The 57,671-nt window shown below is 69.7% G+C and carries 52 protein-coding genes and 1 riboswitch (1 of these 53 cut by a window edge); of the genes, 22 read left to right on the top strand and 30 right to left on the bottom strand.

Features of this window, described 5'->3' with window-relative positions; genetic code table 11:
* Nucleotides 1-30: the 3' end of an epoxide hydrolase EphH gene (ephH, locus tag IEY60_RS20885; protein WP_189030808.1), read on the top strand. Its footprint begins 825 nt before the window's first position; the window shows 30 of its 855 coding nt (coding positions 826-855); its start codon lies beyond the left edge, outside the window; it ends in the stop codon at nt 28-30.
* Nucleotides 31-81: 51 nt separating this feature from the next.
* Here ephH and IEY60_RS20880 read toward each other — a convergent pair whose 3' ends face one another.
* The 9 genes from IEY60_RS20880 to glpK (IEY60_RS20840) form a co-directional block, all read right to left on the bottom strand.
* On the bottom strand, nt 82-1,314 hold the full coding sequence (locus IEY60_RS20880) for an acyl-CoA dehydrogenase family protein (RefSeq protein WP_189030806.1): 1,233 nt from the start codon (nt 1,312-1,314) through the stop codon (nt 82-84).
* Nucleotides 1,315-1,338: 24 nt separating this feature from the next.
* Nucleotides 1,339-2,220 (bottom strand): SDR family oxidoreductase, encoded by an 882-nt coding sequence (locus IEY60_RS20875; RefSeq protein ID WP_189030804.1) that lies wholly within the window; start codon nt 2,218-2,220, stop codon nt 1,339-1,341.
* 25 nt (nt 2,221-2,245) lie between these two features.
* Nucleotides 2,246-3,121 carry a MaoC/PaaZ C-terminal domain-containing protein gene (locus tag IEY60_RS20870; protein WP_189030802.1) on the bottom strand — a complete coding sequence of 292 codons (876 nt, stop codon included), beginning with the start codon at nt 3,119-3,121 and terminating at the stop codon, nt 2,246-2,248.
* A gap of 9 nt (nt 3,122-3,130) precedes the next feature.
* Nucleotides 3,131-3,565 (bottom strand): type II toxin-antitoxin system Rv0910 family toxin, encoded by a 435-nt coding sequence (locus tag IEY60_RS20865; protein WP_189030800.1) that lies wholly within the window; start codon nt 3,563-3,565, stop codon nt 3,131-3,133.
* Nucleotides 3,566-3,586: 21 nt separating this feature from the next.
* Nucleotides 3,587-4,804, bottom strand: a complete 1,218-nt coding sequence (locus IEY60_RS20860) for a lipid-transfer protein (protein ID WP_189030798.1) — start codon at nt 4,802-4,804, stop codon at nt 3,587-3,589.
* Nucleotides 4,805-4,945: 141 nt separating this feature from the next.
* Nucleotides 4,946-5,695 (bottom strand): SDR family oxidoreductase, encoded by a 750-nt coding sequence (locus IEY60_RS20855; RefSeq protein WP_189030796.1) that lies wholly within the window; start codon nt 5,693-5,695, stop codon nt 4,946-4,948.
* A 166-nt stretch (nt 5,696-5,861) separates the two neighbouring features.
* Entirely contained in the window at nt 5,862-6,500 is a 639-nt protein-coding gene (locus tag IEY60_RS20850; protein WP_189030794.1) for a TetR/AcrR family transcriptional regulator, read from the bottom strand.
* Between the two features lie 54 nt (nt 6,501-6,554).
* Complete coding sequence (locus tag IEY60_RS20845; protein ID WP_189030792.1) at nt 6,555-8,258, bottom strand: glycerol-3-phosphate dehydrogenase/oxidase; 1,704 nt, start codon at nt 8,256-8,258, stop codon at nt 6,555-6,557.
* Complete coding sequence (gene glpK, locus IEY60_RS20840; protein WP_189030790.1) at nt 8,258-9,775, bottom strand: glycerol kinase GlpK; 1,518 nt, start codon at nt 9,773-9,775, stop codon at nt 8,258-8,260. The genes IEY60_RS20845 and glpK (IEY60_RS20840) overlap by 1 nt, the downstream gene beginning before the upstream one ends.
* A 115-nt stretch (nt 9,776-9,890) precedes the next feature.
* On the opposite strand from glpK (IEY60_RS20840), the gene IEY60_RS20835 reads away from it, so the two are divergent.
* Both IEY60_RS20835 and glpK (IEY60_RS20830) read left to right on the top strand, forming a co-directional pair.
* The gene (locus IEY60_RS20835; RefSeq protein ID WP_189030788.1) at nt 9,891-10,643 is read left to right on the top strand and encodes an IclR family transcriptional regulator; all 753 of its coding nucleotides are present in this window, start codon (nt 9,891-9,893) and stop codon (nt 10,641-10,643) included.
* 112 nt (nt 10,644-10,755) lie between these two features.
* On the top strand, nt 10,756-12,258 hold the full coding sequence (gene glpK / locus IEY60_RS20830) for a glycerol kinase GlpK (RefSeq protein WP_189030786.1): 1,503 nt from the start codon (nt 10,756-10,758) through the stop codon (nt 12,256-12,258).
* 40 nt (nt 12,259-12,298) lie between these two features.
* On the opposite strand, the gene IEY60_RS20825 is transcribed toward glpK (IEY60_RS20830), so the two are convergent.
* On the bottom strand, nt 12,299-12,880 hold the full coding sequence (locus IEY60_RS20825) for a TetR/AcrR family transcriptional regulator (protein WP_189030783.1): 582 nt from the start codon (nt 12,878-12,880) through the stop codon (nt 12,299-12,301).
* A 95-nt stretch (nt 12,881-12,975) separates the two neighbouring features.
* Here IEY60_RS20825 and IEY60_RS20820 point away from each other — a divergent pair, with 95 nt between their 5' ends.
* On the top strand, nt 12,976-13,203 hold the full coding sequence (locus tag IEY60_RS20820) for a hypothetical protein (protein WP_189030781.1): 228 nt from the start codon (nt 12,976-12,978) through the stop codon (nt 13,201-13,203).
* 105 nt (nt 13,204-13,308) lie between these two features.
* Here IEY60_RS20820 and IEY60_RS20815 read toward each other — a convergent pair whose 3' ends face one another.
* Nucleotides 13,309-14,268 carry a hypothetical protein gene (locus IEY60_RS20815; RefSeq protein ID WP_189030779.1) on the bottom strand — a complete coding sequence of 320 codons (960 nt, stop codon included), beginning with the start codon at nt 14,266-14,268 and terminating at the stop codon, nt 13,309-13,311.
* Between the two features lie 656 nt (nt 14,269-14,924).
* Here IEY60_RS20815 and IEY60_RS20810 point away from each other — a divergent pair.
* Nucleotides 14,925-15,455: an ester cyclase gene (locus tag IEY60_RS20810; protein ID WP_189030777.1), complete on the top strand. Its 531-nt coding sequence runs from the start codon at nt 14,925-14,927 to the stop codon at nt 15,453-15,455.
* Nucleotides 15,456-15,544: 89 nt separating this feature from the next.
* Here the strand turns inward: IEY60_RS20810 and IEY60_RS20805 are convergent, their stop codons facing one another.
* Nucleotides 15,545-16,762: an MFS transporter gene (locus IEY60_RS20805; protein ID WP_229739995.1), complete on the bottom strand. Its 1,218-nt coding sequence runs from the start codon at nt 16,760-16,762 to the stop codon at nt 15,545-15,547.
* Between the two features lie 224 nt (nt 16,763-16,986).
* On the bottom strand, nt 16,987-18,204 hold the full coding sequence (locus IEY60_RS20800; RefSeq protein ID WP_189030775.1) for an NADP-dependent isocitrate dehydrogenase: 1,218 nt from the start codon (nt 18,202-18,204) through the stop codon (nt 16,987-16,989).
* 245 nt (nt 18,205-18,449) lie between these two features.
* Between IEY60_RS20800 and IEY60_RS20795 the strand changes: the two genes are divergently transcribed.
* On the top strand, nt 18,450-19,097 hold the full coding sequence (locus IEY60_RS20795; RefSeq protein ID WP_189030773.1) for a hemerythrin domain-containing protein: 648 nt from the start codon (nt 18,450-18,452) through the stop codon (nt 19,095-19,097).
* 19 nt (nt 19,098-19,116) lie between these two features.
* Here IEY60_RS20795 and IEY60_RS35890 read toward each other — a convergent pair whose 3' ends face one another.
* Nucleotides 19,117-22,734 (bottom strand): ATP-binding protein, encoded by a 3,618-nt coding sequence (locus IEY60_RS35890; protein WP_229739994.1) that lies wholly within the window; start codon nt 22,732-22,734, stop codon nt 19,117-19,119.
* Between the two features lie 81 nt (nt 22,735-22,815).
* Entirely contained in the window at nt 22,816-23,502 is a 687-nt protein-coding gene (locus tag IEY60_RS20785) for a hypothetical protein (RefSeq protein WP_189030771.1), read from the bottom strand.
* Nucleotides 23,503-23,657: 155 nt separating this feature from the next.
* Nucleotides 23,658-23,768, top strand: a riboswitch (SAM riboswitch).
* A gap of 81 nt (nt 23,769-23,849) precedes the next feature.
* Between IEY60_RS20785 and IEY60_RS20780 the strand changes: the two genes are divergently transcribed.
* Together IEY60_RS20780 and metX are read left to right on the top strand one after the other, a co-directional pair.
* On the top strand, nt 23,850-25,166 hold the full coding sequence (locus tag IEY60_RS20780; RefSeq protein WP_189030769.1) for a bifunctional o-acetylhomoserine/o-acetylserine sulfhydrylase: 1,317 nt from the start codon (nt 23,850-23,852) through the stop codon (nt 25,164-25,166).
* Nucleotides 25,163-26,311 carry a homoserine O-acetyltransferase MetX gene (gene metX / locus IEY60_RS20775; protein WP_189030767.1) on the top strand — a complete coding sequence of 383 codons (1,149 nt, stop codon included), beginning with the start codon at nt 25,163-25,165 and terminating at the stop codon, nt 26,309-26,311. Before IEY60_RS20780 ends, metX begins: the two co-directional genes overlap by 4 nt.
* Before the next feature lies 1 nt (nt 26,312).
* On the opposite strand, the gene IEY60_RS20770 is transcribed toward metX, so the two are convergent.
* Nucleotides 26,313-26,957: a TetR/AcrR family transcriptional regulator gene (locus IEY60_RS20770; protein WP_189030765.1), complete on the bottom strand. Its 645-nt coding sequence runs from the start codon at nt 26,955-26,957 to the stop codon at nt 26,313-26,315.
* 152 nt (nt 26,958-27,109) lie between these two features.
* Here IEY60_RS20770 and IEY60_RS20765 point away from each other — a divergent pair, with 152 nt between their 5' ends.
* Nucleotides 27,110-28,069, top strand: a complete 960-nt coding sequence (locus tag IEY60_RS20765; RefSeq protein ID WP_189030763.1) for an oxygenase MpaB family protein — start codon at nt 27,110-27,112, stop codon at nt 28,067-28,069.
* Nucleotides 28,070-28,108: 39 nt separating this feature from the next.
* Here the strand turns inward: IEY60_RS20765 and IEY60_RS20760 are convergent, their stop codons facing one another.
* Nucleotides 28,109-28,486 carry a winged helix-turn-helix transcriptional regulator gene (locus IEY60_RS20760; RefSeq protein WP_189030761.1) on the bottom strand — a complete coding sequence of 126 codons (378 nt, stop codon included), beginning with the start codon at nt 28,484-28,486 and terminating at the stop codon, nt 28,109-28,111.
* Between the two features lie 69 nt (nt 28,487-28,555).
* On the opposite strand from IEY60_RS20760, the gene IEY60_RS20755 reads away from it, so the two are divergent.
* Nucleotides 28,556-29,203 (top strand): nitroreductase family protein, encoded by a 648-nt coding sequence (locus tag IEY60_RS20755; protein ID WP_189030759.1) that lies wholly within the window; start codon nt 28,556-28,558, stop codon nt 29,201-29,203.
* Here the strand turns inward: IEY60_RS20755 and IEY60_RS20750 are convergent.
* Nucleotides 29,196-29,522, bottom strand: coding sequence for a DUF3017 domain-containing protein (locus IEY60_RS20750; protein ID WP_229739993.1), 327 nt, complete (start codon nt 29,520-29,522; stop codon nt 29,196-29,198). The two genes, IEY60_RS20755 and IEY60_RS20750, sit on opposite strands and share 8 nt — an antisense overlap.
* 99 nt (nt 29,523-29,621) lie before the next feature.
* Between IEY60_RS20750 and IEY60_RS20745 the strand changes: the two genes are divergently transcribed.
* The 3 genes from IEY60_RS20745 to IEY60_RS20735 are packed head-to-tail and all read left to right on the top strand — an operon-like array spanning nt 29,622 to nt 30,755.
* Nucleotides 29,622-30,086, top strand: a complete 465-nt coding sequence (locus tag IEY60_RS20745) for a tRNA (cytidine(34)-2'-O)-methyltransferase (protein WP_189030757.1) — start codon at nt 29,622-29,624, stop codon at nt 30,084-30,086.
* Between the two features lie 32 nt (nt 30,087-30,118).
* Nucleotides 30,119-30,358 (top strand): FitA-like ribbon-helix-helix domain-containing protein, encoded by a 240-nt coding sequence (locus IEY60_RS20740; protein ID WP_189030755.1) that lies wholly within the window; start codon nt 30,119-30,121, stop codon nt 30,356-30,358.
* Nucleotides 30,348-30,755 carry a type II toxin-antitoxin system VapC family toxin gene (locus tag IEY60_RS20735; RefSeq protein WP_189030753.1) on the top strand — a complete coding sequence of 136 codons (408 nt, stop codon included), beginning with the start codon at nt 30,348-30,350 and terminating at the stop codon, nt 30,753-30,755. Before IEY60_RS20740 ends, IEY60_RS20735 begins: the two co-directional genes overlap by 11 nt.
* A 10-nt stretch (nt 30,756-30,765) precedes the next feature.
* On the opposite strand, the gene IEY60_RS20730 is transcribed toward IEY60_RS20735, so the two are convergent.
* The 5 genes from IEY60_RS20730 to IEY60_RS20710 all read right to left on the bottom strand — a co-directional run bounded on the left by IEY60_RS20730 (nt 30,766) and on the right by IEY60_RS20710 (nt 37,002).
* On the bottom strand, nt 30,766-30,993 hold the full coding sequence (locus IEY60_RS20730; RefSeq protein ID WP_189030751.1) for a DUF167 domain-containing protein: 228 nt from the start codon (nt 30,991-30,993) through the stop codon (nt 30,766-30,768).
* Nucleotides 30,953-31,912, bottom strand: coding sequence for a DUF4349 domain-containing protein (locus tag IEY60_RS20725; RefSeq protein WP_189030749.1), 960 nt, complete (start codon nt 31,910-31,912; stop codon nt 30,953-30,955). The genes IEY60_RS20730 and IEY60_RS20725 overlap by 41 nt, the downstream gene beginning before the upstream one ends.
* Nucleotides 31,913-31,944: 32 nt before the next feature.
* On the bottom strand, nt 31,945-32,946 hold the full coding sequence (locus tag IEY60_RS20720) for a M48 family metalloprotease (RefSeq protein ID WP_189030747.1): 1,002 nt from the start codon (nt 32,944-32,946) through the stop codon (nt 31,945-31,947).
* A 78-nt stretch (nt 32,947-33,024) separates the two neighbouring features.
* A complete protein-coding gene (locus IEY60_RS20715) occupies nt 33,025-36,480 on the bottom strand; it encodes an error-prone DNA polymerase (RefSeq protein ID WP_189030744.1) in 3,456 nt (1,151 codons plus the stop codon).
* A 66-nt stretch (nt 36,481-36,546) separates the two neighbouring features.
* A complete protein-coding gene (locus IEY60_RS20710) occupies nt 36,547-37,002 on the bottom strand; it encodes a hypothetical protein (RefSeq protein ID WP_189030742.1) in 456 nt (151 codons plus the stop codon).
* A gap of 132 nt (nt 37,003-37,134) precedes the next feature.
* Here IEY60_RS20710 and IEY60_RS20705 point away from each other — a divergent pair, with 132 nt between their 5' ends.
* Nucleotides 37,135-38,106 (top strand): SDR family NAD(P)-dependent oxidoreductase, encoded by a 972-nt coding sequence (locus IEY60_RS20705; protein WP_189030740.1) that lies wholly within the window; start codon nt 37,135-37,137, stop codon nt 38,104-38,106.
* Nucleotides 38,107-38,190: 84 nt separating this feature from the next.
* Here the strand turns inward: IEY60_RS20705 and IEY60_RS20700 are convergent, their stop codons facing one another.
* From IEY60_RS20700 to imuA', 3 genes are all read right to left on the bottom strand, one after another.
* A complete protein-coding gene (locus tag IEY60_RS20700) occupies nt 38,191-39,135 on the bottom strand; it encodes a ferredoxin family protein (protein WP_189030739.1) in 945 nt (314 codons plus the stop codon).
* 110 nt (nt 39,136-39,245) lie between these two features.
* On the bottom strand, nt 39,246-40,817 hold the full coding sequence (locus tag IEY60_RS20695) for a DNA polymerase Y family protein (protein ID WP_189030737.1): 1,572 nt from the start codon (nt 40,815-40,817) through the stop codon (nt 39,246-39,248).
* Between the two features lie 184 nt (nt 40,818-41,001).
* On the bottom strand, nt 41,002-41,751 hold the full coding sequence (gene imuA' / locus IEY60_RS20690; protein WP_189030735.1) for a DnaE2-dependent mutagenesis accessory factor ImuA': 750 nt from the start codon (nt 41,749-41,751) through the stop codon (nt 41,002-41,004).
* Nucleotides 41,752-41,962: 211 nt separating this feature from the next.
* On the opposite strand from imuA', the gene IEY60_RS20685 reads away from it, so the two are divergent.
* Nucleotides 41,963-43,099, top strand: a complete 1,137-nt coding sequence (locus IEY60_RS20685; protein WP_189030733.1) for a serine/threonine-protein kinase — start codon at nt 41,963-41,965, stop codon at nt 43,097-43,099.
* A 6-nt stretch (nt 43,100-43,105) separates the two neighbouring features.
* Here the strand turns inward: IEY60_RS20685 and IEY60_RS20680 are convergent, their stop codons facing one another.
* Together IEY60_RS20680 and IEY60_RS20675 are read right to left on the bottom strand one after the other, a co-directional pair.
* The gene (locus IEY60_RS20680; RefSeq protein ID WP_373291739.1) at nt 43,106-43,747 is read right to left on the bottom strand and encodes a response regulator; all 642 of its coding nucleotides are present in this window, start codon (nt 43,745-43,747) and stop codon (nt 43,106-43,108) included.
* Between the two features lie 78 nt (nt 43,748-43,825).
* Entirely contained in the window at nt 43,826-45,214 is a 1,389-nt protein-coding gene (locus tag IEY60_RS20675) for an ATP-binding protein (RefSeq protein WP_373291744.1), read from the bottom strand.
* A 569-nt stretch (nt 45,215-45,783) separates the two neighbouring features.
* Between IEY60_RS20675 and IEY60_RS20670 the strand changes: the two genes are divergently transcribed.
* The 6 genes from IEY60_RS20670 to IEY60_RS36255 all read left to right on the top strand — a co-directional run bounded on the left by IEY60_RS20670 (nt 45,784) and on the right by IEY60_RS36255 (nt 53,970).
* A complete protein-coding gene (locus IEY60_RS20670; protein WP_189030731.1) occupies nt 45,784-46,926 on the top strand; it encodes a N(5)-(carboxyethyl)ornithine synthase in 1,143 nt (380 codons plus the stop codon).
* 249 nt (nt 46,927-47,175) lie between these two features.
* Nucleotides 47,176-47,805 (top strand): MspA family porin, encoded by a 630-nt coding sequence (locus IEY60_RS20665; protein WP_189030729.1) that lies wholly within the window; start codon nt 47,176-47,178, stop codon nt 47,803-47,805.
* An 84-nt stretch (nt 47,806-47,889) separates the two neighbouring features.
* Entirely contained in the window at nt 47,890-51,738 is a 3,849-nt protein-coding gene (locus IEY60_RS20660; protein ID WP_189030727.1) for a WD40 repeat domain-containing protein, read from the top strand.
* Nucleotides 51,739-51,810: 72 nt separating this feature from the next.
* Complete coding sequence (locus IEY60_RS20655; RefSeq protein WP_229739992.1) at nt 51,811-53,559, top strand: PspC domain-containing protein; 1,749 nt, start codon at nt 51,811-51,813, stop codon at nt 53,557-53,559.
* Nucleotides 53,552-53,764, top strand: a complete 213-nt coding sequence (locus IEY60_RS20650) for a hypothetical protein (protein ID WP_189030723.1) — start codon at nt 53,552-53,554, stop codon at nt 53,762-53,764. The genes IEY60_RS20655 and IEY60_RS20650 overlap by 8 nt, the downstream gene beginning before the upstream one ends.
* A 71-nt stretch (nt 53,765-53,835) precedes the next feature.
* A complete protein-coding gene (locus IEY60_RS36255) occupies nt 53,836-53,970 on the top strand; it encodes a hypothetical protein (protein WP_268241484.1) in 135 nt (44 codons plus the stop codon).
* Between the two features lie 4 nt (nt 53,971-53,974).
* Here the strand turns inward: IEY60_RS36255 and guaA are convergent, their stop codons facing one another.
* Nucleotides 53,975-55,555, bottom strand: coding sequence for a glutamine-hydrolyzing GMP synthase (gene guaA, locus IEY60_RS20645; RefSeq protein WP_189030721.1), 1,581 nt, complete (start codon nt 55,553-55,555; stop codon nt 53,975-53,977).
* Between the two features lie 104 nt (nt 55,556-55,659).
* Here guaA and IEY60_RS20640 point away from each other — a divergent pair, with 104 nt between their 5' ends.
* A complete protein-coding gene (locus IEY60_RS20640) occupies nt 55,660-56,460 on the top strand; it encodes an alpha/beta fold hydrolase (protein WP_189030719.1) in 801 nt (266 codons plus the stop codon).
* Here the strand turns inward: IEY60_RS20640 and IEY60_RS20635 are convergent.
* Nucleotides 56,457-57,611 (bottom strand): GuaB3 family IMP dehydrogenase-related protein, encoded by a 1,155-nt coding sequence (locus IEY60_RS20635; protein WP_189030717.1) that lies wholly within the window; start codon nt 57,609-57,611, stop codon nt 56,457-56,459. The two genes, IEY60_RS20640 and IEY60_RS20635, sit on opposite strands and share 4 nt — an antisense overlap.
* Between the last annotated feature and the right edge of the window lie 60 nt (nt 57,612-57,671).

Below are 57,671 nucleotides of genomic sequence, written 5' to 3'. Positions count from 1 at the left end.
GCCAGCCGCGGGCACCTGCGCGCGATCTGAACACACGAGAACCCGGCCGCGCGAACATCATTCGCGGCCGGGCCCGGATGCCTACTTGCCGAGCAGACCCTTGGCGATGTGGGTCACCTGGATCTCGTTGCTGCCCGCGTAGATCATCAGCGACTTCGCGTCGCGGGCGAGCTGCTCCACCCGGTACTCGCTCATGTAGCCGTTGCCGCCGAACAGCTGCACCGCCTCCATCGCCACCTCGGTGGCCGCCTCGGAGCAGTACAGCTTCATCGCCGACGCTTCGGCCAGGCTCGGCGGCTTGCCCGCCTTGCCCCGCTCGAGCACGTTGAACACCATGTTCTGCACATTGATCCTGGCGATCTCCATCTTGGCCAGCTTGAGCTGGATCAGCTGGAAACGCCCGATCTCCTGACCCCACAGCGTGCGATTGCGCGCGTAGTCGACGCAGAGCCGGTGACATTCCTCGATGATGCCCAGCGCCATGAAGCCGACGCCAACCCGCTCGGCGGTGAAACTTGCTCTGGCGCTTTCGCGTCCGTCGCCGCCGCGGTGCTCCTCGGTCTCGCCGAGCAGCCGGTCGCGGCCGAGCCGGACATTGTCGAAGAACAGCTCGCCGGTCGGTGAGGAGTGCAGGCCCATCTTCTTGAACGGCCGGCCCTGGGTGAGGCCCTCCATACCCTTGTCCAGCACGAAGGTCAGCACCTTGCGGTGGCGTTTGTCGGCGCCGTCGCCCTCGTCAAGCTTGGCGTAGACGATCATCACGTCGGCACACGGGCCGTTGGTGATGAAGGTCTTCTGCCCGTTGAGGATGTAGTCGTCGCCGTCGCGTTCGACGCGCGTCTTCATGCCGCCGAACGCATCCGAGCCCGAGTCGGGTTCGGTGATCGCCCAGGACGCCACCTTGCGCAGCGTGACGATGTCGGCGAGCCAGCGTTCCTTCTGGGCCAGGGTGCCCCGCGACATGATGGTGGTGGCGCCGAGTCCGATGCTCACCCCGAGCGCGGACACCAATCCCATACAGACACCGGACAGTTCGCTGATCAGCACCGCCATCATCGACTGCTGCCCGGCGAACGGCGACCCACCGCCCCCACCGGACTTCTCCCCCGGCCCCGCCGCTTCCTTGGCGAGCATCTTGGCGACGGCGTCCTCACCCATCGCATCGATCCCGAACTGGCTGAACAGTTTCCGCAGGATCGGGTACGGCAGCATCTCACCGCTGTCGAGGGCGTCCAGGTGCGGGCGCACCTCCTTGTCGATGAAGGTCCGCACGGCATCGCGGATCATCAGATCGGTTTCGGACCATTCGATCATCGTCGTCTCCTCCACGCTCGCCGCTCAGGGCAGCCGCACGGCGATGTCGTCGATCGCCCACGGCCCTTCGGTCTCGATGGTCTTCACGTCGTGCCAGCCGGCCAGCTCCGAGATGGCCCCGCCCTGCACCGCGAACACCTTGCCGGTGATGGGGCACTTGTCCGAGGCCAGGTAGGCGACCAGCGGCGAGATATTGGCCGGACTGAAGGCGTCGAAGCCGCCGGATTCCTCGGCCGCGGCGGCCTCGGCGGCGAACATCTCGCCCATGCCCGGGGTGGCCAGGGTGAGCCGGGTACGGGCGATCGGTGCGATCGCGTTGACTCGCACGCCATAGCGGCCCAGTTCCTCGGCCGCGACCTGGGTGAGCGCGGCGATCCCCGCCTTGGCCGCGCCGTAGTTGGCCTGGCCCGCGTTGGGCAGGGTGACGCCCGACGCCGACGCGGTGTTGATGACGGCCGCGTTGGGCTGATTGCCCGCCTTGCTCTGAGCCTTCCAGTAGGCGGCCGCGTGGTGCAGCACGGCCGCATGGCCCTTGAGGTGCACGGCGATCACCGCGTCCCACTGGGCTTCGTCCATCGAGGCGACGAAGACATCGCGCAGGATGCCCGCGTTGTTCACCACGATGTCGAGTCCGCCGAACTCCGACACCGCCTGGGCGATCAGGTTCTGCGCGCCGTCCCAGGTCGCGATGTTGTCGGTGTTGGCGACCGCGTCGCCGCCCGCGGCCCGGATCTCGTCGGCGACCTGCTGTGCCGGGCCGACGTCGGCGCCTTCGCCCGCATTACTGCCGCCGAGGTCGTTGACGACGACCTTCGCGCCTTCCCGCGCCAACAGCAGCGCGTGCTCGCGGCCGATACCGCGGCCCGCGCCGGTGATCACGGCGACCTTGCCTGCCAGGGAACTCATGGGTGACTCCTGTTTGTGAGGGGGTTCAGTCGGCGATCACGGCGAGGCCGTCGCTGAGCACGACATCCTCGCCGCGCACCGTCTCGAACGCGTAGGTGGTGACGCCGTCGGCGCTGGTGACCGGCCAGATCCGGGTCTGTAGATCGTCACCGGGGAACACGAGCTTGGCGAAGCGCACCGCGAAGCGCCGCAACCGGTGCACATCCGACCCGGCGGCCGCGGTGAGCACGCCCCAGGAGGCCATCGCCATCGTGCACAGGCCGTGCGCGATGATGCCGGGCAGTCCGGCGTCCTTGGCGACCTGCTCGTCGAGGTGCAGCGGCACCGGGTCGCCCGAGGCGGGCGAGTACCGGAAGGTCTGGTCGTCGTCGACGTGATGGTCGACGACCGCCGACGGCGCACTCGCGCGCAGACTCTCGTCGAACCGGTGCGACGGCGCCTGCTCTCCCACCGACTTGCCCGCGTCGATATTGCGGAAGAAGGCGGTCAGGTACTGCTCGTTCACCACTTCGCCTGCGGCGTCGCGGCATTCGACCAGGATGGTGATGGTCGTTCCGGTGGACTTGCTGGTGTAGCCGACCGCCTTGGCCCGCGAGACCAGTTCCTCGCCGGGCCGGATCGGCCGGTGGAAGTGGAAGTCCTGCTCGCCGTGGACGACCCGGCCGAAGATGTCCATCGGCGCCACGTCGATGACGGGCATCATCATGGCTTCGAACACCGGGACGATGGCGAATACCGGCGGCGCGACCTCGCCGGTGCGGTGCGCCTCGATCGGATCATTGGTCGCCGCGGCGTATTCGGCGATCCGCTCCGCGGTGACCGCGAATTGCTCGGCGTCGCTCCATTTTTCCAGGCCCGCGTCGTCGAACTCGACGACGCGTCCCGATGCCTGCGCTGTCATCCCGGCGCCCTACGCCGAGGCCAGCGCGTCGAGCTGGTCGAGGGACTTGTCCAGCTGGGTGCGGCCGTCCTTCTCCACCGCCTTGCCCAGCGCGCCCTTGATCAGCGCGCCCTCGAAGTCGCCGGAAACCAGGATGACGCTGCCGGAACCCTCGGGCTTGATGTCGAAGGTGAATTCGGTACGCACACCGGCCATTCCGGCCCCGGCGAGGGTCAGCCGGTTCGGCACCTCGACGGCCTTGACCGTCCATTCCATCTTGTTCGCCATGCCGAGCATGACGATCTTGGCGACGAGCCCGGCGCCCTCGACCAGCACGGCGGGCGGCTCCTCCATGAACTTCTCGTGGATCGTGAACCACTTGCCCCAGGTCTGCGGGTCCGAGACGACGGCCCACAGCGCTTCGGGAGTGGCGGTGACGGTCTTGGTGGCTTCGATATGTCCCATTGCGGTACTCCTCAGTGCGGGTCAGCGCACCGCGCGCTGGTAAGCGGTGACCACGGCGGCGCCGCCGAGGCCGATGTTGTGCTGCAGGGCAGCGGTGACGTCGTCGACCTGGCGTTTGCCCGCGGTTCCGCGCAGCTGCCAGGTGAGCTCGGAGCACTGGGCCAGACCGGTCGCGCCGAGCGGATGCCCCTTGGAGATCAGGCCACCCGACGGGTTGACCACCCACTTGCCGCCGTAGGTGGTCTGGCCCGCGTCGATCAGCTTCCCTGCCTCGCCCTCGCCGCAGAGACCGAGCGCCTCGTAGAGCAGCAGTTCGTTGGCGGAGAAGCAGTCGTGCAGCTCGATCACCTGGAAGTCCTCGGCGCCGAGCCCCGCCTGCTCGTAGACCTTCTGCGCGGCGATGACATTCATGTCGTAGCCGATGAGGTTCTTGGCCGTGCCATCGAAGGTCGAGGCGAAGTCGGTGGTCATCGCCTGCCCGACGATCTCGACCGCCTGGGCCGACAGGTCGTGCCGGTCGACGAACGCCTCGCTGGCGAGGATCGCCGCGCCCGAGCCGTCGGAGGTCGGCGAGCACTGCAGCTTGGTGAGCGGGTCGTAGATCATCCGCGAGCCCAGGATGTCGTCGAGCGAATACTCGTCCTGGAACTGCGAATACGGGTTGTTCACCGAGTGCTTGTGGTTCTTGTAGCCGATCTTGGCGAAGTGCTCGGCGGTGGTGCCGTACTGCTTCATGTGCTCACGGCCCGCCGCGCCGAACATCCACGGCGCCACCGGGAACAGCACCTCGGAGATCTCCGCGAGCGCCATCACGTGCTTGCCCATCGGCTGCTCGCGGTCGTCCCAGGTGGAACCGAGCGAGCCCGGCTGCATCTTCTCGAAGCCGAGCGCCAGCGTGCACTCGGCCAGCCCGCCCCGGATCGTCTGTGCCGCGAGATAGAGCGCCGTGGACCCCGTGGAGCAGTTGTTGTTGACATTGACCACCGGAATGCCGGTCATACCCAGCTCGTAGACCGCACGCTGCCCCGAGGTCGACTCGCCGTAGACGTAGCCGACATAGGCCTGCTCGACCTCCCGGTAGTCGATGCCCGCATCGGCCAGCGCCTTGGTCCCCGCCTCGCGGGCCATATCCGGATAGTCCCAGGCCCGGGTGGTCCCGTCGGCCTCCTCGACCTGCTTGCGGCCCGGCTTCTCGAACTTCGTCATCCCGACGCCGACCACGTAGACCTTGTTAGCCATCGAACTCCCATCCTCGTGCCTGGCCACAAACATACAGCCCTGAATGTATCTTCACAATGGGTTTTCGTGACCCCGGTCACGAACGCACGAAGGCCGTACCGGGCGACAGCTTTCGCCTGGTACGGCCTTCGTATTCGTCGGTCAGAGAAGTTTGCGGACCAGCGGGAGTGGGAGGGTGCGCAGGGCGAGGCCGATCGGGAGCCAGGGCCAGTCCGGGACGTAGGCCTTGGCGCGGCGTTTTTCGATGGCGGCGACCATGGAGCGGACGCCGGTTTCGGTGTCGACCATGAGCTTCGGCTCGTGCTTGATCCGGTCGTTCATCTCCGAGCGGATGTAGCCGGGGTAGATCACCGAGACGTCCACGCCGGGAACGGCTTCCGCGCGCAGGCCCTCGGCCAGTGCGGCGACGCCTGCTTTGGTGGCGGCGTAGGTGGTCAGCGTCTTGGGCATGCCGCGCAGGGCGGAGATGGAGGAGATCATCACCAGGTGGCCCCTACCCTGGGTGCGGAAGATCTTCATCGCCGCCTCGGTCTGGGCCAGTGCGGCAAGGAAATTCACCATCGCGGTCTCGCGGTTGGCGTCGTGGCGGCCGGTGCCCAGTGGCGCACCCTTGCCGAGGCCCGCGTTGACCACCACGCGGTCGATGGTGCCGAATTCGGCCGCGAACTCGTCGAAGACGGTGAACACGGCGGCGGCGTCGGTGACGTCGAGCTGTCGCACCGAGACGGCGCGATCGGGATGCGCGGTCAGGATCTCCGCGCGCAGTTCCTCGAGCCGCGCGGTGCGGCGGGCGCACAGCCCGAGGTCATAGCCGAGGGCGGCGAACTGGCGGGCCATTTCCGCGCCGAGACCGGAGCTGGCGCCGGTGATCACGATGGTGCCCCGGCTCACGACACCACCGCCTGCGCTGGTGCCCGCGAGGGCTCGATGTGCGATTCCATGGGGCCACGCTAGTCATCCGGCGGCCGCTGACGTCGCCGATGCGCTGTAACCGCGGCATTTCCGCCCTGAGCGCTGCCCCTTTCCCCAGCACCGCCCTACCCGAGGCGCGCCGCGATCAGCGGGAACCGGCGACGATCACGGCAGCCGCCGCGGCGCGCAGGTCCACCATGGCGCGGTGCCAGCGGCGGTGCGCGCGGTCGGGGTCCGGGACGACGAAATTGGCGACCAGGATTCCGCGCAGCGCGTCCATCGCGGTGTAGGCGAAATCGCGGGCGCCCTTGCGGCGCAGATCGTCCGGGATCAGCTCGGCGACCGCTTGCAGCACCGCGGTATTGACCAACGGTTCGACCTCTTCCATCGCCGCGGCCAGCACCGGATCGGTCCGGCCCGCCACCCACAGCTCCACCGTCGCGATGAACAGCGGGCCCTGATGCAGGTCCCACAGGAACTCGAGGGCGGCGCCGACCGGATCGTCGCCGACCCTGACCCGCGTCATCTCGCTCATCGCCGCCGCCACCCGTCGCTCGGCCAGATGCTTGATCGCGGCGACCACCAGATCGTGTTTGGAGCCGAAGTGGTGCACCTGCGCGCCGCGGGTGACGCCGGCGCGTTCGGCGACCCGCGGCGTCGTCGTGCCCGCGTACCCGTATTCGACCAGGCAGTCGATGGTCGCGTCGAGCAGGCGCGTGCGCATCTCGGTGCTGCGCTGCTCCTGGGTACGCCGCGGCGGTCGGTCGGCTGCGGTGCTGGTCATCGGCCGATCTTACCTCTTACATACAGACCTGAAGGTAAGCGGTGGCCGGCCGGGTCAGCGCGCCGCGACCAGCCGGGCGGTATTGGCCGACTCGTCGTCGCTCGCCTCGTTGGCGGCGAGTTCGGCGTGCACCCGGTCGTAGTAGCGGTTGATCTCGGCGTTGGTGGTCTCGGCGTCCCAGCCGAGCAGCGGCGCGATCAGGCGGGCGATCTCCGGTGCGGCGGCGAGGCCGCGATCGGGGACCTCGATGGAGATGCGGGTGCGACGGGTGAGCAGGTCGTCCAGGTGCAGCGCGCCCTCGTGGGTGACCGCGTAGACGGCCTCGGCGGCGAGGTAGTCGGGTGCGCCCGGAATCGGCAGGCGCAGTGTGGGATCGGCGCCGACGAGGGCGAAGATGTCGGTGGCCAGCGTGCCGTAGCGGCCGAGCAGATGCTCGACGACATCGACGGGCAGACCCACCGTGGCGGCCAGTTCGGCGGACTCGGCGAGCATGTCGCGGTAGCCCTCCGCGCCGACGATCGGCAGCTGCGCGGTGGCCGAGGCGGGAATGTCGCCGCCGAGGCGGTTGGTGACGGCGTCGACCACGTCGGCGGCCATCACCCGGTAGGTGGTGTACTTGCCGCCCGCGATGACGAACAGGCCGGGCGCGGGCTCGGCGACGGCGTGCTCGCGCGAGAGCTTGGCGGTCTCCTTCGTCGCGCCCGTCATCAGCGGGCGCAGGCCGGCGTAGGTGCCGACGATGTCGGCCCTGGTCAGCGGCTCCCGCAGCACGGCGTTGACGTGGTCGAGGATGTACTGCACGTCGGCGGCGGTGGCCGTGGGGTGGTTCTTGTCCAGCGACCACGCGGTGTCGGTGGTGCCGATGATCCAGTGCTCGGCCCACGGGATCACGAACAGCACCGACTTCTCCGTGCGCATGATCAGGCCGGTGTGCAGGTCGAGGCGGTCGCGCGGCACCAGGATGTGCACGCCCTTCGACATCTGGACGTGGAACGGGAAGTCGACGCCGGTCATCTTGATCATGTCGTCGGTCCACACGCCGGTCGCGCTGATCACGCTGCGGGCCCGGATCGTGTGGGCGGCACCGGTTTCCAGGTCGACCACGTGGGCGCCGACGACCTGCTCACCGTCGCGGACGAGCCCGGTGACCTTGGTGCGGGTCAGCACGGTCGCGCCGCGGTCGGCGGCGGTCCTGGCGATCATCATGGTGTGGCGGGCGTCGTCGACCTGGGCGTCGTAGTAGCGGATGGCGCCGGTCATCGCGTCGGAGCGCAGCGCGGGCGCGAGTTCCAGTGCGCCGGTGCGGGTCAGGTGCTTGTGCATGGGCACGGTGCGCGCGCCGCCGAGGGTGTCGTAGAGGGCGATGCCCGCGCCGATGTAGGCGCGCTCCCAGACGCGGTGCTGCAACGGGAACAGGAACGGCACCGGGTGCACCAGGTGCGGCGCGAGCGTATTCAGCAGCAGCCCACGCTCTTTCAGCGCTTCGCGCACCAGCGCGAAGTCCATCTGCTCCAGGTAGCGCAGGCCACCGTGGATGAGCTTGGACGAGCGGCTCGAGGTACCGGCGGCGAAATCGCGGGCCTCGACGAGGGTCACCGACAGTCCGCGCGAGGCGGCGTCGAGCGCGGCACCGGCGCCGGTGACACCGCCGCCGATCACCAGCACGTCGATCTCGCTGTCGCCGAGCGCCGCGATCGCCTCGGCGCGGTAGGTGGGGTCCAGGGAAACGGACACGGCTTGCTCCTTGTTGTGGTTCATCAGTCGATTTCGGCCCAGTCGAGGGTGCGTTCGACGGCCTTGAGCCAGCGGCCGTAGCCGCGTTCGCGCTGCTCGTCGGACCAGGCGGGGAACCAGCGGACGTCTTCGTGCCAGTTCGCGAGCAGTTCGTCGGTGGAGTTCCAGACCCCGACCGCGAGCCCGGCGGCGTAGGCGGCGCCGAGCGCGGTGGTCTCGGCGACGACCGGCCGCGAGACCGGGACGCCGAGCAGGTCGGCCTGGATCTGCATGGCCAGGCTGTTCATGGTCACGCCGCCGTCGACCCGCAGCGTCGCCAGCTGCACGCCGGAGTCGCGCTGCATGGCCTCGACCACGTCGCGGGTCTGGTAGGCGATGGATTCCAGTGTCGCCCTGGCCAAGTGGGCATTGTTGCTGTAGCGCGAGAGGCCGACGACCGCGCCGCGCGCGTCGGGTCGCCAGTACGGCGCGAACAGACCGGAGAAGGCGGGCACGAAGTACACGCCGCCGGAGTCTTCGACCTGTTCGGCCAGGTCCTCGATCTGCGCGGCGCCCGCGATGATGCCGAGCTGGTCGCGCAGCCACTGCACGGCCGAGCCGGTGACCGCGATCGAACCCTCCAGCGCGTAGACGGGCTTCTCGTCGCCGAACTGGTAGGCGACGGTGGTGATCAGGCCGTGCGTCGAGCGCACGATGTCGGCGCCGGTGTTGAGCATCAGGAAATTGCCTGTGCCGTAGGTGTTCTTGGCCTCGCCGGGCTGGAAGCAGACCTGGCCGACACCGGCGGCCTGCTGGTCACCGAGGACGCCCGCGATCGGCACCGCGCCCTTGAACGGGCCGTCGGGATTGGTGGTGCCGAAACCGGCCGGGTTCGACGACGGCGCGATGGCGGGCAGCATGGCGCGCGGAATGTCGAAGATGCGCAGGAGTTCGTCGTCCCAGCGCAGCGTCTCCAGGTCCATCAGCATGGTGCGCGAGGCGTTGGTGGGGTCGGTGACGTGGACGCCGCCGCGGATGCCGCCGGTGAGATTCCAGATCAGCCAGGTGTCGAGGGTGCCGAACAGGGCGTCACCACGTTCGGCGTCGGCGCGCACGCCCTCGACATTGTCGAGGATCCAGCGCAGCTTGCCGCCCGAGAAGTAGGGAGCCGGTGGGAGTCCGGTCTTCTCGCGGATGAGCTCGCTGTGCCCGGCCGCCTCGAGCCCGGCGATGATGCGATCGGTGCGGGTGTCCTGCCAGACGATCGCGTTGTAGTACGGGCGGCCGGTGCGGCGGTTCCACACGATGGTGGTCTCGCGCTGATTGGTGACGCCGATCGCCGCCAGGTCGGCGGCGGTGAGATCGGCCGTCGCGAGCGCGGTCTTGACGACGGTGCGCGTGCGTTCCCAGATCTCGTCCGGATTGTGTTCGACCCAGCCCGCCCGGGGCATGATCTGCTCGTGTTCGAGCTGATGCCGGGCGACGACGGCGCCGTTCCGGTCGAAAACCATGAAACGCGTCGAGGTCGTGCCCTGGTCGATCGCGCCCACATACCGATTCATCGTGGTCCTTTCGGGGACTCACCATCGAGCCCGGAACCCACGCTAGAAACGGCCCGACCCGGCCGCCACGGCTGCCGTTCGACAATGCTGAACGGTTGGCTGATAGGTTCGGGCGGTGCCGGGTCCGATCCAGTCGATCGAGCGAGCCGCAGCCGTGCTGCGTCTGCTGGCGCGCGGGTCGGGGCCGATGGCGGTCGGTGAGGTCGCGGCCGCGCTCGACCTGGCCAAACCCACCACGCACGGCATTCTGCGGACCTTGCTCGGGGTGGGCTTCGTCGACCAGGATCCGGCGACGGGCCGGTATCTGCTCGGGCCCACGCTGGGCGAGCTCGGCAGCGATCATCTCGATGTCAACGAGCTGCGTTCGCGGGCGATTCACCGGGCTGATGCGCTCGCGTCGCGCACCGGCGAGTCGGTGCGGATGGCGGTGTCGCGGCCCGCTGGAGTGACGGTGGTGCATCACGTCTTCCGGCCCGACAACACCGAGCAGGTGCTCGCCGTCGGCGAGGTGCTGCCCGCGCACGCGACCGCGCTGGGCAAGGTGTTGCTCGCCTACGACGCGGCGACGGAACCCGGTGCGCTGCAATCCTTCACGCGTCGCACTATCGTCGACCCGACAGCGCTGGACCGCGCGATCGCCGAGGTCAGGAGGACCGGCTGGGCGAGCGAGGTCGAGGAGTATCGCTCCGGTGAGGCGGGTATCGCCGCGCCGATCCGCGCCAGAGGAGGACTGGTGGTCGCCGCCATCGGCATCTCGGGACCGACCGATCGACTGTGCGACAACCGGTTACAGATCCGGCCCGCCGCCGTCGATCAGGTGCGCGCCGCCGCTGTGGCCGTGCACCGCGATCTCGGAGCGGCACGATGATCCGCGCCACCGTGCCGAACCGGACCTTGCCGGTCAGTGCTGCTGCGGACAGGCAAGGGCCGGCCGGCGATCCATCGGGATCTCGGCGCGGCGCGACCAACGGGAGACTCCGGTGACGCAACGGTATGTGCTGGCCCTGGATCAGGGCACCACCTCGACCCGCTGCATCGTGTTCGACCGGCACGCGCGGCTGGTGGGGTTGGCCCAGCGCGCGCACCGGCAGCGGTATCCGCGCTCCGGCTGGGTCGAGCAGGACGCCATGGAGATCTGGCGGACCGTCGAGCGGATCGTGCCCGCGGCATTGCGGGACGCGGGGATCACCGTCGAGCAGGTGGCGGCGATCGGGATCGCCAATCAGCGCGAGACCACCGTGGTGTGGGATCGCGAGACCGGGGTGCCGGTGCGGCCCGCCATCGTCTGGCAGGACATCCGGACCGAGGAGCTCGTCGAGCGGTTGCGGAAAGCGCCTGGCGCGCACCGGATCACGGAGTTGAGTGGGCTGCCGCTGGCCACCTACTTCGCGGCACCGCGACTGCGCTGGCTGCTCGACCATGTCGACGGGTTACGGGCGCGCGCCGAACGCGGCGAGGTGCTGTTCGGGACCATGGAGTCCTGGCTGATCTGGAATCTCACCGGCATCCATGTCACCGATGTCACCAACGCCGGCCGCACCCTGCTGATGAATCTGGCCACCCGGCAGTGGGACGAGGAACTGGTGCGGTTCTTCGATATTCCGCGTGCGATGCTGCCCCGCATCGAACCCTCGACCGGCGATTTCGGGACCGCCCGCACGGTCGCGCCCGGCGTCCGGATCGGCGCCGCCCTCGGCGACCAGCACGCCGCGCTGTTCGGCCAGACCTGTTTCGCGCCCGGCGAGACCGAATGCACCTACGGCACCGGCGGATTCCTGATGATGAACACCGGCGCCGACCTGATCCGATCCGAACACGGGTTGCTCACCACCATCGGCTACCAGGTCGGACCCGACCCGGTGTACGCGCTGGAGGGCCCGATCGCGGTCACCGGTTCGCTGGTGCAGTGGGTGCGCGACATCGTCGGACTGATCGCCACCGCGCCCGAGATCGAAACCCTCGCCAACACCGTCGACGACAACGGCGGGTGCTACCTGGTTCCCGCGTTCTCCGGGCTCTACGCACCGCATTGGCGCAGCGACGCGCGCGGGCTGCTGATCGGGCTGACCTCGTATGTGACCAAGGGCCACCTGGCCCGCGCGGTGCTGGAGGCCACCGCCTGGCAGACCCGCGATGTCGTCGAGGCCATGAATGCCGACGCCGGGCTGCGGGCGCAGTCGCTGCGCGTCGCGGGCGGGATGGCCGCGAACAATCTGCTCATGCAGATCATCGCCGATGTGCTGGGCGTTCCGGTGATGCGTCCGCTGGTGACCGAGACGGTCTCGCTCGGCGCGGCCTACGCGGCGGGGCTGGCCGTGGGGTACTGGCCGGATCTGCAAGGGCTGCGGCGCAATTGGCGGGTGGCGGCCCAGTGGGTGCCGCAGGCCGATCGCTCCGTCCGTGACGAGGAGTACGAACGGTGGCAGCGGGCGGTACAGCTCAGCGTCGGCTGGGCGCGGCCCGCCGGTGGTGCGTCGACCTAGCCCCCAAACTAGACCGATCGTTCACGAATGAGGCCGGGACTCAGCCCAGGATCGATGCGGCAACCCGGCCGGCATCCCGCAGGCGGGTGGCGGAATTGGGTGCGCGTTCGAGCACCCAGACGCCCTGGAAGAAGACGAGCAGGAAGCGGGCCATGGCGCGCGTATCCGCATCGGGCGGCAGTTCCTCCTGCGCTCGGGCGCGAGACAGCGCCGAGAACAGGGCCGTCTCCGTGCGCGCCCAGCTGGATTCGACCAGCCGGGCGACGTCGGCGTCGCGGGCGGCGAGCTCGACCGCGGCGGTCGTGACCAGGCAACCGAGGAATCGGTTCTCCGCGCAGGACTCGTTCACGAACCGGTCGATCAGCCCTCTGATCGCGGGCAGCGCCGGACCAGGACGGGCCAATTCCGCGGTGACCCGCGCGTCGACGATCTCCAGGTGACGTTGCAGCGCCTTCATGAACAGCTCGTGCTTGCTGCCGAAAGTCGCGTAGATGCAGCCCCTGGCGATGCCGAGATGGTCGATCAGATCCGCGATCGAGGTCGTCTCGTAGCCGCGCTGCCAGAACAGATCCAGCGCGCGGTCCAGCACGACATCGGGGTCGAATTCCTTGGTACGCGCCACTTTCCGAGCATACCAACGCTATTGCGACCGATCGGTCAACTATGCGACACTGCGAGCCGCCATCCATCTCCACAGAACTGAACAAAGGATTCATCATGGCATTCACCAAGCTGCTCGGCGCAAGCATCGCGGCGCTGGCTTTCGGCGCAGTCCTCACCGCGGGCCCGGCCGCCGCCGCACCGCTCACCCCCGCGCCGGTGGTCGCCCCGGGCGAGCCCGCCCCGGGCGGAACCTCGACGGGCAGCTCGCTGATCGACGGCTTCGGCTCACTGCTGCGTCAGCTCCAGTGCGGCTCCGCGATCACCTGCGGCGCGCCCGCATAGTTCGCGCCCAGCTCGGCTGGCAGATCTGAGTCGCTGAGCTGGTCAGTGGCGGAATCGCGTTGCCCGGACGGGGGGATATCTCGATTCCGCCACCGCCGGCCTCTGTCAGAGGGGGGCGATCTCGGGACATTGCCATGGTGCTTTCCAGTCCGTGGCCTTCTTGTTCTCGGAGAGCGCATTCAGCTTGGTCAGACTGATCCGCGAGGAGTCATCGATCGGAATGATCAACGAATAGCCGTTCTCAACCGTCCACCTGGCAGGGACGAGCACCCAGCGGTCAGGACGGACCACGAGGGTTCGAAGGCACTCGTAGCGGTAGGCAAAGCGCTGCCCGGGTTGCGTGCCGAGCGGAGTTTCCAGAACCAGGTTCGACGGCGCGAACAGGGGCTCGGTCGTATCGAGTGTCACTACGGTTTCCTTGTCCCAGAGATCAGCTGCGGCGTTCTGCGCCTGCTGTCGGCCGTACTCGGTGGCGAAGATGTTCGTCAACCAGAACGCCGCCAGCACGATCGCCGCACCGGCGAACATCCAGACTGATCGCTGAGCCGGGGTGGCGGAACGCGGCGTGTCTCCTGACCGAAGCGCCGCCAAAGCCTCGGATCCCGCCACTATCAGCAATGCCCCCACCGCCAGCGCCACCGGAATCAGCGTTGTGGAGAGCAGCACCGAAAATCGGGGCGCAATGACTCCCAACACCGCCAGTGCGGTCAGAATCGCCCCCGCCACCATCGCCGCCCAGCCGCCGCGAAGCGCAAGAGGAGATCTCCCGACCTTACGAAGGGATCTCCTCTCGTACGCGCGGAGTGTGAACATCGCACAGGACACAACCAGCGCAATCACGAGGGCCGGGTAGAGCACGCTCACGCTGCGCAGGACGTAGTCCGTCGTCGAGTACTGGAAAGACTCGGTGTCGACACCGAAGTAGGCGAAATAGGCTCGGGCGGAGACGAAACCGAAGTAGTAGCACAATCCGGTGATCACCGTCGTGGGTGCGACTACGCCTGCGACCACGCCTATCCACTTGTCCACGGCGACCGTGGGTGTCGGCGAAGACGGTGTGCTCATTGTGTAGAGCCCGTCGTTTCGGGTTCGGAGTCCGGGCCTGATGGTGGCGGAATCGTCGTCGTTGGGATCGGGGTCGTCGGGCCACCGGGTAGTGAACCTGCCGAAGTGGGCTGAGGCCCTGGAACCCGTACCCGACCGCCGGAGATCGGGGGCGGCGCCGACCAGGTCGTTTGCTCGGCCGGCGTGGACTCGCCTTCACCCGTTGCCGGTACAGACCACGTCGTCGGCTCCGGTGTCGTAGCCCCATCCACCTCGGATGAGACGGGCGCGGGCCTCGTCATTGTGGACGATGGGTGTTGCGGTGTTCCCGGCGATCGATCGCACCCGGAGGCGAGTGCTGTCGTCAGCACCAGAGCCAGTGCCAGCACACCCATGAGGAGGAGCTCGCTTGGCGAGACCTTGGCGCGGCCATGTTTTGTCGATCGCATCGGACCTCCCGCTGACGATCTTCGGCGGAGCTTCCCGGGACGACACCGGTGGGCCGAACCGGTAGGTGACAAGTGTCGTCCGCTGCGGCATAGGGCGCACGCGTACCCGACTACTCGATAGCCGGCGGCTACTAGTGCATTCGGCGGTGTAGGAGGTCAGTATGGACAGGGAAGGCTTCCGAGACGCGCCGGCGAACTTGTCGCGCACAACGTGCAAGGGAGTTCGAGATGACTGATTTCAGCCACACCCTGACCACCATCGCTCCGCCGGAGAACGGCTCTCACACCGAACTCGTCCGATGGGCGTTCGGGCGGCTCAATGCCCAGGACGTCGACAGCCTGCGTGGGTCCTGGTGGACGAGCGATACCGTCGTGTACTTGCCGACCGGGACCTGTCGTGGCAGCGACGAGATCGCCGCCTACTTCGAGCAGACCTTCGCCGCCGTGGCCGACCTCGACCTCGCGATCGTGGCGATCGCCGAGTCCGGTGATGATGTCTTCGTGCACTGGCATCTGACCGGTCGGCACGTCGACACGTACTTCGGTATCGACGGCACCGGCGCGCGCATCGACTTCGAGGGCATGGATCACTTCGTGCTCGCGGACAGGAAGGTCGCCACCAATACGGTGCGCTACGACCAGATGGAGTTCGCCCGCCAGATCAAGATGCTGCCCCCGGACGGATCGTTGGCGGATCAGGCCTTGAAGGCCGCGTTCAACGCCAAAACACGCGTAATGGGCATCGCTCGCCGTCGCTAGCTGTCCTCCGCCGGCCCACGCGGGCGGCGGCTTTCACGATCGTCAGCCCCTCGCGAGGACTGGCCGCTTTGGCGCCGAGTGTGCGGGCGTCAGCTCGCCGTGCCCGTCGTGCTGCGGCGCGCAGCCCACACAGTGACGGTGAAGAGCAGGACGCCGAGGACTGCCAGGAGGGCGCCGACCAGGGCGGGAGCGGTGTAGCCGAGGCCGGCGGCGATGACCAGGCCACCGAGCCAGGCGCCCGCCGCGTTGGCGATGTTGAGGGCGGCGTGGTTGAGGGCGGCGGCGAGGGTTTGGGCGTCGGCGGCGACGTCCATCAGGCGAGTTTGCAGGCCGGGGGCCAGGGCCGCGCCGGATGCGCCGACCAGGAAGGCGCCGATGCCAGCGGTGACGGGGTTGTGGGCGGCCAGGACGAAGCCGGCCAGGATGACCACCATCGCGATCAAGGCGAAGAAGATCGAGCGGTCGACGCCGCGGTCGGCCAGGATCCCGCCGAGGATGTTGCCCGCGATCATGCCGAGGCCGAACAGGGCGAGCACGATCGGGACCGCGCCGATCGGCATACCCGCGACATCGGTCATGGTGGTGGCGATGTAGGTGTAGACGGCGAACATGCCGCCGAAGCCGATCGCGCCGACGGCCAGGGTGAGCAGCACCTGCGGGCGGCGCAGCGCGCCGAGTTCGGTCATCGGGTTGGTGACCTTCATGCCGCTCAGCGAGGGCACGTACCGCCACAGCGCGGCCACCGTCGCCACGCCGATCACCGCGACGACGACATAGGCGTCCCGCCAGCCCAGATGCTGACCGAGCCAGGTCGCGCCGGGCACGCCGATCACGTTCGCCACGCTCAACCCCAGCATCACCGCGGCCACCGCCTTCGCCCGCTGCCCGACCGGGGAGAGCGTGGCCGCGGCCAGCGAGGCGACACCGAAGTAGGCGCCGTGCGGCAGGCCGGAGACGAACCGGGCCAGCACGAGCGTGCCGAAGGTCGGGGCCAGGACCGTCGCGGCATTGCCGACGGTGAACGCGGCCATCAACGCGATGAGCAGCTTCTTGCGCGGCACCCTGGCGCACAGCGCGGCGATCAGCGGCGCACCGACGACCACACCCAGCGCGTATGCCGACACCGCGTGCCCGGCGGTCGGCTCGGAGATGTCGAAGGCCGTCGCGATGTCGGGCAGCAGGCCCATGGTCACGAACTCGGTGGTGCCGATGCCGAATCCTCCCAGCGCCAGCGCGAGCATCGCCGGGACATGCCAGCTCGTGCGTGGCGTCTCGACGAGACCAGGGGCGGAGAGGGAAGAAGTCACGCCTCAATGCAACGGGCCGGGGTACTCGATCGCTACCCGAGGCGAGGGTGAGTTACCCCACCTCGAACGAGAACGACCCGGCAAGTAACCCACTGATCTCGTAAGAACATGGGTAACTCACCGGGTCGAGCAAACTTCACCCCTCGCTTATCCGCCGGTCGCCGACGCGGGTCTCGCGTCACCTGAGTCCGGCCAGAATTCGCGGGGAGGCGGGTGGAGCTAGTTCACTTCAGGGCGCGAGCGAGGTTCACGTCCAGCGCACCCAGGAATTCCTCGGTGCTCAGGTAGCCCTGGTCGCCGCCGACGAGCAGCGCCAGGTCCTTGGTCATCTGCCCGCCTTCGACGGTCTTGATGACGACGTCCTCGAGCGCCTGCGCGAAGCCGATCACCTCGGGGGTGTTGTCCAGCTTGCCCCGGTGCTCCAGGCCACGGGTCCAGGCGAAGATCGACGCGATCGGGTTGGTCGAGGTCGGCTTGCCCTGCTGGTGCTGGCGGTAGTGCCGGGTGACGGTGCCGTGCGCGGCCTCGGCCTCACAGGTCTTGCCGTCCGGGGTGAGCAGCACCGAGGTCATCAGGCCCAGCGAGCCGAAGCCCTGGGCCACGGTGTCGGACTGCACGTCACCGTCGTAGTTCTTGCACGCCCAGACGTAGCCGCCCTCCCACTTCATGGAGGAGGCGACCATGTCGTCGATCAGGCGGTGCTCGTAGGTCAGGCCCGCCGCGTCGAACTGGCTCTTGAACTCGGTGTCGAAGATCTCCTGGAAGGTGTCCTTGAACATGCCGTCGTAGGCCTTCAGGATGGTGTTCTTCGTCGACATGTAGACCGGGTAGTTCTGCTGCAGCCCGTAGTTGAGCGAGGCGCGCGCGAAGTCTTCGATCGACTTCTTGAAGTTGTACATACCCATGACGACACCGCCGTCCTCGGGCATCTTCACGACCTCGTGCACGATCGGCTCGCTGCCGTCCTCCGGGGTGAAGGTCAGCGTGACGGTGCCCGCCTCGTAGACCTTGAAGTCGGTGGCGCGGTACTGGTCGCCGAAGGCGTGGCGGCCGATGATGATCGGCTTGGTCCAGCCGGGCACCAGGCGGGGCACGTTGGAGATGATGATCGGCGCGCGGAAGATGGTGCCACCCAGAATGTTACGGATGGTGCCGTTGGGCGAGCGCCACATCTTCTTGAGGCCGAACTCCTTCACCCGCGCTTCGTCGGGGGTGATGGTGGCGCACTTCACGCCGACGCCGTACTTCTTGATGGCGTTCGCGGCATCGACGGTGACCTGGTCGTCTGTCTTGTCGCGGTACTCGATGCCGAGGTCGTAGTACTCGAGGTTCACGTCGAGATACGGGTGGATCAGCTTGTCCTTGATGAACTGCCAGATGATCCGGGTCATCTCGTCGCCGTCGAGTTCTACGACGGTACCTTCAACCTTGATCTTGGACATGGATCTTCGTGTCCTCCTAGGATGGTGCCCTCATTGCACGGCCAGGCGAACACGCTTGTGAGCGGACCCCAGCTGTTCCAACAGACAACGTATATGCCCCGCGTTGTCTGCGGGACGTGTGGTGCAAACAAGACGAGCGTACTGCTGCCCCCTACCTCACCGCGATGGGAGGGCCCGCTGTGCGGGACTCCGCCGGCGCAGCGGACGGCAAACAGGTCGCAAGTGACGACGGGCACTGTCGGGTCATGACCGACATACGCTCGACTCCCAACCTACTCGGCATGCGGCTGGCCCATCGCGCAATGCTCGCCGATACCGCCCGCTTCGCCGTCCTGGCCGGGGAGCTTGCCGCGGGGACGCCCTGTGCGCCGCGGCGGGCCCGCGCTGTCGCCGAGTATCTGGGCCTGCTGTGTGACTCCATCCACCATCATCACCGCGTCGAGGACGAGGTCCTCTGGCCGACGCTGACCGCCGCCGCGGGCGATGCGGTGGAACTCAGGGAGCTCACCGACGACCATGCCCAGCTCGACCCGGCACTGGCCCAGATCAGGACGACCTGCGCCGAGCTGGTCGCCCGGCGCCCGGGCGCCGCCGCCGACCTGGCCGAGCGGCTGACCCGGCTGCACACCGTGCTCGACGAGCACATCGCCGACGAGGAGCTGACGGTCTTCCCGATCGTCACCGAGTATGTGACCACCGCGCAGTGGGAGCGGGTCGAGGCGGCGGCCCGCGGCGGCGCGGTGATGAGTTTCGAACTGCCACGCATGGTCGCGGTCTGCACGCGGGCCGAACTCGCCGAGGTGATGGCCGACGGTGGACTGCCGTTGCGGGTGATGCTGACGGTGTTCGGTATCGGATACCGCCGTCGGGAGCGTGTGCTGGCCGGTCGGTGAACCAGTGGCGGCAGGAGGGCTACGCGGTCGCCGACGGCCTGCCCGCAGCGGTCGGCGCGGTGGTGCCGATGTCGTCGAGCGCGGCCAGTTCGGTCGCGATGGCGGCGAGCACGTCCTCGGCCGCGGCGCGGTGCGCGGTCGCGGCGGCGTGGTCACCCAGCCGGTCGGCCAGTTCGGCGAGGACGGTGTCGACCGGGCCGAAAGCGACCGACCCGGAGTCCATTCCCGCGATGGTGCCCGCTCTCGGCAGCAGGTCCTGATAGAGCTGCCGTGCCGCCTCGATCGTGCCGATCCGGGTGACCACCCTGGCCTCGAACACCGACATCGCGCACCAGTAGTAGTCACGCAGGACCGGGGTGCCCGCGCCGAGCACAGCGGCCGCTCGCTCGGTGTCTCCCGCGTCGAGCAGGGCCAGCATGTACGCGGACCTGAGCGCGTGCGGTGCGGCCGCGTTCAGCGCGGCGTAACCGTCGAGGCCGGGCGCGAGGTCGCCGAGCGCCCAGCCGGTCATCATCTCGGCGAGCAGGACCAGTTCGGCGCCGTTGGCGTGACCTGCCGCGATCATCTTCGCGCTGAGGTCGGCATCGATGGCCTTGGCGGTCGCGAAGTCGCCGCGCAGCGCGGCGAGCACAGCCAGGTGCGCGGTGGAGACGACCAGCAGCGGGCCGAGCTGGCCGCCCTCGGCGCAGTCGAGTGCCTTGGCGATCTCGGCTCGCGCGGCGACGAGCCTGCCGGCACCCGAGGCGACGAGGAAGCGCAGGAAATGCGCGACCGCCTGGTACTCCGGCAGACCCGCCTCGGTCGACACGCGCAGCAGTTCGTCGGCCAGGTCGCCGCGCTCCGGCCACAGGTCGGGACCGAGCGCGACGAATGCCCTGGCATTGAGTGCGGCGCACAACAATTCGGGATCACCGAGCTCGCGCGCCGCGCGCAAGGCCTCGGCGGAGCAGGCGAAGGCGTGCGGGTTGTCGAAGCCGACGACTTCGAAGGCGGTGGTGACGAGCAGTCGGATCCGCAGGTCCGGCGCTGTCGTGCGCGCCGACGCGGAGGCCAGATCCGCCCACATGCCGGGGTCGGGCAGGCCGCGTTCCCGGCTGGTCCAGATCGTGGGGGCACGCCAGCAGGTGAGGACCGCGACGACGGGATCGGTGGCGATGATCCGGGCATCGTCGCCGCGCGCGGCAGCGGAGTGGGTGTCGGTGCTCGGCATGAGGGCGCGCGCTGTTGCCAGGGCTTCGACGCGCAGGATGCGGGCCTGTTCGTCGTTGCCGCCGTAGGCGAGGGCGTTGACCAGCGCGCAGGTGGTCGACAGGGCCGCCAGGCGGTCCGCACGCGGCGCCGTGGCGGTGACGTGCCCTGCGCACGTGTGCAATTCGAGGGCGGAGCGCCACAGTGGCTCGGCGTCCTGGTGGGCGCGGCGGGCGGTGCGGCGGCGGGCGGCGGCGAGGACGTAGCGCAGTGCGCGGGTCGCGTTCGCGGTGCCGGCACCGGCGATGGCGTGGTGTGCCATGGCGTCGAGGTCGACTGTGCCGGTATCGGATTCGAGGTCGGCCGTGGTCCCGCCGGTGCGGCGTTCGAGGAGTTCCAGGGCGGACCAGTGCAGACGGGCGCGGCGCAGGGCGGGGATGTCGCCGTAGACGACGTCGCGAATCAGCGCGTGAGCGAAGGTGATTCGATCGGTGCCCGCGATGCGGACGAGTCCGGCGACCGTGACGGTGTCGACCAGGTCGATCAGCGTCTCCTCCGGCTCGGCGGTCAGCTCGAGCAGGGTGTCGAAGTCGATGTCGTCGCCCCACACGGCGGCCAGGCGCAGGGCCCTGGCCGCGCCCGCGGGCAGCCTGGCGATCCGGCGGCTCAGCACATCGCGCACCCCTTCGGGCACCGCGTGCAGATCGCCCACCGCCGCAGCGAGTTTGGCGACCTCGCGGACGAACAGCGGGTTACCACCGGTTCGCTCGCGCAAGCGCTCGGCGGTGTCGTCATCGATGGACCCCAGACCCGCACCGGCCGCGACCGCGCGCACCGCCGCGGTATCGAGACCACTCAGCTCCAGCCGTCGACCGGTCGTCGCCGCCAGCGCCGCAGCGGTAGCCCGCACCCCCGCGTCGGCCTCGGACCCCCGCGCGGTGACCAGGACCAGCATCGGCCGCTGCGCCAGCCAGGCCACCACCTGCCGCAGGATCTGCAAGGTAGCGCTGTCGGCACGATGAACATCTTCGAGCACCACCAGCACAGGCCCGTCGGCAAGCCGCTGCGCACACGCTTCGGCCACCGCCTGCGCAATAGCGAACGGCCCTGCCCGCGAACCAAACCCGTCCGGTCCCGGACCAGCCGCACCAAACGCTGCCGACGTCTGCGCGCCGAGTTCATCGAGCAGGTGTTCCCAAGCCCACGCGGCGGGGGCGCCGTCGACCTCGGGGCACGCTGTGCTCGCGACGGTCCACCCGTCGACAGCGAGTGCGCGGGCCAGCGATTCGGTCTGGGTGGTCTTGCCCGCGCCAGCTTCACCCTCCAGCCACACCACTCTGGCTCGCCCATGCGCCACCACCTCGCCCGCCTCGGCGAGCAACGCCGCCCGTTCGGCGTCATAACCGACCGCTGCGCCGTTGGATCGCGATCGCGGGCCGGGTAGATCCGCGCGAGTGCCGTGTCCGGGCCGATCCACCGCCGCGTCCGCGTCGGCAACCGGAGCCCCGTCGTCGGCCAGACCCGTAGACCTGGCAGCTGCCATCCGACCACTTGCCGACCTGGACAGTTCCCCTTCGTCGGCAGCCCGCGCGGACTCCGCAACACGGTCAGCGCCATCGGCGAGGTGCCGGTTGGGGAATGCCGGATCGGACCTCGGTGAGCCGGCGGTCGATGGTATCGGCGCCGCTTGCCTCGGCGAACCGGGCGATCGGGGCGTGGCGGCTGATGCCGGGGGCTGATCCAATTCTGGTGCGTGGGTGAGGATTGCGGTTTCCAGCTCGCCGAGGGCCGGGCCGGGGAGGACGCCGAATTCGGTGTCCAGGTAGGTGCGGACTCGGCGCAGGGTTGCCAGGGCGTCGAGTTGGCGGCCGAGGCGGTATTGGGTGAGGGCCAGCAGGCGGGCGGCGTTTTCGCGGTCGGGGTGATCGGCGACGTGGGCGTGGAGGAGGGCGAAGGCCTCGTCTGGTCTGCCGAGGGCCAGGGCCGCTTCGGCGCGGCGTTCGACGGCGAGGCGGCGGAGTTCGTGGAGGCGGGCGGCTTCCGGGACGACCCAGTGGGCCGTCGCGAAGGGGGCGTACGGCTCGCCGTGCCAGCAGGCGAGTGCATTGCCGAGGGCGCGATAGCGCTGGGCGGGGTCGGGGTCGCCGTCGGCGAGCAGGCGCTCGAACTGCCACGCGTCGACCGCGGACCGGTCCAGGCGCAGGGCGTAGCCGGGTGCCTCGGAGATCAGGACGGTGGCGGGTGCGCGGGGCGGGCGGTCGGGTTCGATGGCGCGGCGCAGGTAGGAGATGTGGGCCTGGAGGGCGCCGAGGGCCTTGGGTGGCGGGTCGCCTGCCCACAGATCGTCGATCAGCCGGTCGGTCGACACCACGTCGCCGCCCGCGAGGACCAGGCGGGCCAGGAGCGCGCGCTGACGCGGTCCACCCAGATCGGCGGGCCGCTCCCCCACCTCGACCCGCAGCGGGCCGAGTACTTCGATGCGTACGGCGGGCGTGCCGCCGTACGGTCCTTCGTCTTCGATACGGTCAATTTACCTGGCGATACGTACCCCCGCGACGCCGATCGCCAGACCTTGGGCGACCGTGCCGGGGATGATCCACCAGCCCTCGGCGCCCGGCAGCACACCGGGCAGCATCGCCGACAGCGTCATGGCCAGGGTGCCCGCGATGATCAGCACGCCCGACCACCGGCCGAACATCGCGGCGGGCCGGATCAGCGCGTACACCGCGAGCAGGACGAATCCGAGCAGCAGCGCCATCGACAGCGGCGCGAGTACCGGGGCAGAGGCGTCGGCGATCTCGGTCGCGGCGTGATGGTCGAGCAGGCTGGTGACGTAGACCTCGTGGTAGGCGCCGATCGGGATCACCACGGCCAGCCCGGCGAACAACAGCCCGTGCGCGAGGGTGAGCATCTTGCCCGCCCAGTCCGCGCCCGGTCGGCGGATGGCGCGGACGAGCGCGGGTAGCCCGACCGCCATCAGCACCGCGCCGACGGCGAAGGTGAGATGCGCTGCCTCCCAGGTCGCCGCGTGCTCGGCGGATTCGGAGTGCTCGAGCGGGTGCATGAGGTTGCCCGCCGCCCACAGCACCGCGCCGACGGCCAGGACCGCGGCCCGCACCCGCTCCCGATTTCCCGCCGGGACGGGGCTGGACGCACGGTCGGCGGGGTGCGGCGCCGAGGTGGTGTTGTTGTGCTCATCGGCAATCTCGATAGTCATGAGCCGAGCGTGACCGCCACCGATTGGCGCCCACTTGCGAACGAATTGCGGTTGGCGACACGCCAGGGCTCGGCACGCCATCGGCGGAGTGATCCAGGCGACGAAACCGGGGGAAGTTTCCGCGCTGACGCAATGGCCGGTTAACATGACGGCAAGGTCATGAGTACCAGCGCCAAGCCCCGGCTCGCTGGTCGGCAACCCTCCAGCTGCGGTGGGGTGCTCCGGGTGATGACCGGGCTCTCGAAGGTCGAGAGCAAGCGCGCACTGCAGGAGGCCCCCATGTGTTGTTGTCCGTCGATCCGACCCATCTGACGCGATACCCCCGGCGAACAACCCTGGAGCATTACATGACCGACTCTGCCCTGCCCGAGAACTGGTCCTTCGAGACCAAGCAGATCCACGCGGGCCAGGTCCCCGACGCGAGCACCAACGCACGGGCACTGCCGATCTACCAGACCACCTCCTACACCTTCCGCGACACCGACCACGCCGCCGCGCTGTTCGGTCTCGCCGAACCGGGCAACATCTACACCCGGATCATGAACCCCACCCAGGACGCGGTCGAGCAGCGCATCGCCGCGCTCGAGGGTGGCGTCGCCGCGCTGCTGCTGGCCTCCGGCCAGGCCGCCGAGACCTACGCGATCCTGAACCTGGCCAGTGCCGGTGACCACATCGTGTCCAGCCCGCACCTCTACGGCGGCACGTACAACCTGTTCCACTACTCGCTGCCCAAGCTCGGCATCGAGGTCTCCTTCGTCGAGGATCCCGACGACCTGGCGCAGTGGCAGGCCGCCATCCGGCCCAACACCAAGGCCTTCTACGGCGAGACCATCGCCAACCCGAGCAGCGCGGTGTTCGACATCCCCGGCATCGCCGAGGTGGCGCACAAGGCGGGCATCCCGCTGATCGTCGACAACACCGTCGCGACCCCGTACCTGATCCAGCCGCTGGCCCACGGCGCCGACATCGTCGTGCACTCGGCCACGAAGTACCTGGGCGGGCACGGCGCCGCGGTCGCGGGCGCGATCGTCGACGGCGGCACCTTCGACTGGACCGTGCGCGACGCCGACGGCAACGCGCGCTTCCCCGGTTTCACCGAGCCCGATCCCAGCTACCACGGCGCGGTGTTCGCGGACCTGGGCGCGCCCGCCTTCGCGCTGAAGGCCCGCGTGCAGCTGCTGCGCGACCTGGGCGCGGCGGTGTCGCCGTTCAACGCGTTCCTCATCGCCCAGGGGATCGAGACGCTGAGCCTGCGGGTCGAGCGGCACGTGTCCAATGCCGAGGCGGTGGCGAAGTTCGTCGCCGAGCAGCCGGGTGTCGAGGCCGTGTACTACGCGGGGCTCGAGACCTCGCCCTGGTACGCGCGGGCCAAGCAGCTCGCACCCAAGGGCGCGGGCGCGATCGTCGCGTTCGAGCTGCGTGGCGGTGTCGACGCGGGCAAGAAGTTCGTGGACGCGCTAAGCCTGCACAGCCATGTCGCTAACATCGGTGATGTGCGTTCTCTCGTGATTCACCCGGCGTCGACCACGCACTCGCAGTTGACGCCCGAAGAGCAACTGGCCTCAGGCGTCACCCCGGGGCTGGTCCGGCTCGCCGTCGGCATCGAGGGAATCGACGACATCCTGGCCGATCTGCGCGCAGGTTTCGCGGCGGCGACGACGTGACTGTGAGCACCGAATCGCCGATCGCCCGTCCCGCAACCGGTGTGGCCCTGCTGCCACCGCCGGACGGGCGACTCGGCGTGGTCGCCATCGGGGACGTGTCGCTGGAGAACGGCGCCGTGCTCCCCGATGTGCGGCTGGCGGTGCAACGCTGGGGCGAGCTCTCGCCCACCCTCGACAATGTGGTGCTCGTCGAGCACGCGCTGACCGGTGACTCGCACGTCATCGCCAGCGCGGACAACGCGCAGCCCGGCTGGTGGGAGGGCATGGTCGGGCCCGGCGCGCCGATCGACACCGACGAATGGTGTGTGATCGCGACCAACGTGCTGGGCGGCTGCAAGGGCAGCACCGGCCCGTCCTCGCTCGCGCCCGACGGCACGCCGTGGGGTTCGCGCTTTCCCGATCTGACCATCCGTGACCAGGTGACCGCCGAGGCGCAGCTGCTCGATCTGCTCGGGATCGAGCGGCTGGGCGCCGTCGTCGGCGGGTCGATGGGCGGCATGCGGGTGCTGGAGTGGATCGTCGGGCAGCCCGAGCGGGTCGCGGCCGCGCTCGTGCTGGCCGTCGGCGCCCGCGCCACCGCCGATCAGATCGGCACCCAGACCACCCAGATGGCCGTCATCACCGCAGATCCGGATTGGCAGGGCGGCGACTATCACGGCACCGGCCGCGCCCCGATGACCGGCATGGGTCTGGCCCGGCGCATCGCGCACCTGACCTACCGCACCGACGGCGAGCTCGACCACCGCTTCACCAATCGGCCCCAGGGCGACGAGGATCCGTGGACGGGCGGGCGCTACGCGGTGCAGAGCTACCTCGAGCACCAGGCCGACAAGCTCTGTCAGCGCTTCGACCCGGCCACCTATGTGCTGCTCAGCGAGGCCATGAACCGGCACGACGTGGGTCGCGGCCGTGGCGGGATCGCCGCCGCGCTGGCCTCGACCTCGGTCCCGTGCGTGGTGGGCGGCGTCGACTCCGATCGGCTCTACCCCCTGCACACCCAGGCCGAGCTGGCCGAGGGCCTGCCCGGCTGCGCGGGTCTCGAGATCGTGCACTCGCGCGACGGGCACGACGGCTTCCTGACCGAGGCCGCCGCGGTGTCCAAGCTGCTCACCGAGACGATGCGCCTCGCCCGCGAGAGCCGCTGACTCAGTCTTTCGTCGTGCCGGCCAGCAGGGTGACGATCGAGCGGACGTAGTCCTGGAGCCGTTCGCGCGGATACTCCTGCGGCTCGCTGACCGCGAGCCTGCCGAGCATCTCGGCGACGGTCAGGGTCGAGTTCGCGAGCAGTCCCGCGTCCATCCCCGACCAGCGCGGTGACATCGCGATACCCACGCGGACAAGGGATTCCGCGCGGGCCAGGATGTCGGCGCGGGCCGCGCGCAACGCGTCACGGTATTCGTCGGGCGCGCTGGCCGGGGTCGCCAGGATCAGCCGCCAGCGCGTCGGATTCGCCAGTGCCACACCGACGAACGCCTCGACCGTCGCCGAGGCGGCGGCGACCGGATCGGTGTCGAGCAGGTTCTCCGGCAGAGTCTCGGCGATCTGCTCCAGCCCGCGTTCGCGTTCGCGTTCCAGCAGGGCCTCGACGAGTTCGGCGCGGGTCTTGAACACGGTGTACAGCACCGGTTTTCCGACGCCTGCCTCCTGGGCGACGGCTTCCATGCTCAGCTCGTGCAGTTCCATCCGGCCGAGCACGGTGAAGGCGGCGTCGAGGAGCTGGGCGCGCCGCTCGTGCGGCGGCAGGCGGGGGGCATAGCGGCGCCGCGGCCGTTGCTCCTGCGTCGCGGTCACGCCCGCACCTCCTGTCGTTTCCTGGACGATACCCCGGCGGTGGAGTCTCGGCCTCAATCCTACGCAACCGTTGTATTCGCGGCGCACCATTGCTACGGTTGCGTTGTATTCAGATGTGAGGTTCGCCTCGGCACTGCAAAGGAGCACGTGCAATGGCTTTCGATCCGTCCACCCTGCGCCGCGACGACTACGGCTTCTTCGGGCCGGATTCCCCCAGCTGGAAGGTGTGGGCGTCGCCGACCGCGCTGATCGGGTTCCAGCGCGCGGTCACCCTCGAGCATTTCGATCCGTTCCTGACCGCGGCGGTCGCCGATTCACAGGGCATCTACGACAACCCCGCGACCCGCCTCGACCACACGCTCGCCTACTTCGTGCTGGTCGCGCTCGGCGACGGCCGCACCGCCATCCAGGCGGCCGAGCACCTGATGAAGGTGCACGCGCCGATGACGGGCATCGAGCCGATCAGCGGCAAGCGCTACAGCGCCAACAGCCCGGAATCCCAGCTGTGGATCCACATCACCGGCTGGCATTCGGTGCTCGAGTGCTACGAGATGTACGGGCCGGGACCGTTGAGCCCCGAGGAAGAGGAGCGGTACTGGGCCGAATGCGCGATCGCCGCCGAGCTGCAGACCTGCAAGCCCGCCGACGTACCGCGCACCCGCGACGAGGTGCACGCCTACTTCGAGCGGGTCCGACCGCAGCTGTGCGTCTCCGAGCGGGCGATCGAGGGCATGCACTACCTGCTGTGGACACCGCCGAGCAAGGGCTGGCATTTCGCGATCGGCAGCAGGCTGCTGTCGCTGGCCAGCATCCCGACCCTGCCGATGTGGATGCGCAAGCTCGGCCGTTTCGCCGTGCCGCGCGTCGTCGATCCGCTGGTCCGGATCCCGGCGAAGGTGATCGCCTGGACCGCCTCCCGCCGCGACAACTGGGTCCTGATCAAGGCCGCCCCGTTCATCGCCCCGATGACCGGCGCGATCTTCGCCGCCCACGCCCACTCCGCGCCGCCGCGGACCCTGTCGACGATCACCCCGCAGCAGGCCCGCGAGCGCTACGGCAGCCAGGGCACCCGCAGCCTGTGGGAGCAGCGCATGCCCGCCGAATCCGCCTGATCTATTCCGCCCTGGGCCGCCAACCCAAGCCCGGCGCGGTCAGGACGACGTCGCGCGCCTGGCCTTCTCGATCCGATTGATATTCGTCTCGACCCATTCCCGCAGCGCCGTGATCGGTTCGCGCAGGCTGTGACCGAGATCGGTGAGCGTGTACTCGACCCGGGGCGGCACCGTGGGATACACAGTGCGCGCGACGAATCCGTCGTGCTCGAGCTGACGCAGGGTCTGCGTGAGCATCTTCTGGGAGATGCCGTCGATGCGGCGGCGCAGATCGGTGTAGCGCAGGGTGCCGTCGGCGAGGGAGTCCACGATCAGCACCGTCCACTTGCCCGCGATGCGGTCGAGGACCTCGCGGGTGGGGCATTTGGCCGAGTAGACGTCGGCGGGCAGGCCGGTCGCTTCATGAACTGTGCGCACCCGGCCGATTCTAGGGCACTTTCAGGTGCCTACTTCCTAAAGGAGAGTGACTCTCCGATAGTAGGAATCATGATCACGCAGACACTGTCAGTCACCGAAGCCATCCGCACCCGGCGCACCGTCCGCCACTACCGGCCCGATCCCATCGCCCCCGAACTGCTCGAAGAACTGCTCGACCTGGCCGTGCAAGCCCCGAGCGCCTGGAACATGCAGGACCGCTCGATCGTCGTGGTGACCAGCGACGACGGCCGGAAGGCATTGTCGGAGGCGGCTTTCGGTCAGCAGCAGCCGCTGGAGGCGCCCGCGGTGCTGGTGTTCGTCGCCGATCCGGCGGCCTGGACAGCCGCCAACACCGATATCGCCGAGCAAGCCGTGCGGAACGGGGCGTGGAACGAGCGGTTTCAGGCGATGTTCGATTCGCGCGCCGAATATCACTCGATGCGCGAGCGCGGGCTGCTGCGTGAGAACGCCGTGAAGAACGCGATGATCGCCGCCACCTATGTGATGCTCGCGGCGACCGGTCTCGGGCTCGCCTCGGCGCCGATGAACGGGTGGGACGCCGAGCTGGTGAAGCAGGCGATCGGCATCGACGCGGACGCGGATCTGGCGATCGCGGTCATGGTCACCGTCGGCTACGGCGCGGCCACCCCGCCGCACCCGGGTCGCAGGCCGCGCGAGCGGGCGGTGTTCGCCGAGCGCTATCCGGCGCTCAGCTGACGCCGAGGGTGTTGATGGTGGCGGCGAGGAAGACGATCGCGCTGCCGAGCGCGGTGAGCGTGGCCACGTCGAAGGGGCGGCTGCGGACGGCGAGCAGGCCGACCTGCACGGTCGGCAGGCACAGCCGGAACGCGGCGGCCACCAGGGCCGCGCTGCCGAAGATGATCGCGCCGCGCCGCCACCGATCCCAGGCGACGAACACGACCGCGACCAGGATCAGCGCGCTCACCACGGTCATCGGCAGATGACTGCGCAGGTACTGCTGCCCCGCGCTCAACCGCACGACCCGATGCTTCCCGGTCGTCTCCGCCTTGTTCACGGCCCCGATTGTTCCAGACGCCGCCGCCGGGCGGGCGCCCCCAGCCCGATCGGTGGGGCGAGCCGAGTGCGCGAACCCGGCATGACAGAGTGATGCGCTGTGCTGCACCTGATCTTTCACAACCCCGTGATCCCACCCAATACCGGCAACGCGATCCGGCTGGCCGCGGGAACCGGTTGCGCGCTGCATCTGATCGAACCACTCGGCTTCGACCTGTCGGAGTCGAAACTGCGCAGGGCCGGGCTGGACTATCACGATCTCGCGGTGGTGACGGTGCATCCCGACCTGGCGACGGCGTGGACGGCCATCCAGCCGGGACGGGTGTTCGCGTTCACCACCCAGGCCACCACCCGCTTCACCGACATCGCCTACCGCGACGGCGACGCCCTGCTGTTCGGCACCGAACCGACCGGACTGCCCGCGGAGGTGCTGGCCGATCCGCAGATCACCGAACAGGTGCGGATCCCGATGCTGCCGGGTCGTCGCTCGATGAATCTGTCCAACGCCGCGGCGGTATCGGTGTACGAGGCGTGGCGCCAGCTGGGGTTCCCCGGCGCGGTGTAGCCGTAGCGCTATATCAGCGCTAAAATAGCGCTATGGCTACCATTCAGGTTCGGGACATCCCCGACGAGGACGCCGAGGTGTTCCGCAGACGCGCCGAAGCAGAGGGTATGTCGTTGCAGGCATACATGCGGCGGGAGTTGATCGCCGCCGCACGTCGCCGTTCGAAGACCGAGGCGATGGCGGCAATCCGTGAAGCGCTCGAGCGCGATTCGAGCGCGGGAGCCGATCGCGAATCGATCCTGAGCGCATTGGACGACGCCCGTGGCGAGTGACGAGTACGTGCTCGACGCCTCGGCCGCCTCCACCGCGTTGCTGCGCAAGGACGCCGTCGGGACCGCCGTCGGACGGTTGATCGAGACCAGCACCTGCCACGCTCCACATCTCATCGATGCCGAAGTCGGCAATGTGCTGCGCCGCCATGAACGCAAGGGCCTGATCGACCCTGACACCGCCACGATCGGCCTGCGCATGCTGGCGACGATGGTCGATCGGCGCTATGCCCACCAGGGTTGGCTCAGCGAGCAGGCATGGCAGCTCCGCCACACGATCACGTTCTACGACGGCCTCTATGCCGCGTTGGCGGCACGACTCGATGTTCCGCTGCTCACCAGCGACGCACGGCTCAGCAAAGCGCCCGGACTGCCGTGCCGAGTCGAAGTGATCGACTGAGTTTCCGGCGTCAGTCGTCGACGTCGAAACGTTTGAAGCGGGAGGTGGCGCCGCCGGTCAAGCGCACTGCCGACTTGGCGACGCCGAAGTGCTCGGCGAGGAGTTCGATGGCGGCCTTGTTGGCCTTGCCCTCGACGGCGGGGGCGCGGACGTAGAGGGTGAGGGTGCCGTCGTCGGCGGTCTCGACCAGCGGGCCTTTACGGCTGTTCGGTTTGATCGTCGCCCGTACCGTCGGCACCGGACTTCTCCTTCTTCGGATTCTGTTGCGTCCCAGTGGTCTTCGCCGCCGCGGGCGGAGCGCCCTTGCCGCGTCCGCGCACCAAACGCACGATCACCCAGAGCACGCCGCCGAGCACCGCGAGGAAGCCCAGCCACGGGACCGCCTTGCCCGCGAAGACGACCGCGTCGCGCAACCAGTCGACGAGCGAGTTCCAGCCCGCGACGATGCCGTCCCAGAAGTTGTCCGGGTCGCCGGGCGCCTTCTTCTCGTCGGCGGTAAGGGTGATGGTGAGCGTGGACAGGGCGACCTGGTCGTCGAGGGAACGCTTCTGCGCGGTGAGGCTGTCGAGCTCGCCCTGCCTGCTCGACAGCGCCTCCTCGGCGGCGATCAGGTCGGCGGTGTTGGTCGCGCCTGCGATGAGCGCGCGCAACCGGTCGACGGAGGCTTGCAGTGCGCGGATGCGGGCGTCGAGGTCTTCCCACTGCATGGTGACGTCGTCGCGGTTGGTGCTGACCTCGGTGACGGTGCCGATCCCGCCGAGCCCGGTGATGAAGGCGTCGGTCTTGTCGGCGGGCACCCGCACGCTGAGCACCGCGCGCGGCGTGCGGTCGTCGGTCCCCGGCTGTTCGGTGCGGCTGTCGATCCGGCCGTCCATGGCGCGCACCTGCTCGGTGACGGTCGCCGCGGCGCCGATCGGATCGTCGGCGGTGACGTCGACCGACCCGGTGATCACCTCTTTCCGGTTCGCCGAATCCGACGGCGCAGGCCCCTCTTTCGACGGCGCCCCTTCCCGGAACCCCGGCGCCACCGCGGACGCGGGCCCCGAGATCGTCGGCGACGACGCGCGATCGGCCTGACTCCCGCTCCCGTCGTCCCCGCACCCGGCCAGGAACAACAGCCCCAGCACCCCGACCATCACCACGGCAAGCTTGCGCATGTTCGCAGCGTAATGCGCCGCCGCCGACCGCGTCAGCGGAGTCGGTGGGCGTGGCGTTCGGCGGCGGCAAGGCGGTTGTCGAGGTGGGGGTGGGTGGCGAGGAAGGCCGGCATCTCGGCGAGGTGGCCGGTGGGGCCTGACACCTGCGGGTGGGCGTGCACGAGTTGCAGGACGTAGCGGAAATCGTCGAGATAGCCGAGGTCGACGACGACGCGATCGGCCAGGTATTCGCTGCGTTGCGACAGCCAGGGCCGAGTCACCAGCTGGGTGGCGGCCAGGGCCAGCGCGAGTGCGGAGCCCCAGGGGCCGAGGAGGAGGGCGAGGGCCGCGAAGAGCAGGCAGGCCGCGGTGCCGTAGGCCAGGACGGCCGGGGCGACGAGCAGCGTGGTCGCGGCGGCCGCGCCGAGATAGGAGTAGCGCAGGGCCGCGATCACGCGGTTCGAGAGTCGCAACAGGCGCGGGTGCAGCGGGATCATCAACCAGTCCGCCGGCGCGAAAACAGCGCGTACCAGCCACCCGAAGGGCCACCGATACCACCGGATCACCGACCGCCAGGTGGCGGTGCCCTGCAGACGATGTCCGAGCTCGTGGGCGAGCAGCGCTTCGAGCTGACGCTCGGTGAACGCCTCGACGGCAGGCCGGGTGACACTGACATAGCCGCTGGCGTTGACGGCTCCGTTGACGGCATCGGAGTGCATGACCCACACGGTGGTCGTGGCGGCGGGCAGACCGGCGGCATCGGCGACATTCACCCATGCGCGATTCACCCGGTCGTGTTCTTCCGGCAGGTTCCGTTCGGACGACAGCGCCATCGCCCCCAACATGAGCCGTTGCCAGCCAAGCACCAGCGGACCCGACGCGGCCCACAGCACGGCGACCAGCACCGCGGCCCAGTTCGCCAGCAGCGCTGCGGTTCCCACCAGCAGCCAACCGCTCAGCACGAGCGATGGCAGCGATGCCAGCAGATCCGCCACGGCCCAGTGGTAGCCCTGCCGGTAGGTCACCGACAGTGTGTTCAGTTCGGAGTGCGACATGTGGCCCCCACGATTCGATGCTCCACTTCCTTGATACCGCAGTAGCTCAGGGTTGTCCGGTACCGATTCGGCTGTCGGTCAGCGGAAGTCGCGGGAGCGGGCGACGATGGTGAGGTCGAGGTGTTCGAGGTGGTCGGCGAGGAGGCTGGCCGCGCCTTCGGCGTTCTGGACCCGGCCGCGGATGAGCAGGGCGGTGGCGGTCTGGGCCATGCGGCGGTAGCGGGCCCAAAGACCCACCGAGCAGACGACATTGACCATGCCGGTCTCGTCTTCCAGGTTGAGGAAGGTGACGCCGGCCGCGGTGGCCGGGCGCTGGCGGTGAGTGACGGCCCCCGCGACCAGGATGCGGGTGCCGTCTTCGACGAGCAGCAGGTCGGCGGCGGGGACGACCCCGAGCGAGTTCAGGTGCGCGCGTAGGAATTCGGTCGGATAGCTGCCGGGTGAGATGCCGCTGGCCCAGACGTCGGCAGCGGCGAGTTCGAGGGCGCTCATGCCGGGGAGCGACGGCGCGACGGTCGCCGGGCCGGTGCCGGGCAGCAGGTTGGGGCGTTCGCCCGCCGCTGCGCCCGCGGCCCACAGCGCGGCCCTGCGCACACTGCTGCCGCGGTCGTCGACCAGGGTGTCCAAGGCGCCTGCGGTGGCGAGTGATTCCGCCTGCGGGACGGTCAGTTCCACGCGGCCGGTCAGGTCGAGCATCGACGTGTACGGGCCCGCCGCGGTGCGCTCGGCGACGATGCGGTCGGCGAGATCGGTGCCGATGTGGCGGACACCGGACAGGCCGAGCCGGATCTCGGTGCCCGCGTTCTCCAGGGTGGGTTCGGCGCGACTGGCATTGATGTCGGGGCCGTGCACGCGCACACCGTGGCGGCGGGCGTCGGCGACCAGCGACTGCGGCGAGTAGAAGCCCATCGGCTGGGCGCGCAGCAGCCCCGCGCAGAACGCGGCGGGATGGTGCAGCTTGAACCAGGCCGAGTAGAACACGATCGAGGCGAAGCTCTGCGAATGGCTTTCCGGGAACCCGAAATTGGCGAAGGCGTAGAGCTTCTCGTAGATGCGGTCCGCGACCTCGCCGGTGATCCCGTGCAGCTCGCGCATGCCTTCGTAGAGCCGGCCTTTCAGCCGCTCCATCTTCTCCGGCGAGCGCTTGGAGCCCATCGCCCGGCGCAGCTGATCGGCTTCGGCGGGGGTGAACCCGGCGACGTCGACGGCCATCTGCATCAGCTGCTCCTGGAACAGCGGGACGCCGAGGGTGCGTTCGAGCGAATTCTCCAGCGCCGGATGGTCATAGACGACCGGCTCTTTCCCGTTGCGCCGGCGGATGTAGGGATGCACCGAGCCGCCCTGGATGGGACCGGGCCGGATCAACGCCACCTCGACCACCAGGTCGTAGAAGGTGCGCGGCTTCAGACGCGGCAGTGTCGCCATCTGCGCGCGCGACTCCACCTGGAACACCCCGATCGAGTCGGCGCGCTGCAACATCTCGTAGACGGCCGGTTCGGCGAGGTCGAGCGCGTGCAGTTCGACCGTCTCACCCTTGTGCTCGCGCACCAGGTCGATCATGTAGTGCAGCGCCGAGAGCATGCCGAGGCCGAGCAGGTCGAACTTGACCAAACCGACTGCGGCGCAATCGTCTTTGTCCCACTGCAGGACACTGCGCCCCGCCATCCGCGCCCACTCCACCGGGCACACGTCGGCGATCGGCCTATCGCAGATCACCATGCCGCCGGAGTGGATGCCCAGGTGCCGGGGCAGGCCGTCGAGTTCACCGGCGAGTTCGAGCACCGGCGCCGGGATATCGGTGCCGGTCTCGGCCGACACCCCGGACCAGCGGCTCACCTGCTTGCTCCACGCGTCCTGCTGTCCCGGCGAGAAGCCGAGCGCCCGTGCGGCATCGCGCACCGAGGACTTGCCGCGATAGGTGATCACGTTGGCCACCTGAGCGGCGTAGTCGCGGCCGTACTTGGCGTAGACGTGCTGGATGGCCTCCTCGCGCCGGTCCGATTCGATGTCGACGTCGATGTCGGGCGGTCCGTCGCGCTCCGGCGAGAGGAACCGTTCGAACAGCAGTTTGTTGCCCACCGGGTCCACATTGGTGATGCCGATGGCGTAGCAGACCGCGGAGTTGGCCGCCGAGCCCCGGCCCTGGCACAGGATGTCGTTGTCCTTGCAGAACTTGACGATGTCGTGCACCACCAGGAAGTAGCCGGGGAAGGTCATCTTCTCGATCACCGCGAGCTCGTGCTCGATCTGCCGGTACGCCTGCGGATTCCGCTCCGGTGGGCCGTAGCGCTCGGCGGCGCCGCGCAGGGTCAGCTCGCGCAGCCACGAGTCCTCGTCGTGCTCGGCGGGCACGTCGAACGGAGGCAGCTTCGGGGCGATCAGGCGCAGGTCGAACGCGCATTCCCGGGCCAGGCTCACGGCATTGGCCACCGCCTGCGGATGGTCGGCGAACAGCCGCGCCATCTCCGCACCCGAGCGCAGATGCGCGCCGCCGGTGGGCGCGAGCCAGCCCGCCATCTCGTCGAGACTGCTTCTGGACCGGATCGCGGCCAGCGCCATCGCGCGACGGCGCTGGGACGGGCCGGCGAAGTGCGCACCGGTGGTGGCCAGGACCGGCAGACCGAGGCGATCGGCTAGCGCGATCAGATACGCGTTGCGTTCGTCGTCGGTGGCGATGCCGTGGTGGGTGAGTTCGACGCTGACCCGGTCGTCGCCGAAGCGTTCGATCAGATCACGCAGCGCCGCTTCGGCTTTCGGCAGGCGTATCGCGCCCTCGCGCAGATCCTGCTCCAGCGCGCCGCGCAGGTGGCCCTTCCGGCAGCCGGTGAGGATGTGCCAGTGCCCGCCCGCCGTCGCGGTGAGCGTGTCGAAGTCGTAGCGCAGCACGCCCTTCTCACCCGCGGCCATGTGCGCGGCGGCCATCTCCCTGGACAGGCGTCGATAGCCCTCTTCGCCGCGCGCCAGGACCAGCAGGTGCGGGCCGCGCGGATCGGGAGAACCGGTGCGCGGCACGGAATCCGGGGCGCCGACATGGCCGATCGCGTCGCTGTCCGCCGCGATGCCCGCGATATCGGCGAGCAGCCCGCCGCGGGGAACAGAACGGCGCCTGACCGCATCCCCTCGGCCAGGCGCCGCCTCCGCATCGGTTCCCAGTGACAGTTCGGCACCGAAAACCGTTGGCATTCCCCATTCTCTGGCGGCCTCGGCGAACCGGACCGTCCCGTAGAACCCGTTGTGGTCGGTGAGCGCGAGCGCCGACAACCCCAGGCGCACCGCCTCCTCCACCAGCTCCTCCGGCTGACTCGCGCCGTCGAGGAAGCTGTAGGCGGAGTGGGCGTGCAGCTCGGCGTAGGGCACCGTCGGCGTGGTCGGCGGTGCGATCGAATCCGCTTCGTAGGCACCACGTTTGCGCGACCACGCCGGACTGTCGCCACCGTCGCCCGGATGCATGTCCTGCGCCGGACGACGGCTCGGCTTGCCCGAGAGCACCCGCTCCAGTTCCGACCAGGTCGGCGGACCGTTGCTCCAGCCCACGCGCCCTCTCCTCTCACGACCCCCGCATCACATCCACCTCCCGCTCGGTTGCGTTTGCCCGACCCCTCAACTCGCGGGCAACCGCTCCATCGACCGCGACTCCAGCGCGGCCTCCACATGTCCCAGACCCGACCGGATCACCGCGCCGTAGGCATCGTTGGCGAGCACGTCCAGGTGCCCGCGCGCGATGGCCAGCTGCATCCGCGCCATCTCGAAGTCACCGACGCGGCGGTGACTGTCGGCCAGGTTCAGATACAGCGAGGGCAGGAACCCGCGCAGCCCCTCGTCCAGCGGGATGCCGGGCCCGAACACCGCGCCGAGCGCCCGCTGATCCCAGAGCAACGCGCCCTCGGGCAACTCCTGCACATCCGCCAGGTGATGTGCGATCACGCAGCGATGCAACGGGTCGCCGCCTTCCCCTACCTCGTCCCAGAGCCTGGTCAGCGCCGCGCGCGCCGCCTCCGGGTCGCCACCGCCGAGCCGCACCGCGGCATAGATATCCGCCATCCGATCGTCCGCCATGGGTCAAAGTATCGCACATACGTTCGAACATTGGCGAGAGCCGTTCGAACATATTTTCGAGTTTCTCGCGAGCTCTGGTCCCGGAACTTACTTTGGAGTAAGTTCGAGGGAACGAGCTGCAAAGGAGCAGTGATGTCACAGGTTTCTCCCGGTGCACAGGGTCGTCGCGGTCGCCGACGGCTCGATCTGACCGGCACCCATGTCGTGATCACGGGCGCGTCGTCCGGGATCGGGCGGGCCGCCGCGCTGGCGGTCGCCGACAAGGGCGCCGTTCTCTTTCTCCTCGCCCGCCGCGGTGACGAACTGGCCGCCGTGGTCGCCGAGATCGTCGACGCGGGCGGGCAGGCCTACGGCTATCAGTGCGATGTCACCGATGCCGAATCCGTCGAGGCGACCGTCAAGGCGATCCTCGATCAGCACGGTCACGTGGACATGCTGGTGAACAACGCGGGCCGCTCCATCCGGCGCGCCATCCACCGCTCCACCGACCGCATGCACGACTTCGAACGCACCATGGCGGTCAACTACTTCGGCGCGCTGCGGATGACTCTCGCCCTGCTGCCGCAGATGCGCGAACGCGGCTTCGGCCACATCGTCAACATCTCCAGCGCCGGCGTCCAGGTCGCCACCCCGCGCTTCTCCGCCTACCTCGCCAGCAAGGCGGCCCTGGACAAGTTCACCGAGGTCGCCGCCATCGAAACCCTCGCCGACGGCGTCACTTTCACCACCATCCACATGCCGTTGGTGCGCACCCCGATGATCGCCCCCAGCGGCGACCAGGGCCCCGCCGAGTCACCGGAATGGGCCGCGGCCACCATCGTCCGCGCCCTCACCGAACGCCCCAAGCGCATCGACGTCCCCCTCGGCACCTTCGCCGAATACGGCGCCTTGCTCACCCCCAAACTCCGCGACCGCCTCCTGCACCGCTACTACCGCGCCCTCCCGGATTCCCCCGCGGCCAAAGGCGAATCGACCGACCCCACCGACAAACCCCCGAAACCCGTACTCCCCCACCGCGAACCGAAACCCAAATCCCCCGCCCGCAAAGCCACCGGCAACGCCCTGCGCCGCGCCGCCCGCTGGGTCCCCGGCACCCATTGGTGAGCTATCAGCTGGACCGTTGCTCACCACGCTCTGGTGTGAGCATCGGCCGAGAGTCGACCGCCACCAGAGCGTGGTGATCTTGAACTATCCGCCCCGGGTGCTCTTGCTGGAGTCGGCGAATGCGGGGAGTTGTTCTACCGCAGCGGGTTCCAGGTAGGTGGCCGGCTTGGCAGCGGCGCCGCAGCTCGCCTGACGTGGGGCGGCGGCGACGGTGCGGGCGGTAACTCGCCAGCGGCGGCCGTCGCTGTGGGTGACGATGGCGGCGCCGGCGAGGGTCGGGTCGGCGGTCGGGGTTGGGTCGGGGGTGACAGTGAGGGCGTCCGCCGGCAGGGGTGGGAGTTGTTGGCGGACGGCCACTTCGGCTAGTTGGGCGATCGGGTCGTAGCAGCTGCGGCCGCGTAGGCCGGTCAGGGAGACCTCGCCGGTGTCGGCGGCGGCGAGGAGGGCCTCGGCGGCGGTGGAGTCGACGCGGCCGTAGGTGAGGCCGGACGGGAGCAGGACGACGGCGGGGGCGAAGCGGTGGCCGCCGGTGTGGGAGGCCTCCCAGACGCGGCCGGGGTTGGCGGCGGCCAGTGCGGCGGCGATGGGGCGGCCGAGCAGGGCGCAGCACTGGTCGCGTTTGCCGTGTGCGCAGACCAGGACCAGCGGATCCTCCACGCGCACACCGATTCCCGGGGGTGGGCCGTCGACGAGGTGCAAGTCGATGTCGAAGAGCTGGCGTAGGTCGGTGATCTCGAACCGCTCGCACCACGAGCCCTCGGGGCGCGAGCTGACCAGCAGTACGGTGCGGGTGCCGGTGAACTCGTTGCGGCCCGGTCGACGGATCAGTGTCGGGCGGACCTTGGCCGCCGTGGTGCGCGCCGCCAGTTCGGCGGTGATCTCCGGGCCGAGCACCTCGTCGCCGATCACGTCGCGACCCCACGCGCCGGGGTGCTCGATGCACAACCAGCCGGTGACGGTGGCCGCGGTGCCGAGAAGTGGAAGATCGGCCGCGGCGGCCGAGCACAACATGCCCTCGAACGGGTTCATGGCGCTCCTTCCACGTCGATCCGTCCGGCCGATCCGGAACAGGCGTCGTTTCACTGTAGAACCGGCGGCGGGTCCGTAGGTAAGGGCACCCTGTGTCCTCGGCCGCACCGTCATTCGTAGACGCCCTCGGCGTGCCAGGTGGCGGCGTCGTAGACGAGCAGGACGGCGCGGATCTCGGTCGGTTCGGCATCGAGCTGGACCTGGGCGCGGGCGGCGGGACCCGCCTGTTCGGCGGCGGCCCACCAGCGCTCGTCCACCGGCCACGGGCCCGCCCAGCCGAGCAGCGCCCACTGCCTGCGACCCCAGTGCAGCCGGACCGGGTCGGCGGTGAACAGGCCGCGGTCGGTGACCTCGACGGCGGTGCCGTCGGCGGCGGTCAGGTGCACGGTGGGGCGGTGCAGGAGCAGCAGGGTCGGCGCCGGTTCGGGGAGCCTGCCCGGCCAGGGCTGGGACGGGTCGGCGGCCGGGGTGAGCTCGTCGCCGAGGGCGATCATGGTGATGCGTTCGGCCGGACCGCGACCACCGCTGAGCACCCCGACGCGCACCGCCTCGCCACCGAGCAGGCCCTGCACCCGGACCAGCGCGCGACGGGCGCGTTCGGTCTCCTCGCCCTCCCCGCCCCACAGCCCGAGCTGCAGCGCGCCCGCGGCGACCACCTCGACCGGCTCCAGGCGCAGCGCGACGATCGGGGCGGTCGGCCGGTCGCGGTGGGTGAGCCAGCCGTCGAGTTGCCAGCGGATGCGGTCGGCGGTGTCGGGTGGGGTGAGCGGACGGGCGCATCGCCAGATGCGGGAGAGCTCCTCCCCCGCCTCGGTGCGCGCAGTGACGGCGAGGCGGGTGCAGGCGACACCGGCGGCGGTGAGGGCGGTGTGCAGCCGGGTCGCGAGGGCGCGGCCCGCGAACGCGGCGGCGTCGACCCGATCGATCGGCGGATCGCAGTCGAGTTCGACGCTCAGTTCCGGCGGGGGTCGCCGCGCCGACGGCGGGCGCTCCGGTAGGGCGCGGGCGAGGCGATGGGCCAGGACCGCGTCGGCGCCGAAGCGGGAGGCGACGTCGGCGGGGGTGAGCCGGGCGAAGTCACCGATGCGGCGTAATCCCAAGCGGTGCAGCAGGTCCACCAGTTCGGCGCGTTCCGATGGGGCCAGGGCCGGTTCGGCGGCCAGCTCGGCCACCGGCAGCGGCGCCAGATAGCGCGCGCCCTCGTCCACCGGGACGATCGCGGCGCGGCGGGCCGCGAGCACCGCGGTCGACATGGCGTCGGCGATGCCGATCTGCGCTTCGGCGCCCGCCACCGCCACGGCGTCGATGAGCCGCACGGCTGCCGCTTCCTCGGAGCCGAAGAACCGGGTGGCGCCGCGCGCTCCGAGCACCAGGAGTCCTGGGCGCAGCACTTCGACGCCGGGCACCGTCGCGTCGACGGCGCCGGCGACCGGTTCGAACAGGCGGGCATCGCGGTCCGGGTCAGCTTGCGCGACAACCAGATCCGGGCAACGTGACTGCGCTTCCCTGCGGGTCACGCCCGCTCGCACGCCCTCCACGCGGGCGATCGCCGAGCACGACACGACCCGGTTGCCGTGCAGCACCGCCACCGGACGATCCGCGGGTACCCCAGCCGCCGCTGCCGCCGCCACCGCGGGCCAGTCGGGGCACAGCAGTGCCAGGACACGCTCCCCGCGTGTCATCGCCGGCCACCGGCACGGGTTCGAACACCATTGCCCGACGCCACCGCAGGCACACGGTCACGGCTGGTCGACATCCCGCGATCCTTGGTGCGCAACATGATCCGAGCTGCCGCCCGATGGCCCGGCATCGGCGGGGCCGTCGGACAGGCGATCGGCGCCTGACCGGATGGCCACCGCCGGACGGTCACGACACAGCCTCCCTGAGGTCGACCACCTCACGGGTCTCCGCCTCGCGCGCAAGCCATTCGGTGCGACCGGCCTGGGCGCACAGGTCGATGCGCCCGTGCCGGGGTGGGCCCGCCTTGGCGCTGACGCGCACATCCAGGCAGACCGAGCGCAGGCGGCCACGGCCGGCGCCGAGTCCGCGGTAGCCGGTGACGCGGGTGTCCAGGCGCAGCGACGGATTGGTCCAGGTGCCGCCCGCGACGACCAGGGTGGCGCCGCGGTTGCGGGCGCGGGCGGCGAGGACCCGGCAGCGGGCGGGTGGGACCGCGAGGTCGCCGAGGCCGAGGACCACCAGGTCGAGCCCGTCGAGCAGGACGGCGGCCACTTCGGCCGGATCGGGGCCTGGGTCGGCGATCACCGCCAGCCGGGACAGCTGGGCGCCCATTTCGGCGGCTGCCAGCAAACCCAGCCGGGGCAGCCCGACCACGGCGGCGTGACCACCGTCGCCGGTCACCGCGGCGAGCAGCCCCGAGAGCATCGAGTGCGCGCCGGAGTACGCGACCACGGCGCCTTTGGGCAGTCCGCCGTCGGGCAACAGTTCGGCCAGCGGTCCTGGCACCGGGAGCAGATCGCGACGTAGTGGCTGCTCACGCGGTATATGGCCGGTGGCGGACTCGCCGCGACCCGGCACCGACGCCATCCGGCGACGTAAGTCGTCGAGCGTGCGCTCACGGGCCGCCACCTCGGGCGACAACGCATCCGAACCCATCAACACCACCTACTTCCACGATGGACCCGCGAGCGGAGAACCGCCCAGCGCCGGAACGGCAGCACCGTTTCAGCTATCGATCGTATTCGAATATACGTTCGATGGCGACCAGGGTGACACCCACCCCCTTCCCGTGTCCACAGCGGGGCCCCTTATACCCGCGCGCCGTGATACCGGCCAGTCATCGGCATATTCGACTACCCTCGCACCCGTGACCGAACGTGCTCGTCCCCATATCGGCCCCGACTACCTCGTCGCGGGCCGCTACCGCCTGCAGTCGAAATTGGGCGGCGGTGGCATGGGTGCGGTCTGGCTCGCGACGGACCGGCTGCTGAACCGGGAAGTCGCGATCAAGCAGGTGCTCTCCACGGCCGGGTTGAGCGAGGCCGAGGCCGAGCGGATCCGCAGCAGCATCGTGCACGAGGGCCGGGTGGCGGCCAAGCTGTCGCACGAGCACGCCATCGCCGTCTACGACGTGGTGATCGAGGCGGGCGAACCCTGGCTCGTCATGGAGTACTTACCCTCGCGCAGCGTGGCCAAGGCGCTCGCGCTGGTCGACACGCTGCCCGCGGTCGAGGTCGCCCAGATCGGCGCGCAGGTGGCCGACGCGCTCGCCGCCGCGCATGCCGCGGGCATCGTGCACCGCGACATCAAGCCGGGCAACATCCTCGTCGCCGATCGCGGTCCCGATCTCGGCAAGGCCAAGCTCAGCGACTTCGGCATCTCCCGCGGCGCGGGCGACACCCACGGCGACGACCCCGAGGGCACCATCACCGGCACCCCCGCCTACCTGCCGCCCGAGGTGGCCCGCGGCGCCCAGCCGACCGAGGCCAGCGACGTGTTCTCCCTCGGCGCGACGCTCTACACCGCGCTGGAAGGCCAGCCGCCGTTCGGTTTCGACGAGGACGAGAACGACGTCGTCACCAGGGCCGCGATGGGCCGGATCATCCCGCCCACCCGCAGCGGCATCCTCACCCAGCCGCTGCTGCACATGCTCGAGCCCGCGCCGCAGCGCCGCCCGACGATGGCCCAGGCCCGCGACGAGATCCTCACCGCGGCCTTCGGGCCCGGCACCGCCGCCTACATCCTCGGTGTGCCGCTGCGTACCGAGGACGGCACCATTCCCTCGTGGGCGGCCCGTAACTCCGCCAGCGGCCTGCGCAGCCCCCACTCCGCACCGCTGCCGCGCCCGCAGCGCGCGCCCCTCGCCGCCCCGCCCGCGCAGCAGGCGCAGCAACGCACCGGCAGCTTCGTGGACAACCTGCCCAACGGCGCACCGCTGGCCATCGGCGCGGGTGTGCTGATCGGGCTGGTCATCCTGATCGCGCTCATCATCGCGGTGATGTAAACCCGCTCACTCGATGCGGCGGCGATGCGCCCAGCGGGTCAGGGCATTGCGATTCGACTGCTGGGTTTTGCGGAGCACGTTGGACGCGTGGGTTTCCACGGTTTTCACCGAGATGAACAGGGTTTCGGCGATCTCGCGGTAGGTGTAGCCGCGGGCGAGCAGGCGCAGGACCTCGAGTTCGCGCGGGGTGAGCGAGTCCAGTTCGGGGTCGAGCGGCGGTTCGGGAACCGGGGAGCGGCCGGTGAACGAGTCGAGGACGAAACCGGCGAGGCGGGGGCTGAACACGGCGTCACCGCCTGCGACCCGGCGGATGCCGTCGGCCAGTTCGGCGCCGGAGATGGTCTTGGTGACATACCCGCGCGCGCCCGCCCTGATCACCGCGATCACGTCCTCGGCGGCATCGGACACGCTCAGCGCCAGGCACACCGGGCCATCGGCGATCCCGGTCAGCACCGCGACACCGCCGCCGTCGGGCATGTGCACGTCCAGCAGCACCACATCGGGCCGCGCGGCATCGATTCCGGCGACCGCCTCGGCCACCGCACCGGCCTCGCCGACGACCTCCATGTCGGTCTCGCGGCTCAGCTCGGCACGCACCCCCGACCGGAACACCGCGTGATCGTCGACCAGAAACACCCGAACACTCACTGACAGCTCTCCTCATCCCACCCGTGCGATCGACTCGCTCATCGGTACCACAGTTCTCGCGCGGGGTTCGCGCCGCGCTCAGGGTTGCCCTGGCGCGTTGTCGCTCGCTCCTGCGCGCACGGGCTGCGGATCCCCCAGGCCGGCGCTCTCGGCGGGCGCGTCATCGGCGGGCGTGACCTCGTCGATGCTGCCGGAGTCGGTGCGCGGCATGACGATCCGTACTTCGGTGCCGCGGCCGATCGTGGAGTCGATCTCGGCGGTGCCGCCGCGGCGTTCGATCCTGGCGCGGATGGACTTCGCGAGTCCGCGACGGTCGTCGGCCACCTTCGAGACGTCGAAACCGGCGCCGCGGTCGCGGACGAAAATGCTCACCTGATGCGCCTCGGCCTCGGCGAACAGGTCGATCTCGGGGACGCCCGCGTGCTTGGCCGCGTTGACCAGCGCCTCCCGGCTCGCGCCGAGCAGCGCGGTGAAGTGTTCCTTGGGCAGGCCCGCGCCGGTCTCGCCGGGATCCATGGCGACATCGCCGACCGTCACCGGGGTGACCTTCACACCGTGCTGGTCCTCCACCTCACCCGCGATGGTGCGCAGTGCCGCTGCCAGGCTGGACTGGGCGGGGGCGGTGTCGTCGAACAGCCATTTGCGCAGTTCGCGTTCCTGACTGCGGGCCAGGCGCAGCACCTCCTGCGGGTCCTCGGCCTGGCGCTGGATCAGGGCGAGGGTCTGCAGCACCGAATCGTGCAGGTGCGAGGCGATCTCCTCGCGTTCCTCGTTGCGGATGCGGGCGCCGCGCTCGGCGTTGAGCGCGCGGACCATGCGCAGCCACAGCGGCACCGTCAGCAGGCCCGCGCCGACCAGCGTGACCGCGACCGCGATCAGCGCCGAGCCGAGCGAGCTCAGATCGATCCTGGCCAGCACGACCACGCCGAGGCCGACCACGATCAGCGTCGCCCCGGCCACGATCCGCGACCAGGTGACCACCGACGGTCGCGCGGGCAGCCCGAACAGTGCGCGCGGACCCGGTGCGGCGACGTCGTATTCGCGCCAGACCAGCGCGGCGCCGACCGCGATCACGACGATCGGGGCGATCACCTTCGCCGCGGTGCCCTGGAACAACCACGACACCGTCACCGCCAGACCGAGGCCGAGCAGGGCCAGCCCGATCGCCTGCCTGCGCTCGTCACCGGTCGGCTTCGCCGCGTCGCCGCCTGCCGGGGTGAAGATCCACAGCAGGCCGTAGGCCACCAGACCCGCGCCGACCAGCGCGGACAGCAGCACGAACGCCATCCGCACCTTGAACACGTCGACGCCGAGATGATCGGCCAGACCACCAGCGACCCCACCGACCACCCGGCCCCCGGTCCGGCGGACCAGGCGCGGGGTCTCGGGCAGCGGTGCACCGACCGGCTCCGGTCCCGGCGCGGGCAACATCCCGGGCCGGTAGCCGCGCGGGACGCCGTAACCCATCGGCGCCGCGGTACCCGGATAGCCGGGGGCGCTGCGGTACGGGGGCGGCGGCAGATACGGCTGCGGCGTCCCGTAGACGGCACGGCCGTTGCCGAGCGCGCGCGCTACGAATCCCTGCGGCCCCGTCGGCCGGTGCCCGCCGCGCGGATCCGCCGCGGCGCCGGGCCCGCCCGCTCTACCGTGCGGCCCGACCATGCCGAAGCGTCCGCCCGCGTTCGGTGCGACATAACCGTTGGAGCCGGCGGCCGAGTTCGACGCGATGCCCGCGTTCGGTGCCGCATAGCCGTTGGCGACGCCGCCGGCGTACGGCCCGGGATAGCCGCTCGGTGCGGGGTTACCTCGGGCCGCCGGACTCCCCGTCGGCGCCGAGCCGACAGCGTGCGCGGTGGCGTTCCCGGTGGCGCCGAACCCCGGTGGGGCGGCGGGCGCCTGGGCGGCGGCTCGGGCGGGAACAGACGGATCCATCCTTCGATACTGGCACGCTCCACCGGCCGCGGGCATCGGGAATGTCCCTGATCTTGGCGTTTTCGGGGTCGCCGGTACGCGTAGGCTGACCAGGTGAAGCAACTGTGAAGCGCCTGACCGTCGGCCTCGTCGCGACCTCCCGCAAGGAAAACGAACACCGGCTGGCGATCCATCCGGCTCATCTCGACCGGATCGATCCGGGATTGCGCGGTCAGATCTTCCTCGAACAGGGCTACGGTGACCGGTTCGGCTACCCCGATGAACTCCTCGCTCCGCTGGTCGCGGGCTTGCGCACCCGCGCGGAGCTGTTCGCCGAGTGCGATGTGCTGCTGCTGGCCAAGCCGCTGGCCGAGGATCTCGCGCAGATGCGGCCCGGCACGATCGTGTGGGGGTGGCCGCACTGTGTGCAGGACCGGCGGATCACCCAGCTGGCCGTCGACCGCGAGCTGACCCTGATCGCCTGGGAGGCGATGAATCACTGGACCGCGGCGGGCAACTTCAGCGTCCACGTCTTCCACAAGAACAACGAACTGGCCGGCTACTGCTCGGTCCTGCACGCCCTGCAACTGCGTGGCATCACCGGCGACTACGGGCGGCGCAAGCGGGCGGCGGTCATCAGTTTCGGCGCCACCGCCCGTGGTGCGGTGCGGGCGCTCTCGGCGCTCGGCATCAGCGATGTGACGGTGCTGACCCAGCGCAGCGTGTCGGCGGTGGCCTCGCCGTTCGCGTCGGTGCGCATGCAGCATTTCCAGCGCGACCCGGCCGATCCCGGCCGCACGCTCGCCCTGAAAGCCCCGGAGCCAGGCCCGCTGGCCGAGGTGCTGGCCAACTACGACGTGATCGTCAACTGCATGTTCCAAGACACCGAGGAACCGCTGATGTTCGTCACCGACGACGATCTCGGCCTGTTCGCCCGCGGCACCCTGTTCATCGACGTCTCCTGCGACGAGGGCATGGGCTTCCAGTGGGCGCGCCCGACGACCTTCGCCGACCCGATGTTCACCATCGGCACGGACCTGCACCACTACGGCGTCGACCACAGCCCCTCGTTCCTGTGGGACTCGGCCACCTGGGAGAACTCCGAGGCCCTGCTCGAATACGTGCCGATCGTGCTGGCGGGCCCCGACGCCTGGGACAGCAGCGAAACGATCCGGCGCGCCATCGAGATCCGCGACGGCCGCGTCCAGAACCCCCGCATCCTCTCCTTCCAGGGCCGCGCCGCCCGCCACCCGTACGCGGTGATCTGACCGGAAACCTCCCAGACCTGGCCCTCGAGCTGTCCGGTCCGGAGGGAAAGCACGCTCCACCTGGGCATTCGCCGACCTCGCCGATCGGCGCGACCGGCGTGCCGCGACGCCGGACCGGATAACCGGCCACAGCGCTCTCACCTGCGCTTCTCAGCGCTTCGGCAAGGTAAGCATCAGCTCCCGCCAAGGCCGATTTCCTACGTTGATGTCGGGCCGGAATTCGCGGCCCTCACTTCAGGGGAGGAAACGTTGAACATCACCACCGCCGTGCTGGGTGCCACCGCTGCCGCACTGACCACCGTCGGGATCACCCCCGTCGCGTCGGCGACACCGATGGCCCCGCACGAGACGACCTATCACGGGCCCGCCGGCTTCGAGCTGACCCTCGGTCACACCGATCAGTCCTACCGCCAGGTGCCCGCGCTCAACGCCATGCCGACCAACCGGGAGGTGTTCCTCGACAACACCGCGTACGTCACGGCGCCGGCCGGGGCGACCGGAACACTCGAGTCGGGTTACCTCGTCGCCTGCGCGGTGGACGTGACGCTGTCGGTCGGGCTGGACGGCGGGATCTCGGTCGGCGCGGGGGCCACCATCGGGTTCGGCTCGTCGGGGCCGGACGTGTCCGCCGATATCGGTCCGTCGATCTCGGCGGGGATGGACCTGAGCCTGTCGCTGGCGCCCGGCGAGATCAAGAAGATCGATGTCGGGAGCATGCCGCTGGGCTCCGACACCACCTACCTGGTGAACCGCGACTTCCATCTGATGGTCGGCAATTGCGGCGGGCCGCTCAACATCTACTCCTGGGCGACGGTCACCGCGACCACCCCGGAGGTGAGCGCGACCAACTCGGTCTTCGGGGACACCATGTTCCTCTGAGCTGGATCGGGACCCGGCCTCACGCCGGGTCCCGATCGACCAAATATCATTCCCCTGGGTCGTTTTCATCGAACGGGGGGTTCCTTGACCATCACCGAGCCGGAAAGCTCTTCGCCGCGTGTGATTTTCGCCCAGCGATTCGCCGAACTGTATGCGGCGGCAGGCAATCCGACCCTGCGCCGGGTCGCCACGGCTACCGAGCGGCGCATGCGAAATACCCAGTCGGGCACGCCGTCACCCCAGCGGATCAGCGACTGGAAGGCCGGTCGCAATGTGCCCGCCCGCTTCGAATCGCTGCTCCCGGTGGTACTGACCCTGGTCGACCTGACCGAGAAGGCACAGCGTGAACTTCCCCGCAGACTCGCCGATCCGCACGAATGGCGCCGCCTGTGGCAGGAATCGGTGACCTGGACCGCGACGGCGGGCGAGGGCGACACCTGCCCCTACCCCGGCCTGCGCGCCTTCCGCGCCGAGGAACGCTCCCTGTTCTTCGGCCGGGAACAGGCCACCACCGAATTCGTCGACCTGGTCCGCGCCACCACCGGCATCGTGGTGCTGATCGGCGCGTCGGGCGCCGGCAAATCCTCGCTGCTGGCCGCTGGGCTGCGCCCCGCCATGGGCCTGCCCGCCGCTACCATGACACCGGGCACGACGCCGACCGCCGCCCTCGCGACCGCACTCACCGACGAGCTCCGAGTCCTGATCGTCGACCAGTTCGAGGAACTGTTCACTCTCTGTCCCGACGAGGCCGAACGCTCGGCGTTCCTGACCACACTCGCCGAGCTGACCACCCGCACGCACGATCCGCTCACCGTCGTCCTGGCCTTGCGCGCCGACTTCTACGAGCGCTGTCTGCACCATCCCGTCCTGCGAGACAGCTTGCAGCACAATAACTATCTCCTCGGCCCCATGTCACTGGACGAGGTCTCGCGCGCGATCACCGGCCCACCGGCCGCCGCCGGACTCACCCTCGAACAGGGCCTGGAAGAGCTGGTCCTCACCGAACTACGCGGCCTCGGCGGGCACACCATCACCGACGCCTACGATCCCGGCGCGCTGCCGCTGCTGTCACACGTGATGGCCGCGACCTGGCAGCAACGCGAAGGTCGCAAACTCACCGTCGCCGGGTATCGCAAGGCAGGTGCAGTGGCGGGGTCGGTCGCCGAGACGGCCGAACTGGCCTGGAGCGAGCTCACCCCGGCCCAGCAGGACACCGCCAAGGAGATGCTGGGGTCACTCGTCACCGTCGGCGAGGACGCACGCGATACCCGCCGCACCGTAGACCGCGCCGAACTACTCGCTCGCAGCAACGATCCCGATGCCGCCGCGGAGGCGCTGGAGGTCCTCGCCGCCAGTCGGCTGATCGCCCTCGACGCGGGGTCCGTGCAGTTCTCCCACGAGATCGTGCTGGCTGCCTGGCCGCGGTTGCGCGGATGGATCGAAACCGATCGCGTCGGGCATCTGGTGCGCCAGCGGCTGGAGCGCGACGCCGACGAATGGGAAACCGCCGCACGCGATCCCGCGCTGCTCTATCGCGGTACGCGCCTCGACAGCGCGAACGACCACACCCGCGGCACCGCGACCAGCCCGCGCGCCCGCGCCTTTCTCGACGCCTCGGGACGGTCGGCCCGGTTGGGACGACGCTGGCGGGCCGGGGCCGCCGCCGTCGTGATCGCGCTGCTGGCCACCGGTGTGGTCGCCTGGGACCGCGGCAAGCTGGCCGACCAGCGCACAGCGGACCGCGACTACGCGGAACTGGTCGCCGCGGCGCAGCGCACCCGAACCACCGATCCGTCGCTGTCGGCGCAGCTGTCGCTGGCCGCGTATCGGATGCGCCCCGACCTCTCGACCCGGACTCAGCTGTTGAACACCCAGGAGTTGCCGCTCGCGGTCACCGTGCCCGCCCATGAGCAACCGGTCGAAACGCTGGTCGCCCGGCCGTCGGACGGGCTGCTCGTTTCCATCGATCTCGACTTCAAGGTCATGTTCTGGGACACCACCGTCCCGCAGCGGCCGGTGCGCATCGAGACCGATTTCGACGCACCTGTCGAAAGCTTGGCGTTCGTCCCCGGTAGTTCGAACGCGGTCACCAATGGGCCGTCGGGCCTTCAGTTCTGGGACTTCGCACGAGTGGAATCACCGCGGCTGCTGCACACGCTCACCGCAGGCCTGCGACACTCGATCGCCGTCAGTCCGAACGGGACGCAGCTCGCCGAATCGGATGCGTCGTCGGTGACGTTCTGGTCTCTCGGCGACCCGTCCGGCCCCGTGCGGTCGAGGAGCATAGATTTGCCCCGCGACGGATTTGAGCACGTGGGATCCGCCGTCGAATTCAGTCCCGACGGCACTCTGCTCGCAGTGGGACGAGCTGCGTACGACCCGGAGGCTCCCGATGTCGTGCAGCTGTGGGACACCCGCGACCCGGCAGCCGCACGTCTCGTCGGGACAATCCCCGACACCGACCATCTCCGTGACTTCGAGTTCAGCCCGGACAGCGCGATATTGGCAATCGGCACCTTCGGATCCTCCGGCACCGCCGGCCCACTGTCGAGCCGAGTGGAGCTCTGGCAGATCACCGATCCCGGCAATCCCCGCAGGTACGGGTCCCCGTTTCGGGTCGACGACGGCGTTATGCATTCGATCACCTTCGCCCCGAACAGCTCCATGCTCGCCACGAGCGCCGGAGACGCAGGCAGGTTGTGGAATATCACCGATCTCGTTCAGCCGGAGCAAGCCGCACCCGCGCTGTCGGTGAGCCCGGGCCACTGCTTGCAATCGTTGGCCTCGGCTTGCGAGAGCGGGCCGCGATCGCTGATCTTCCTCCCAGGAGGGTCGATACTGGCCGGAGCGGGTAACGATGGAACGTTGCGCATCTGGTCGATTCCGCGATCGCTGGTCGAGACAACCCAGCACTCCTCGTTCACGCCCGTTTTCGACCGGGCAGGCAACCGGATGGCTGTGCTGTCCAGCGATGGAAACGTAACGGTCTGGGACACCACCGAACCCCGCAACCCGGTCCGTCGAGCGACGATCCCCGGTTCGCCCGGTCGTTCTCAACCCGCGCTGAGCCCCGACGGACGCACACTGTCGATCCACGACCACAACGGCGCACAGCGGCTCGTCTTCGACCTCGACGATCCCGGCAAGCCGCGCCCCCTGTCCCCGTGGCCAGCCATCGGCACTAGGGGCTCGATAGTCGAGGGCAATCGGATGCTGGTGGTCAACGGTTCCTCGATCCAGATGTGGGACATCACCGACCGGACAACGCCGGTTCGCCTGGGATCACCGATCACCACGACGTTCGGAGAGATCTCCTTGGGCCGATTCCACGCCGACGGCGACAAGCTGGAGACCCTGTCCTTCGATCCGAACGACAGCCGACGGCCGTACTTGCGCGAGATCTGGAACATCAGCGACCCTAGCAATCCGAGTGTGATCGGCGAGATCGACAACAACGCCTGGGCCACCTTCCAGCCATCGCTTTTCCTCCCCGACAATCGGACGATGATCGTGACGGAATTCGACAACTTCCGGCTATGGGACGTCGAAGGTCCCGAGACGATCCGGCCGCTCGCCGACACACTCCGCACCGAAATGGCACCGATCGTCGTGCTGTCCACGTCGGTGGACTCCCGCAGCCTCGCTCTTTCGAGCGACGACGGAACGACCGCGCTCTGGTATCTCGACGACCCACGCGCGCCCCGCAAGGGCGCCGGGCCGCTGGGGCCCGCCGACGGGCTCAACCGGAACGTGGTCCTGCATCCCGCCGGCGAACAGCTCATGGTCGTCACCGACAACGGCCAGCTCGGCGTCTGGGATCTGGACCCCGAACTGGTCGCCGAACGGATCTGCGCGGCCACCGCCGACGCGCTCACCGAACCCGTCTGGCGACGCCAGGTGCCCAACGTCTCCTACCGCCCACCCTGCGCCTGACCGGGGAACCCGGGCAAACCTCAGGGTTCACCCCGATGTGCGAAAGGGCTGGTCCGGCACACCATGGATGGCATGAGCAGAGCGAGCTTCGGTGACCAAATCCAGCAGATGTGGCACACGCGGCCCGTCCGGCTGCCGCGGCAGGGGCCGATCGCCGGTGTCGCCGCGGGGTTCGGGCTGCGCTACGGCGTCGATCCGGTGCTGCTGCGGGTGGCGTTCGTCGTGTCGACCATTTTCGGTGGCGCCGGCATCGTGCTGTACCTGCTGGCGTGGCTGATCTTGAGTTCCGCGGGGAACGAGGCGTCGGCGGCCGAGGCGCTGACCGATCACGCGCGCGGCACGCACTCGCAGACCAAGACGATCGTGCTGATCGTCGCGCTCGCGATCGCCGTGTCGACCATGGGCCCGATGGGGCTGGGGCTCGGCGGATCGGGTGTGGTCAGCATGGGCCTGATGCTCGCGGGCTGGTGGATGCTCTACATCCGGCATCCCGAACTGCCGAGCGGTTTCGACACCGTCCGCGCCGGATCGCTGGGCACGGGGAGCTATCCCCCCGCCGCCGGTTATCCGACCGGCGTGCCGGTTCGCGGCTACCCGTACATCCCGGACGTGCCGCCGACCGGGATGTACACGCCCTACACCAAACTGCCCGACGCCTACGTCCCCGACCCGGCGACAACGGGCACAGCCGAATCCACACCGCTGCTGCGCGTCGACGCCACCGACACGATCATCCTGCACAAGGACGTCGACGAAACTGGTAGCGCCACAACGGCGGACACTGACCAGCCCACGACCGTCCCACCTGAACCTTCTGTCGATACGGCCGAACCGACCTCTGCCACAACGGCAAACGCGGTCACACCGATCACCGCCGACTCGGCAGATACGGCCGCAGCTGCACCGATGCAGGCCGTCGCACCGAGCGACACCTCGACCGATCTCAGTCGCCCGGTAGATGATTCGAGCGAATCCGGCTCGACCATCGACCTCGGCAAGCGCGGCGCCGAATCGTCCGAGATCGTCGCCGCACCGGCGGGGCCGGAGGACGAGCAGACACCCGACGGCGGCACTGCCATCCTGCGCAAGGACTTCCCCCAGCCCGTACCGGGTTCTCCCGTACCGGGATTCCCCCGCATCGGCGCGCAGGTCCCCGCCGGTGTCGATCCGCTCGCCATCGCACCCCTCGCCTGGGAACTCCCCGAGATGGCGCCCCGCTACGCCGTGCAGGCACCACCGCCGCCGAAACGCCCACGTTCCCGGCTCACCCCGGTCACCATCGGCCTGGCGATCCTGGCGGCGGCGCTGGCCGGTGCGGCAGCGGCCTCGGGCGTCGAATGGATGACCCCCGCGCGGATCGCGGCCTTCGCCCTGGCCGTCGTCGGCCTCGGACTCATCGCGGGCGCGTTCCTGCGGCGCGGTTACGGACTGCTGGTGCTCACCGCACCGCTGGCCGGGTTCGTGCTGCTGGCCTCGCTGATCGGCCCGATCGACTTCGACGAAGCCACCATGGGCGATCACACCTGGGCGCCGACCACGACCGCCGAACTGCAACCGCGGTACGCGCTGAACATGGGTTCGGGCACGCTGGACCTGCGCGGGATGACGCTCACCGAGTCCCGCACCGTCGAGGTGTCGGTGAACATGGGTGAGGCCAGGGTGCTGCTGCCCGAAGGGATGACCGTGAACACCACCTGCGACGTCCGCGCGGGCGAGGCCAGGTGCGACGAAGGCCTCACCGGACCGAATACCCCCGGCGCACCGGTCCTCGACCTGCGCATCGACATGAATGTGGGCGATCTGGAGGTGACCCGTGGCTGATCAGACCAGCGTCGACACGCAGCGTCGACCGGCGTTCTCCCTGCTGATCACCGGCCTGATCGCGCTCGCGCTGAGCGTGTGGGCCCTGCTCGGCGCACCCACTCCCGAGAACGGCGGCATCCTGCCGGTCGGCTGGGGCGTGGTGATCACGGCGATCGTCATCGGCCTGCTGCTGACCTTCTCCCCGCGTCGCAAACGACACTGACGGAAGACAACCCCAGATACGACAATGGCCCGTCATGGTGACGGGCCATTGTTGTCGGAGGACAGACGGCAATGAACGAACGTACCGACCGGAAACCCACTCCCCTGGCGAAAGCATTGCCACCGGCCACGCACCGGCCGACCGGCGGCGGCTTCCTCCTGGGCAGACTCCTGCTCACCCAGGCGGCGCAGCGACGACCCGTCTAGCCCGTCACTCCCATTCGATGGTGCCCGGCGGCTTGCTCGTCACATCGAGCACGACCCGGTTGACGTCCTTCACCTCGTTGGTGATCCGGGTGGAGATGCGCTCCAGCACGTCGTAGGGCAGGCGAGTCCAGTCCGCGGTCATCGCGTCCTCGCTCGACACCGGGCGCAGCACGATCGGGTGACCGTAGGTGCGGCCGTCGCCCTGCACGCCGACCGAGCGGACGTCGGCCAGCAGCACGACCGGGCACTGCCAGATCTGCTTGTCCAAGCCTGCCGCGGTGAGCTCTTCGCGGGCGATGGCATCGGCCTGGCGGAGCAGGTCGAGCCGGTCGGCGGTCACCTCGCCGACGATGCGGATGGCCAGACCGGGGCCCGGGAAGGGCTGGCGGGCAACGATTTCCTCGGGCAGGCCCAGCTCGCGGCCGACCGCGCGGACCTCGTCCTTGAACAGCAGCCGCAGCGGCTCGACCAGGTCGAACTCGAGGTCGTCGGGCAGGCCGCCGACATTGTGGTGGCTCTTGATATTGGCGGTGCCGGTGCCGCCGCCGGATTCGACGACGTCCGGGTACAGGGTGCCCTGCACCAGGAACTCGACCTTCGGGGCGGCGCCCGCGGCGGCGCCCTCCTCGAGCACGATGCCCGCGACCGCGTCCTCGAAGGAGCGGATGAACTCGCGGCCGATGATCTTGCGCTTCTCCTCCGGGTCGGAGACGCCCTTCAGCTCGCCGAGGAACTTGTCGACCGCGTCGACGGTCACCAGCTTGGCGCCGGTCGCGGCGACGAAGTCCTGCTGCACCTGCTCGCGCTCGCCCGCCCGCAGCAGACCGTGGTCGACGAACACACAGGTGAGCCGGTCACCGATCGCGCGCTGCACCAGGGCGGCGGCGACGGCGGAGTCGACACCACCGGACAGGCCGCAGATCGCGTGGCCGTCACCGATCTGCGCGCGGACGTCCTCGATCAGCGCGTCGGCGATATTGGCCGGGGTCCACGCCGCGGGAATGCCCGCCAGCTCGTGCAGGAAGCGGCTCAGCACCTGCTGGCCGTGCGGGGAGTGCAGCACCTCGGGGTGGTACTGGACGCCGGCCAGGCGGCGCGCGCGATCCTCGAACGCGGCGACGGGAGCGCCCGCGGTGGTGCCGGTGACCTCGAAGCCCTCCGGGGCGTCGGTCACGGCGTCACCGTGGCTCATCCACACCGGCTGCACCGTCGGCAGGCCGCCGTGCAGCACACCGCCGTCGATGTTGAGCTCGGTGCGGCCGTATTCGCGGGTGCCGGTGTGCGACACCGTGCCGCCGAGCGCCTGCGCCATCGCCTGGAAGCCGTAGCAGATGCCGAACACCGGCACGTCCAGGTCGAACAGCCGCGCGTCGAGCTGCGGTGCGCCCTCGGCGTACACGCTGGACGGGCCGCCGGACAGGATCACCGCCAGTGGCTGCTTGTCGGCGATCTCCTCCACCGTCATGGTGTGTGGAATCACCTCGGAGAACACCCGCGCCTCGCGCACCCGGCGGGCGATCAGCTGGGCGTACTGTGCGCCGAAGTCGACGACGAGGACCGGTCTCTGAGTTTCTGCCACCGCCACAGTTTAGTGACGGTGCACGAAGCCCGAGCAGCGGGCATCGGTCCGCGTCTACGCGTTGGGAGAACATTGCGCAATACCCGGTCGACCTGGCTATCCTCGTGCACGTGCCATTCGCCCGCGCGATCGATGCCGACATCTACTACGAGGACAGCGGTGGCACGGGGCCGGTGGTGTTGCTCGCCCACGAATTCTTCATGGACCGCACCATGTTCGCCTCCCAGCAGGCGGCTCTCGCTCCCGAATTCCGGATCGTCGCCTGGGACGCGCGCGGGCACGGCCGCACCAAGGATCAGCGGCTGCCCTTCACCTACTGGACCGCCGCGCGCGACGCGCTGACCGTCCTCGACCACATCGGCGCCGAACGCGCCATCGTCGGCGGCACCGCGCAAGGGGGCTTCACGGCATTGCGGACCGCGCTGGTCGCGCCGGAACGCGTCGCCGCGCTCATCCTCATCAGCACCGAGGCGCACGGGCCGACCAGGGAACAGTCCACCGCGACCCAGCGCTTCCTCGACGAATGGCATGACAAGAGTTCGCGGGAGGAAGCCGCGGGCCGTCTGGCCGACTGGCTGATCGGCGACGACGACTGGTACCGCGGCATCTGGACCAAGCGCTGGATCGGCGACGCGCACAACGGCCTCGACGCCGCCGTCGGCTGCCTGCTCGGCCGCGACTCGGTGCTCGACCGGCTGCGCGAGATCACCTGTCCCGCACTGATCATCCACGCCACCCGCAGCGGCATCGCCGGCGATCGGGCTCGCACGCTGGCCGACGGGCTCACCGCCTCCACGTTCCTGGAGATCGATGGCGCCCGTCTGGCCGTCACGATGACCCACCCGGAACCGGTCAACGCGGCGATCGCGCGGTTCCTGCGGGAACGGGTCTCACTGACCCACGTGCGTTAGCGGACGCTGAGCCCGACCTTCTGGAATTCCTTGAGGTCGGAGTAGCCGGCCTTGGCCATCGAGCGGCGCAGGCCGCCGACCAGGTTCAGCGAACCGAACGGGTCGTCGGAGGGACCGTAGAGCACGCGCTCGAGACTCGGGCGCGTCACGGTGCCGTCGGCGCCGTCCAGCCAGGACTCGTCGACCGGCAGGAACGAGCCACGTGGCACCGAGGGGTGCGCGGTCGCCGAGGGCCAGTACCAGCCGCGACCGGGCGCCTCGGCCGCCACCGACAGCGGCACGCCCAGCATCACGGCGTCGGCGCCACAGGCGATGGCCTTGGCCAGCTGGCCGGAGGTGGCCACGTCGCCGTCGGCGATGACGTGCACGTAGCGGCCGCCGGTCTCGTCGAGGTAGTCGCGGCGCGCCGCGGCGGCGTCGGCGATCGCGGTCGCCATCGGGACGCCGATGCCGAGCACCTCGCCGGTGGTGGTGGCGCCGGGGTAGGAGCCGTAGCCGACGATGACGCCCGCGGCGCCGGTGCGCATCAGGTGCAGCGCGGTGCGGTGATCACTCACGCCACCGGCGACGACCGGCACGTCCAGCTCGGCGATGAAGGTCTTCAGGTTCAGCGGCTCGCCGTCGCCGACGTGCTCGGCGGAGATGATGGTGCCCTGCACGACCAGCAGGTCGACACCGGCCTGCACCAGCGCCGGGGTCAGGGCGCGCGCGTTCTGCGGGCTCACCCGCACCGCGGTGGTCACGCCCGCCGCGCGCACCTGCGCGACCGCGGCCGCGAGCAGGTCGGGCTGCATCGGCGCGGCGTGTAATTCCTGGAGCAGGGAGATCGCGCGTTCGTAACCCCCCTTGTCGACGAGATCGATCAGCTGATCGATCTTGTCCTGCACATCGGCGTGCCGGGCCCACAGGCCCTCACCGTTTATGACACCGAGGCCGCCGAGACGACCCAGCTCGATCGCGAACTCCGGCGAGACCAGCGCGTCGGTGGGGTGCGAGAGCACCGGAACCTCGAAGCGGTAGGCGTCGAGCTGCCAGGCCAGCGAGACCTGCTTGGACGAACGCGTCCGCCGCGAGGGCACGATGTCGACATCGTCCAGCTCGTAGGTTCGGCGGGCGACCCTGCCCATTCCGATTTCCACCATGTCACGCACAGTTGCTCCTGTGTTGTTGGAGCGCTGGCGCGCTCGAGTTCGCGGCCCCTCCTGGGCCGT

It is taken from the genome of Nocardia rhizosphaerihabitans (genome assembly GCF_014646295.1).
Classification (GTDB): Bacteria; Actinomycetota; Actinomycetes; order Mycobacteriales; family Mycobacteriaceae; genus Nocardia; species Nocardia rhizosphaerihabitans.
This window is presented reverse-complemented; position numbering and strand designations above follow the sequence as displayed.

Bases quoted from the DNA above. Each gene is read 5' to 3' on its own strand.
- IEY60_RS20675 (WP_373291744.1), bottom strand. From the start codon at position 45,214: ATGGGTTACGGCGTCCCGCGCGGCTACCGGCCCGGGATGTTGCCCGCG.
- IEY60_RS20815 (WP_189030779.1), bottom strand. From the start codon at position 14,268: ATGAGCACACCGTCTTCGCCGACACCCACGGTCGCCGTGGACAAGTGG.
- glpK (WP_189030790.1), bottom strand. From the start codon at position 9,775: ATGAATCGGTATGTGGGCGCGATCGACCAGGGCACGACCTCGACGCGT.
- IEY60_RS20725 (WP_189030749.1), bottom strand. From the start codon at position 31,912: ATGCGCAAGCTTGCCGTGGTGATGGTCGGGGTGCTGGGGCTGTTGTTC.
- IEY60_RS20880 (WP_189030806.1), bottom strand. From the start codon at position 1,314: ATGATCGAATGGTCCGAAACCGATCTGATGATCCGCGATGCCGTGCGG.
- IEY60_RS20780 (WP_189030769.1), top strand. From the start codon at position 23,850: ATGACCGACTCTGCCCTGCCCGAGAACTGGTCCTTCGAGACCAAGCAG.
- IEY60_RS20820 (WP_189030781.1), top strand. From the start codon at position 12,976: ATGGCATTCACCAAGCTGCTCGGCGCAAGCATCGCGGCGCTGGCTTTC.
- imuA' (WP_189030735.1), bottom strand. From the start codon at position 41,751: ATGGGTTCGGATGCGTTGTCGCCCGAGGTGGCGGCCCGTGAGCGCACG.
- IEY60_RS20710 (WP_189030742.1), bottom strand. From the start codon at position 37,002: ATGGCGGACGATCGGATGGCGGATATCTATGCCGCGGTGCGGCTCGGC.
- IEY60_RS20655 (WP_229739992.1), top strand. From the start codon at position 51,811: ATGAGCAGAGCGAGCTTCGGTGACCAAATCCAGCAGATGTGGCACACG.
- IEY60_RS20810 (WP_189030777.1), top strand. From the start codon at position 14,925: ATGACTGATTTCAGCCACACCCTGACCACCATCGCTCCGCCGGAGAAC.
- IEY60_RS20755 (WP_189030759.1), top strand. From the start codon at position 28,556: ATGATCACGCAGACACTGTCAGTCACCGAAGCCATCCGCACCCGGCGC.
- IEY60_RS20785 (WP_189030771.1), bottom strand. From the start codon at position 23,502: ATGACTATCGAGATTGCCGATGAGCACAACAACACCACCTCGGCGCCG.
- IEY60_RS20695 (WP_189030737.1), bottom strand. From the start codon at position 40,817: ATGACACGCGGGGAGCGTGTCCTGGCACTGCTGTGCCCCGACTGGCCC.
- IEY60_RS20870 (WP_189030802.1), bottom strand. From the start codon at position 3,121: ATGACAGCGCAGGCATCGGGACGCGTCGTCGAGTTCGACGACGCGGGC.
- IEY60_RS20860 (WP_189030798.1), bottom strand. From the start codon at position 4,804: ATGGCTAACAAGGTCTACGTGGTCGGCGTCGGGATGACGAAGTTCGAG.
- IEY60_RS20720 (WP_189030747.1), bottom strand. From the start codon at position 32,946: ATGTCGCACTCCGAACTGAACACACTGTCGGTGACCTACCGGCAGGGC.
- IEY60_RS20865 (WP_189030800.1), bottom strand. From the start codon at position 3,565: ATGGGACATATCGAAGCCACCAAGACCGTCACCGCCACTCCCGAAGCG.
- IEY60_RS20845 (WP_189030792.1), bottom strand. From the start codon at position 8,258: ATGAACCACAACAAGGAGCAAGCCGTGTCCGTTTCCCTGGACCCCACC.
- IEY60_RS20875 (WP_189030804.1), bottom strand. From the start codon at position 2,220: ATGAGTTCCCTGGCAGGCAAGGTCGCCGTGATCACCGGCGCGGGCCGC.
- IEY60_RS20740 (WP_189030755.1), top strand. From the start codon at position 30,119: ATGGCTACCATTCAGGTTCGGGACATCCCCGACGAGGACGCCGAGGTG.
- IEY60_RS20795 (WP_189030773.1), top strand. From the start codon at position 18,450: ATGACCGACATACGCTCGACTCCCAACCTACTCGGCATGCGGCTGGCC.
- IEY60_RS36255 (WP_268241484.1), top strand. From the start codon at position 53,836: ATGAACGAACGTACCGACCGGAAACCCACTCCCCTGGCGAAAGCATTG.
- IEY60_RS20800 (WP_189030775.1), bottom strand. From the start codon at position 18,204: ATGTCCAAGATCAAGGTTGAAGGTACCGTCGTAGAACTCGACGGCGAC.
- IEY60_RS20765 (WP_189030763.1), top strand. From the start codon at position 27,110: ATGGCTTTCGATCCGTCCACCCTGCGCCGCGACGACTACGGCTTCTTC.
- IEY60_RS20700 (WP_189030739.1), bottom strand. From the start codon at position 39,135: ATGAACCCGTTCGAGGGCATGTTGTGCTCGGCCGCCGCGGCCGATCTT.
- IEY60_RS20705 (WP_189030740.1), top strand. From the start codon at position 37,135: ATGTCACAGGTTTCTCCCGGTGCACAGGGTCGTCGCGGTCGCCGACGG.
- IEY60_RS20850 (WP_189030794.1), bottom strand. From the start codon at position 6,500: ATGACCAGCACCGCAGCCGACCGACCGCCGCGGCGTACCCAGGAGCAG.